The following is a 57,671-nucleotide window of genomic DNA, read 5'->3' as shown; positions in this document are numbered from 1 at the left end:
AATATATTGGTGATAGGGAAAATTTATCATGGCGTTGCGGACTTCCTCGCTTTGCGTGTACCTAATTTATTTTCAACGATAATCGGGCATCCGGGCATCGGAAGTTATTTATTGCAGCGATTCATTTTTGTATTGTTGGGTTTTGTCGGGATATATTTTGCAATAGTGTTGTCGAAAAGAATACCCGGAAATCGGGAGAGTAAGAAGTTAAATGTATTCAGGGGGAGCGTGATGTTAGGGGGAGTTCTTGTACTCATGACTTGTTTTATCATGCCATTTTATTTAATCAGGGAGAATAGGGCGGCATATACGGTAACGTATGTAAAGTATAATAAGTACCCGAAAATGAACACCCGGTCGCACGATATCTTGTTTCGGCAAGACGGGAAACAATACTCGGCGACAAGTTACATGATGCTAGAAAATAGACATGATCGTGTCATCGACACGCTAATCCTTTATCTGAATCCGGGGGTAACTGTTAGGCAAGTTACTGCGGATACGGCGAATTTGTCTTTTAGTAGAGATCATCAGGCTTTGGTTATCCGTGGAACGAGAATACATCCGGGGGATTCCATTCACGTGGAGATTCGGTATGCGGGAATGATAGACGAGTCTATTTGTTATCCTGAAATCAGCCAGGATGAGTATGATCGTCCATATTCACGAGATATTTTTCTCAATCCGGGGAAACGTTTTGCTTTCTTGGATCATTCTTATGTATTGCTGACACCGGAATGTTTATGGTATCCGGTTTCGATTCCTCCAGTTGATATAGAGAGCCCATTTTCCTCGCGAGGCGATTTTACACGTTATCGGCTTGACGTGTTACAGGCCGGAGAACGTTTGATCGTGTCGCAGGGTATTCCCGAGAAACGGGGAGATACTTTGCGATTTATTAATCACCAAGATTTGTTGGGAATTGTTTTAGTAGCGGGACCCTATCGGAAAGACGAGTATTTCGATGGGAATCATTCTTATGAATTTTATTGTAAACAAGGGCATTATCCGTTGGAAGGCGTTTTTCGGCATATTTCTGAAGAGATGAAAACGGAGGTTCTAAATGCTTTCTTTGAAGAATGGAATTGTTATGCCTACTATCCATATCGTAAATTGTGCGTGGTGGAAGTTCCTGTTTCTTTTTCTGTGTTGAAAAGACCTTGGCGAAGGGGTACGGAAGTTTCACATCCAGAGGTTATATTTCAGTCGGAAAGGGCCGGGGGATGGGTGAATCATGATGGAGTGTTGGAACGAGCTAGAAAAAGGGAATCCGGTTTGACGTTGTCAACATTATTAAAGCGTGTTGTAAATTACGAGTTTGACAAGTATACTCCTCTTGTGAGGCCTTTGCTCGAGGAACGCTGGCAGGGAGAAAACAATTATTTTTTAACAGAGCATCGATTGCTTGTGTCTTCCGATGAGTTTCCCGCGGTGGGGAATATGGTGCGAATGTTGAAAACGGATTTTTTCGGGACAACAGGCTATTTCTCTCGCCAAGGGCAGAGAAGTCGGGAAATAGATGCGGTAGAGTTACTGTCTCATGTGAGTTTACGGGATGTATTTCGTAATCCCGGTTCGGGAAATACGATCGAGAAAGTAATCGCCATGCAGGGAGCACAAATGCAAAGATATATTCTGACAAAAATATCCTGGGATGAATTGAAAAGTTTCATGGAGGCTTTCTACGATCGTTATTGTTGTCAAGACGTGGAATATTCCTGTTTTGCTGGAGAATTGCAAAATGCTTTTGGGATAGACATTTTATCTTATACGCGAAAGATGTATGAAAACGTGGGAGTTCCGGCATTTGTGGTTAAGGATGTAAGCGTGTGCCGGATCGTTGACGACAAGGATAAATTTATGGCGAAGTTTAAGGTGTGGAACAGGGGAAATGCCGATGGTATTATTACGGTGGAAGGGTGTGAATATGACCCGGAAATGAGGACAAATCGGGTGTTCATGAAGAATTACGAGATAAAGGCTGGTGAGAGTAAAGCTTTTCGTTTTCCCGTGCCTAAATATCCTCTTCATCTTTGGACGAACTTTTCTCGGAATCTTCCGGATTACTATACATTCCCCGGTTCCCGAGACCAAGTTACAGGAGGAGAAGGTATTGATAGGATTGACACATCGTGTTTTAAATCTTTTGCGGGAGAGATCCTTGTAGATAATGATTCTCCGGGTTTTAAGATTATAGATAATGATGCCGCATTCTTTCAATGGAGAAAACAGGGAAAGAAAGATCCTGTAGATTTGTTATATGGCGCATTTGCCTATCCTGTGAAATGGACGCTCTGTGTTACGGATAAGGCGTATGGGGATGAGATTCGGAGCTTATATTGTAAAAGTACGGGAAAAGGAAAGACTAGGGTGGAATGGAGTGCCGTGGTAAAGGATCCCGGAGAATACGAGTTGTTCATATACTTCCCGAACATTAGTTTAAATAGCTTGGAGTGGAAGTTTGCAGACCAAACATATTGGTTTTACCATGATGGAAGTAAGGATGAAATTGTGTTGTTCTCGGCGATGATGGCTGATAAGAATAAAACACTCATCCGTTATTCAGGAGGAGGCGAGGAAGAATTACCTTTTCCGGCAGGCGATTATTATGCTCCCGGGGTGTGGGTTCCTGCCGGACGATATGAACTTTCTCGGGGAGAAATAAAATTATCTCTCCAAGATCAACAACTGGATGAAGGGATGCTAATGATAGCGGATGCCGTAAAATGGATAAAGGTTAATAAGGTTGCAAAAGAACGTTGACCGTGTCTCTGAAATCACTTTTCGATGCGGGGAGAGCTATGGTGACATCTCTTAACACAACTTGGTAGTTGTCTCTTGCTACCGTGAGCGAGAACCGGTGATTTCCTTTTGCCTTTGCTTTCAATATAAAAGAAGAATTGGAGAGATCGGTGGTATCTCGAATCATCTCGCATATATTGGAGTTTTGAGTTGTCATGGAGACCATCGCATCCGGTAAAATTTCTTTCCTCAGAGAGTCAAAAACGATCACTTTTATTATTCCCGTTTGTTCAAAAGGTTTTTCTTCACATCGGGAAAAGAGTAGTAACAGGCAACTTGTTAAAAACAGGTAGCCTAAACCGGATACGAGATTGTTTGTTATTTTCATGTCGTCATTAAATTAAAAATGAATTAGTGGCGAACGCGATGTAGTCCCGTTTATTTTTCATTCATAAAATTGATACTATGGCAAGCAACAATTCCGGCAGTCTCCGTTCGCAGGCGACTTTCTCCGAGGGTTACGGGTATGAAGTTGTTTTCTAAGGCCAGCGTGATTTCATTTCCCGAAAAGTCTCCCTCCGGGCCGATGAGGATAGTGATATCTTGGCCGGGTTGATAGATTTCTTGAAGTGATTTTTTATACCCCTTGTCGCAATGAGCGATACATTTCAACGTGGATGGATTGTTTTTCACGAAACGGGAAAATTCAGTCAAGGGGTTGAGTTTCGGTAAATAGGCTTTCAAGGATTGTTTCATGGCGGAAATAATCACTTTCTCCAGTCTATCTTCCTTGATCACCTTGCGTTCCGAGTGATCGCAGAGTAGGGGAGTAATTTCGTCAATCCCGATCTCCGTGCATTTTTCCAGAAACCATTCGATTCGTTCAATATTTTTGGTCGGGGCAATGGCAATATGAATGCGGAAAGCCCGTTTCCCGTACTCCTCTGTTTTTTCCACACAGCGAACTTCACAGCGTTTCGGTTGTGCTTGGATAATCTCGCAGCGGTAGAAACCGCCTTTCCCGTCGATAAGGTAAATTTCGTCTCCTACCTCTAGGCGGAGTACTTTGACACAATGTTTGGATTCCTCTTCCGGGAGCGTGTACTCGTTTGTCGTGATGTCCGGCGTGTAAAACAGGTGCATAAATTGAGTGTTTTGATTTCGATGCAAAAATAAGAAAATGTCCTTGAATTGCGGTTGTTCTTTAAGAAAGAAAGCCGATCATTGATCGGCTCTCTGCTTTTCTGTCTATTCGTCTTCTTCTTGCTCTTGGTAAGCTTTCAACAATTCGTCTTGAACCTCAGCCGGTACTTTTTCATATCCGGAGAAATTCATGGTGAAAGAGGCTCGTCCTCCCGTGATGGAACTCAATGCCGTGGAGTAGCGTTGCATCTCTTTCAACGGTACTTTAGCCATCAATTTCTGGAATCCGGAATCGGCTTCCATACCCATGATGATTGCTCTACGGGTTTGCAGGTCGCCCATGACGTCACCCATGTATTCATCCGGAACGAGAACTTCCACGTCGTAGATCGGTTCCAAAATCTTCGGGGATGCCTGTTTGAACGCCGTACTGAAAGCGTGACGTCCGGCAAGTTTGAACGAGATTTCGTTTGAATCCACGGGGTGCATTTTTCCGTCGTATACGCTGACACGTATATCCCGAGCGTATGACCCGGTAAGCGGTCCTTCTTCCATCTTTTCCATGATCCCTTTCAGGATAGCGGGCATGAAACGAGCGTCGATCACACCTCCCACGATACAGTTGTAGAATACCAGTTTACCGCCCCACGGAAGTTCAACGACTTCGGTGTCTTTCACGGAAATCTTACTATCCACACCATTGATCTTGTACATGGTTGGGGCGGGCATTCCTTCCGTGTAGGGTTCGATCACGAGATGAACCTCACCGAATTGTCCGGCACCACCCGATTGTTTCTTGTGGCGATAGTCCGCGTAAGCGTATTTCGTGATGGTTTCACGGTACGGGATACGTGGCGGGTAAAATTCGATTTCCAGTTTATCGTTATGCTCTATACGCCATTTCATAGTGTTCAAGTGGAATTCTCCCTGGCCGGAAATGATCATTTGTTTCAACTCCTTGGAATATTCCACGAGGAAGGTCGGGTCTTCTTGGTGAATCCGTTGCAGGACTTCCGCCAGTTTTTCTTCGTCGCTCGTGTTCACGGCCTTGACGGCTGTTCTGAAACGAGGATTCGGGTATTGAATCTTGCCGAACTTGTAATGAACGTCTTTCTCGTTCAAGGTATCGCCGTTATTCGTGTTTTTCAATTTCACGGTAGCCCCGATGTCTCCGGCCATCATTTCGGTCACTTTTGTCCGGTTCTTCCCGGCCACGGCATATAGTGTTGAGATACGTTCTTTCGCGTCATTGGTGACATTGTACAGGTCGTCCCCCTCGTGGACAGTCCCGGATGCCACTTTGAAGTAGATCACTTCACCTAGGTGAGGTTCAACTGTCGTGTTGAACATATATAAAGAGGTCGGGCCTTTCTCGTCGTACGGAACTTCGTCCCCGTCTTCCGTAATGGAAGGGGGCATGGAGCCGGCACTGGGAGCCACGTTGATCACGAACTCCATGAAACGGCGCACGCACATATCTTTTTCTGCCGACACGCAGAAAACGGGGAACATATCCCGTGCGATAAGTCCTTTGCGGATTCCGGCACGCATTTCATCTTCCGTGAGACTACCTTTGTCAAAGAACAATTCCATCAATCCCTCGTCGTTTTCGGCGGCCGCCTCGATTAGCGCATTATGTAATTCATTCGCTTTTTCTTCTTCTTCCTTGGGAATGGGGAGTACGTCGGGTTTACCACCTTCCGGTTTCCATTGATACATCTCCATTTTCAAGACATCGATAACGCGGTTAAAGCCGATTCCCGGGTTCACCGGGTATTGAACTAGTACGACTTTCGAGCCGAAAGCTGCCTTGGCCTGTTCCACCGCGTGATCAAAGTTTGCTTTCTCGTGATCAACCTGATTTATAACGAAAATGAGCGGTTTGTTTAGTCTTTTGGCATGGCGGCTGATGATTTCGGTACCAACTTCAATACCTCTGGCGGCGTTAATAACCATTACTCCGGTATCAACAACGTTCAGCGCAGAGATAACTCCTCCGACGAAATCGTCTGCTCCCGGCGTGTCAATGAAATTGAGCTTATGCTCCTTCCATTCTGTATACAATACAGCCGGGAATACTGATGATCCGTATTCCTGTTCTACCGGACGGTAGTCGGATGAAGTGTTTTTTGCACTAATGCTACCCCTGCGCGGGATGACCCCGCCCTCATACATCATAGCTTCCGCTAACGTGGTTTTGCCGGACCCGGCACTACCCACGAGCGCGATGTTTTTAATTTCGTTAGGTTTATAGGTTTTCATTATAATACGGTTTAGATTAATATTGTAAACGTATATAACTCTTCGAATAATTCGAGGGTTACAAATTAGTGAAGATTTTCTAAAAAAACAATAGAGAATGTCATTCTTGACGAAAATAAATGCAGAAAGCCCGTGTTAGTATTTTTTATATATCGAGCCCTAGGGCGATGGCGTACTTTTTGTATATCTTTGAGAAGAATTTTAATTATAATATTTTATGGCAGGATTACCTTTAATTTGGATTATATTTATCGGGTTTACTTTGTTGAGTTGGCTGGTGAGCCATCAATTACAAAGTCGTTTTAAGAAATACTCTAAGATACCCACCGCTAACGGGATGACGGGGCGTGACGTGGTGGAGAAAATGTTGCGGGATAACGGGGTGCAGGGCGTGAAAATCGGTAGCGTGGAAGGACAATTGACGGATCACTACAACCCCACGAACAAGACTATTAATTTAAGTCACGAAGTATATTATGGTGCCAACGTGGCAGCCGCTGCTGTCGCTGCCCATGAATGTGGACACGCTTTACAGCATGCTCAAGCGTATAGTATGTTGCAATTACGTTCGGCTCTGGTTCCGGTGGTGAGTTTCGCGTCACATTGGGTGCAATGGATTTTGTTGGCAGGGATTCTGTTGTTACAACGTTTTCCAGAATTAATGTTGATCGGGATCTGTTTGTTTGCTTTGATGACTTTGTTCAGTATTGTCACTCTGCCCGTGGAGATTGATGCCAGTCACCGGGCTTTGGCTTGGTTGCGTAACTCCGGTATCACGACTTACGAATCGCAGGAGAGTGCTAAGGATGCTTTGAAATGGGCCGCTTATACTTACGTGATTGCCGCTCTTTCTTCTTTGGCTACCTTATTATACTATATCATGATTTATTTGGGAAGAAGAGATTAAGTTTCCGACGTGTTTTAGAAGAAGATTTTTAGGAATAATTCATTGGAAAGGGGTGGGAACACTCCTTTTTTCGTTGTGTGCGGGATGATGTTGCGTTTTGTTGGGAGGGAGAGAGGGTTTTACTTGGGCTTTAAAGGGGTATATCAAGGGTTGGGCATGGGAATGGTTTGGCTGTTGAGTGATTATTGGGTGACTGTTAGGCGCTATCGCCCGATTGTCGCCCGATTATCGCCCGATCATTGCCGCCATTTTAACAGGATATAAGGAAAAATAACATACACCGGATTCCGGTTTGGTAAAGCAATCGTGAGGTAACAGGGAGACAATCAAGATCCTTGTCTCTAGTTCAACCCGGTTTGATGGGGTGCTTTAGGGATATTTATCGGATAGAGGTGATTGCTTTGAATATATTTTATTGTTAAGACGTGTAAGTCGAAGTTTTTGTGTACATTTGTAGATGTATAACAATAAGTTGCATCATGGGAAAATCTAATTTAGTTCGTTTTGATTGGGCTGCAAAACGTTTATTGCGTAACAAGTCTAATTTCGTGGTATTAGAGGGGTTTTTGTCCGTGCTTTTAGAGGATGAGATTCACATTGAACGGATATTGGAGAGTGAAGGCAACCAACAGAAGTTTGATGATAAATTTAACCGGGTTGACATGCTTGCTGAAAATTCGAAAGGCGAGTTGGTTATTATAGAGGTCCAAAATAACCGGGAACTGGATTATTTCCACCGGATGTTGTACGGGACTTCCAAGGCGATCACGGAATATATAAATCAAGGGGATCCCTATGCTAAGGTGAAGAAGGTGTATTCTGTTAATATTGTTTATTTTGATTTGGGGCAGGGAGATGATTACGTGTATCACGGGTACACGGAGTTCCGGGGAATTCATACAAAAGATGTATTGCGATTATCCGTTCAACAACAAGAACAGTTTGTTTGTCATGATGCCGGAGATTTATTCCCGGAGTATTACGTGTTACGCGTGGACGAGTTTGATAAGTTAGCCAAAACTCCTTTGGATGAATGGATTTTGTTTTTGAAGACAGGAGAGATTGCGGAGAATGTTACCGCCAGTGGTTTGCGGGAGGCAAGGGAACGTTTGCGGGTAGATAAGTTGAGTGATGCGGAACAGAAAGAATACGAGCGCCACATGGAAGCATTACGTTATCAGCGTAGTGTTATTCAAACAGGATGGATTGAGGGAAAAGCTGAAGGAAAAGCCGAAGGGATAAAAGAGGGGAAGGCCGAAGGACGGGCTGAGGGAATAGCCGAGGGAATAAAAGAGGGGAAGGCAGAGGGGATAAAAGAAGGAAAAATAGAAGGTATGAAGGAAGGGGAGAGGAAAGGTAAATTAGAGGTTGCCCGTTCTTTGAAACAGATGGGATTATCTGTTGAGAGTATTGCTGTTGCCACCGGATTGTCTATTGATGATATTGAATATCTGGAATAGCAAAAGATACTGGAATAGATTTTATTCTATAATATTTAAAGAGGAAAGGTTTACCTGCAGATGGTTTGTTTTGCGAGTAAGCCTTTCCTCTTTTTATGTTTCTATAACATTGAGGTTTATTTAAACGCCTCTTTGATTTTCTCGATATAGTCCAGCTTTTCCCACGTGAAGAGTTCTACTTCTTTTTCGATGGTTGGCCAGTAATTCGAGGAGAATACTTTTTTCACGATTCTAGGAGTACGTCCCATGTGGCCGTAACTTGCCGTTTCCTGATAAATCGGGTTACGGAGTTTCAGGCGTTCCTCGATGGCTTTCGGGCGTAGGTCAAAGATTGAAGTGATTTTTTCGGCAATGGCGGCATCACTCAAGTTCACCTTGGCCGTTCCGTAAGTGTTCACGAAAACTCCAACGGGGCGGGCAATTCCGATGGCGTATGAAATCTGTATCAATATTTCGTCAGCAATCCCGGCTGCGACCATGTTTTTAGCGATATGGCGTGCGGCGTAAGCGGCAGAACGGTCCACTTTAGACGGATCTTTTCCGGAAAAAGCGCCTCCCCCGTGGGCTCCCTTGCCCCCGTAGGTGTCAACGATAATTTTTCTTCCGGTTAATCCCGTGTCCCCGTGAGGACCACCGATCACGAATTTTCCGGTAGGGTTCACGTGAAGAATCAAATCTTCATCGAAAAGGGCCTGTACCCGTTCCGGCAATTGGCGTTTCACTCTCGGTAACAAAATATTAATGATGTCCCAGCGTATTTGATCCACCATTTGTGCATCAGCCTCCAGCTGAACTTCCGGGGTGGGAGCCGTGGCCTTGACAAACTCGTCGTGTTGGGTGGAGATCACGATGGTATGAATCCGGGCAGGTTTATTATCGTCCCCGTATTCGATGGTTACCTGTGATTTGGAGTCCGGACGCAAATAAGTCATTTCCTGACCTTCTTTGCGGATTTGTGCCAGTTCGTACAATAATAAATGTGATAGCTCGAGAGATAACGGCATGTAATTGTCCGTTTCGTTACAAGCGTAACCGAACATCATACCTTGATCTCCGGCTCCTTGTTCCATGGGGTCTTCCCGAACAACGCCGCGGTTGATGTCGGGGGATTGTTCGTGAATGGCACTCAGGACGCCACAGCTATTCCCGTCGAACATGTATTCGCTTTTCGTGTAACCGATACGGTTGATCACTTCCCGTGCGATACGTTGTACGTCTACATACGCTTCAGTTTTGATTTCCCCAGCAACAATGGTTTGCCCGGTAGTTACCAATGTCTCGCAAGCCACTTTGGCATCCGGGTCAAAGGCGATGATTTTGTCAAGTACAGCATCGGAAATCTGGTCAGCCACTTTGTCGGGGTGACCTTCCGATACAGATTCAGATGTAAATAAATATCCCATAATTCATTTTAGATTTAGTGATTCAGTGATTTGGTGATTTAATGATTTGATGATTTAATGATGTTGTAACAAACGAATCACTTAATCGAAAATCATTTAATCTCTCAATCTCTTTATCGTAAATTAAACTATAGGAAAGTACATGGATGGTTGAATTCAGAATTAAATATGCATTTTAGCGCTTTTTTTCCGTGGTTGCAATCAGCCAAATCTTTCCACTTTTTCGAGGGGCAAAGATAGATTTTTATTAGATAGGAATGAAACTTTCTTTTGTAAAATGAGTATTTTTGTTATTAAAGAATGTAATTATGGGACACGATCATTCACATACCGGGCATCAACACGCTCATGGAGAGAGTACAAAGAATTTAGGTATTGCTTTTTTCCTGAATCTGGGATTTGCCGTTATCGAGATTGTCGGGGGAATATGGACCAATTCGGTGGCTATTATTTCCGATGCGGTACATGATTTCGGGGATGCTTTTTCTATCGGGGTTTCTTATTTTCTGGAACGTTATTCGAGAAAGAAGAGGACCGTGACATTTACTTACGGGTATAAACGATTTTCGACGCTGGGGGCGTTAATCAATTCGATCGTGTTGCTGGTAGGGTCGATCTTCGTGTTCATGGAGACGATTCCCCGTCTATTTCATCCCGCGGAGGTGAATTACTCCGGGATGATGTGGTTGGCGGTGGCGGGACTTGTCGTGAACGGGTTCGCTGCCTTGCGGTTGATGAAAGGAAATTCGATCAGCCAGCGGGCTGTGATGTTGCATTTGCTGGAGGACGTGCTGGGATGGGTGGCCGTGTTGATCGGTAGCGTGATTATTCGTTACACGGGATGGTATTTTATCGATCCGCTACTTTCGGTTTGTATCGGGGTGTTTATTCTGACGAACGTGTGTCGGAATTTGTACACAATTTTCAGAATCCTTTTGCAAGCTACACCAGAGCATATGCCGGAGGATAAGATAAAGGCCATTTTACTGGAGGTGCCGAACGTGAAGAACGTGCATGACCTGCACGTGTGGACGCTAGACGGGGAAAGGAATATCGCTTCGGCTCACCTGATTGTGGCAGATGATATTTCCCGGACGGATGCCATCCGGGTGAAACATGATGCCGTGGATCGGTTGAAGGAGGCGGGCATAGATCACCTGACCGTGGAAATCGAGTTCGAAGGGGAGGGATGTTATAGTTGTCCCGTGGAATGACGGGAGGCATCAATCCGTTCCGTGAACTCGGAGATTTCGGGAAGGAAGTTCTCGTCGAGACGGGCGAATTCCTTGGCAAAGTTTAGGCCTTTTTCAAGTGCTTGTAATTTCTGAGAATGACGATTTGTTTTTTCGTAGATGGTAGCCAAGTTCCAGCAAGCGGCCAGAATGGATGGCGGCGTTTCGTACTCGTCGTCGTACGTGTCCTCGTAAGCGGAAACAGAGCGACTGAACATCTGTTCCGCGGATTCCCAGTTGCCCCGGTCATAATGGTGTTGACCTAATCGAAACAAGTAGCTGGCTAGGGGTGTTACGAGGTAATCGTTATGGCGAACCAGTTTAACGGATTGTTCGTAACTTTCCAGTCCTTCCAGTAAAATAGAATCGAGTGTTTCGGGAGTTGTCATGATCTCTTGCAGGTAGGGATCGTCAATAGAAAGCCATTTGTAATCTAGGCTTTCGTTCAAGTCTATGTGTATACGTTTATTCCCGGTATACGCGAACACGAAACGAAAATCGTGATGATAGTGCTGATCTTCGTTTTTCTTCTCGTTACGTGGAATCGGGTGGGAATTGATCTCGACGCAATAGGGCTTATTTTTAATGAGGTTGATGGGAATCAGTTGTTCGGCTGTCAGTCCGGTTTCTTCTTCCACTTCCCGTAATGCAGCTTCGAAGAGAGAATCATCGTCGAGGTCTACGTGGCCACCGGGAATATGCCATTTATCAAGGGTCTTGTGGTGTAGTAACAGGACTTCACGGGTGGGAATGTGGATGATCGTTCCGCTTGCCGTGATGTGTCCGGTGAAATTTTTACGGTCACACAAATCTTCTTCGTCGAAGTTGTTGAATAGTTCGATGAACTTTTTACTTGCCCCGTTTTTCAGGTATTTCAAGTGTTTTTGTATTTCCAATTTCGTTACCATAGTCGCTAAATCCCCTTTTAATGGTTGATTTGTAAAAATACACTTTTTTTATTTTCAAGTACTCGTTTGGGGAATGTAATTTTATAAAATAGAGTTTGTAATGAAAATATTTTTCATTTTTAGCGTGACTTACGTAAATATTTTAGAAAGTATTCGTATATTTGTGATGGAATAAACACGATTCTTTTTGAAAAACGGAGAGCTATGAATGACTCGAATACCATAAATAAAGGTTCACTACCGGGATTGAAGGAGAAACGGTACTTGCAGAAGAAAGCAATTATCGGGTTTCTTTACCGGATGGGAGAGTTGTCCAAGCCTGAGATTTGTCGCCTGACAAACGTGACCACGCCGACGGTTAGTCGCATGATTGAAGAGTTGATCGAAGAGGGATGGGTGATTGACAGGGGATGCGGAAATTCGATCGGGGGTAAACGTCCTCACGTGTTTTCATTAAATCCGGATGCCGCGTATATATTAGGAGTGGATATTGGTAGGGAGTACCTGCGGGTGGCTATCTTCAATTTGAAGAATGAGCCGATTGAGGGTATTCTGGAATATCCCTCGATTTTGGAAGAGCAGGATGATGAGGCGACTCTCCGTTATGTGCGGGAGAAGATTGACGAGACGATCGGGCATTTGAATATAGATCGGGCAAAGATCAAGATGGCAGGTTTCGCTCTTCCGGGATTGATCGATCGGGAGGGAACTTCATATACTTATTTGACGTATGAACAACCGGGTATAAAGAGTATTTTGGAGGAAATGCTGCAAATCCCGGTATTTATTGATAACGATTCTAACGTGATGGCCATGGCGGAACACACGTTCGGGGTAGCCAAAGACGTGAATAACGTTTTGTGTATTAGCGTGAACGAGTGTATCGGTTTGGGGATGATCCTGAATTCGAAATTATATCGCGGGGGAATTGGTATGGCGGGAGAGTTCGGGCATATCCGTATTTCAGGGCTGGAGGCTCCATGTCATTGCGGAAAGATCGGTTGCTTGGAAACTGTGTCTTCGGGACGGGCTATCGAGAAGGTGGCAGGCAAGCCGTTACAGGATATTATCGAGGCGGCCCGGAAAGATGATATTTCGGCTATCGACCTCTTGCATCGTGCAGGGGAGAAGTTGGGAGAGGGAATTGCCACGATGGTACATTTGTTTAACCCGGACATGGTTGTCATCGGCGGGGAGATCGTGCAAGCGGGCGATTTGATGCTGGTCCCGGTTCAACAGGCAATAAATAAGTACGCTTTGGCTCGTATGCGAGGACATTGCGAGTTGAAGATGAGTAATCTGGGCGTTTATTCGGCGATATTGGGTACGTTGATGATGGTCATGGAACATTTGTATGATGACACGGAATGCGGGTACTCGCTTTATTAACAAGGAAAAAATTAAAGATAAAGATATGATGATTACTAAAAACTACATCGCTAAGGGCGAGGGTGCCAACAGGTTCGAGAAGATTCCTGTTCAGATTTATGAAACAGCGGACGAGGCTGTGAAGGCCGTTGCCCGTGAGATTGTGGATTTGGTACAAACGAAAGCGGCTAGCGGTGAAAAGTGCGTTTTAGGTTTGGCGACCGGGGTTTCCCCGATCAAGTTGTATCAAGAGCTGGTGAGGCTGCACCGGGAAGAAGGCGTTTCTTTCCGTAACGTGGTTACGTTCAATTTGGACGAGTATCTGCCGATGCCGAAAGAGTCGGAGCAGAGCTACCATTATTTCATGCACCACCATTTGTTTGATCATATAGATATTGACCCGAAGAATATTCATATCCCGGACGGAACGCTGGAAGGGGATGAGATAGATAAATTCTGTCGGGATTACGAGAAGGCGATCGATGCTGCCGGGGGAATTGACCTCCAGATATTGGGTATCGGACGTACGGGACATATCGGTTTTAACGAGCCGGGGTCTTTTATCACGTCCCAGACCCGGAAGGTGTTCTTGAATGACTTGACGATAAAAGACGCGATAAAGGATTTCGGAAGTAGGAATCTGGTACCCACGAAAGCGATCACGATGGGAGTCGGGACGATTATGCAGGCCCGGAGAGTGATTCTGATGGCGTGGGGAGAGAAAAAGGCTCCGATTATCAAGGCTACCGTGGAAGGACGGGTGTCTGATTCGGTTCCGGCAACTTTCTTGCAGATGCATTCTAACGTGCAATTTATTATTGATGAGAGTGCGGCTAGCGAATTGACCCGGGCGGATTACCCGTGGTTGGTGAGCAAGGTGGATTGGGATGATAAGCTGATTCGTAAAGCGGTGATCCGGTTGTGCCAGAAGTTGAAAAAGCCCATTTTAAAAGTCGAAGATAAAGATTATCAAGATAACGGTTTGAGCGATCTGATCGAGAAGTTTGGTTCTGCAAACAAGGTGAATATTGCCGTGTTTAATGATATGCAGCACACCATTTCCGGGTGGCCGGGAGGGAAACCTAACGCGGATGATTCAACCCGTCCGGAGAGAGCGAATCCTTACCCGAAACGAGTGTTGATTTTCAGCCCGCATCCGGATGATGACGTGATCTCGATGGGAGGAACGGAGGCCCGTTTGGTGGAACAGGGGCATGAGGTGCATGCGGTTTATCAAACATCCGGGAACATTGCCGTGTTTGATGATTACTTGTACGAGATGATGGATATTGCTGACTTGTTCGCCCAAAATATGGGAGTGTCCGGCGAGGGGTACAAGCAGGTGAAGGAGACGATTCGGAATCTGAAACCGGAGGGAAGTGAACCTAAAGAGGTGCTGAAGTTCAAGACGGCCTTGCGGGCAGCAGAGGCTTTGGCCGCTTGTCGGTTTATGGGCATCCCCTCGGAGAGAGTACATTTTTTGAATTTACCTTTCTATGAAACGGGTTCCGTGAAAAAGAACCCGTTGGGAAAAGAAGATATTGATATTATCGTGAATCTGTTGCGGGAGGTGAAACCTCACCAGATTTATGCTGCCGGAGACTTGGCCGATCCGCACGGAACGCATAGTGTTTGTCTGGATGCGATCATGCAGGCTTTTGACGTCGTATGTGAGGATGACTGGTTCAAGGATTGTTACGTGTGGTTGTACCGCGGGGCTTGGTTGGAATGGGAGATCGAGAAGGTGGATATGGCGGTGCCGGTAAGCCCGTCGGAGTTATCCATCAAACGACAAGCGATTTACCGACACGGTTCACAGAATAACGGACCGGCATACCCGGGAGATGATCCTCGCGAGTTCTGGCAGCGAGCCGAAGACCGTAACCGTAACACGGCCGACTTGTATAACAAGTTGGGAATGGCGGAGTACGAGGCGATGGAGGTCTTCGTGCGCTATAAGCATAGGAAATAAATGTTGTGTTTTATATTTTTTTTGCTGGAGCGGGGTCTGTTTTTAGACCCCGTTTCTTTTTTCGCCTATGGCGAGTTGCGGGTTTCAAGTTTTAAAAGAACGAGCCAAAGATGTAACCTGATACGGTTGCCATGATGATAACGAGAGCAACATACACGATTGTCTTTTGGGTTCCCATGACGCCACGAATAACCAGCATATTCGGTAAGGATAAGGATGGCCCGGCCAGTAATAATGCTAGAGCGGGACCTTTACCCATGCCAGAGGCAAGCAGGCCTTGGATAATCGGCACCTCGGTCAGGGTGGCGAAATACATGAATGCACCCGTGAAACTGGCGAAAAAGTTCGAAAGCAGTGAATTTCCGCCTACAGCCCACTCGATCCAATGATTGGGAATGATCCCGGCGATAGCCGTGTCATCATGTGTTGAACCTAATAGGAATCCAGCGAAAACAACTCCAATTGCCAATAGTGGTAGGATTTGTTTTGCAAATCCCCATGAGGAAAAGGCCCATTCCCGGTTTTCATCATCCCGTTTGTCAAAAAGTAGTATCACGGATAATGACGTGATTCCTATAATCATTGGGAGCAAAGGAACCAGCTTGGCATCAGTGATAAACGTGTTGGCGAGAAAGGCGGAAAGTGCCGTCGCAATCGCACCAAGCAATACCCATGTGATAGGTAACTTCAGAATTCGGATGAGTGACCAGCAGAAGAACAGGGCGAGGATTCCCGTGATGTACCACTTATAGGTAAATACATAAAACCATAATCCTTTGTCAGATGCGGCAGGGGCTCCCCAATTGGCGAAGACAAGGATGAGTACCATCGTGAAAAAGTGAAATGAAGTTTGCCACATCGGGCGTTTCTCCGGTGGTGGGGTGATGTTCATTTGTTCCTCTTTTTTGGCTTTTTCTTCCTTGCGGAAAATGAATGACATGAGAAGACCGATGATAATGGAAAATGTGATGGCTCCGACGATACGGGCAATACCCATCTCCACGCCCAAGATGCGAGCCGTTAGGATAATTGATAAAATACTGATCGCCGGGCCGGAATAGAGGAAAGCAATGGCCGGGCCTAGTCCGGCTCCGCGTTTGTATATGCTTGTAAATAACGGTAGGATTGTACAAGAGCAAACAGCCAGAATTCCACCGGAGATGGCGGCTATCGTGTAGGATAACCATTTCTTGGCGTTTGCCCCGAAGTATTTGAGTACCGCTCCCTGACTGACGAATACGGCAATGACTCCCGCGATGAGGAATGCGGGGAGCAGGCATAGCACCACGTGTTCTTGCGCGTACCATTTGGCAAGGTCGAGCGTGGCATCAATGGCGGTCATGAACCGCTCATTGCCGAGCGGCATGAAGAAGACCATTGCGAAAATAGCAATCATCCAAAACAGGATGGTCAATTCTTTCTTGTTGTTCATGACGAAAAGGTTATTAAATACCGAGAATCTTTTTGATTTCGCTCTCCGTGGGAACGTGACCTTTGAGTTTGACTTCTCCGTCGACGACGATGGCAGGGGTTGTCATGATGCCATAATTCAGTAATTCAACAATGTCTTCCACTTTTGAAAGTGTTGCATCGAGTTGATTCTCTTTCACGATCTTTTCGATCATTTCATAGGTTGTCTTGCATTTGGCGCAACCGGATCCCAAAACTTTTATTTCCATGATTTAATTTATTTAATTCGTTATGTTACGAACGTTGTTCGTGTGAAAAACTTAGAGATTTATAACCAGACAGTAGTATAACCCGATGGCGGTGAATAACCCGCCTACGATCCAATTCAACCATTTTTGTATGGTTTTTATCTTACCGTAAAAATTGCCGATATGCTGTACGCTGAAAGCCAGAATCCAAGCTGTGGCCAATACGGGTAATGCGGTTGCTAGGGCAAAGAGAACGGGAAGTAGGTAACCGCCTGCCGATGTCGCGGACATCGGGATCAACATGCCGAAATAGAAAACGCCGCTCGTGGGGCAGAACGCCATGGCGAATAATATCCCGAGTAGCAAGGCTCCCCATCCGCCCCGACGGGCTAATCCCTCTCCATTACCTTTGAAACCGAATGACGGCAGGTTGAATTTGTGACCGAACAGCATGAATAACCCTATGAATAATAGTGCGGGTCCGAGTAGCATTTCTCCATATTTGCCGATAAATTTTTGGATACCAAACAGGCTTGAACCTTCTTCTAAAATTAAGATGAGGATAATGCCTAGGAGCGTGTAGGCCATGACACGTCCTAGCGTGTAGAGCAAGCCGTTTCGAAATATCCTGTGGCGGTTCTCGATGTCTTTTCCAATAAAGCCGATGGCGGCAATATTGGTCGCCAGAGGACAAGGGGAAATGGCCGTCAGTAGTCCTAGCAAGAAGGCGGTCAAAGCCGGGGTGGTGCTACTATCCAATAAAGATTGTAACCATTCCATAGATGTTTATTTTAGTAGTTGCCGAATCTTTTGGGTCACGTTTGCCTTGAATGTATCTGGAGCGGAAAGAGCCTTTGCAAAAGCATATTCGGTTAGGTTCTCGGTGGAATCCTTGCCATTTTTCCATTTCGTGATAAAGAGTGAAGACCACGTGACCTCGTATTTGTTGATGATCTCTTCATTTTCAGATTGAGAGATGTCAATGGATTTGAATACTAGGCTGCCGTCTTTCAGTTCGTCGGCAAATAGGGTTTCCACCGTTTCTTTGGTATTTTTTTCGATTGCCGCACAGGTTATACAGCGTTGCTTGCCATGGAAATAGAGAACTTCCACATGATCTTTTGGTGGTTGTTGTTCTTGGGCTTTGCTGCCTTTTGTGTTTTTGTTGCCGCATGCGAAAAGGCTTAGACACATTGTTAACAGTAGAATTACTTTCATAACGTTTTAATTTAATTGATTGTTATTGATATTAATTTATTGTGTTTGTATTTCGTCAAACTACGAACAATATAGCTAATAAAATAGTTGTTACTAACAACAACTACTTTTTTTCGTGTTGTCATGATCAAACAAGCGTACGAATAAATTCTTGGCGATGGCCCAGTTCTCTCGATTAATGCAGTATCGAACTTTGGGAGGCTCGATGGAGCCTTGAATTAGTCCAGAGTCTTTTAACTCTTTCAAATGCTGGGAAACGGTGGCCTTCGATATGGGTAAGACCTCATGGATGTCACCGAAAAAACAACAATTCTGTTGGGCCAGAAAGTTGAGTATGGCGATTCGTGCCGGATGCCCCATCGCTTTTGCGAAACGGGCGAGTTGCTCTTGATCTATGGTGTATTCTTTCGTTTCCATTCTTAGCTTTATTTATTGTTCGTAAAATTACGAATAATATTAATTCAAGCAAAACGAATGGATAATATTTTTTTATTATTACAATAAATGGACTTGCTAATCAGCTTTTACGTTCGATCTCCCGGAGGTTTTCCATTTTCTTTTTCCGCAAGAAACCTTGGATGTCTTCTAAGTGTTCCTTTACTTTCTTGTTGCCGAATTCGTAGACCTTGTGGACGAGTCCGGTGAGGAAATCACGGTCATGAGACACGACGATCAAGGTGCCATCGAACTCTTTCAAGGCATTTTTCAGGATGTCCTTGGTACGGAGGTCGAGGTGGTTCGTCGGCTCGTCGAGAATCAACAGGTTCACGGGAGAGAGCAACAACTTGATCATGGCCAATCGGGTACGCTCTCCACCGGACAGGACTTTCACCTTTTTGTCGATGTCGTCACCGCTGAACATGAAAGCTCCCAGCATATCCTTGATTTTGTGTTTCAGCTCCATGGGAGTTACGTCGTCGATGGTCTGGAAAACGGTAAGGCTTTCGTCCATGAGAGAGGCTTGGTTTTGGGCGAAATAGCCAATCTTCACGTTATAGCCTAATGTCAGTTTTCCGTTATAGGGAATTTCACCCATGATACATTTTACCAGCGTGGACTTTCCTTCCCCGTTACGACCGACGAAAGCGACTTTCTCTCCCTTCTCAATCGTGAAGTGGGCATCTTGGAACACGATGTGTCCGTCATAGTCTTTTGTAAGCTCTTCCGCGATCACCGGGTATTTACCGGAGTTCGGGGCGGGCGGGAATTTTAGTCTCAGTGCGGAAGTGTCTTCCTCGTCAACTTCCAATATTTCCAGTTTCTCCAACATTTTCACGCGGGATTGTACCTGTAAGGTCTTGGAATAGGTTCCCTTAAAACGCTCGATAAATTCTTTCGTCTCGGCGATCATCTTTTGCTGTTCGTCGTAGGCCTTTTGTTGCTGTACGCGTCGTTCTTGGCGTAGTACGAGGTATTGGGAGTAATTTACCTTGTAGTCGTAAATACGGCCCATGGTGACCTCGATCGTTCGGGTGGTGATGTTGTCAACAAATGTCCGGTCGTGGGAGATCACGACGACAGCTTTTCCGTTATTCACGAGAAAATCCTCCAGCCATTGAATCGAATCAATGTCAAGGTGGTTGGTAGGCTCGTCAAGTAGCAACACGTCCGGGTTTTTAAGCAACATTTTAGCCAACTCGATACGCATGCGCCAACCTCCACTGAAATCGGCTGTCGGGCGGTTGAAATCTTCCCGTTGGAATCCGAGACCCAACAATACCTTTTCAACATCCGCCTCGTAATGCGTGGAGTCGATGCTATAAAATTTCTCGCTGAGGGCGGATACGTCTTCAATGAGTTTGTAATACTCTGGAGAATCGTAGTCCGTTCTTTCGGTGAGTTGTTGATTCAACCGTTCAATCTCTTTCTCCATCTCGAAAAGGTGGGCGAATGCCTGTGCCGTTTCATCGAAAACGGTTCTTTCGTTATGGGTCATTAAATGTTGCGGTAGGTAAGCAATAACAGTTTCCTTCGGGTAGGAGATATTTCCCCGGGAGGCTTGGCGTTCTCCCGCCAGAATTTTTAATAACGTGGATTTACCTGCCCCGTTCTTTCCCATGAGGGCAATCCGGTCCTTGTCGTTAATAACAAATGAAATATCTTTAAAAAGCGCTCTGTCTCCAAATTCTACTGTTAATCCGTCTACTGAAATCATATTTAATTGAAAATTGAAAGTTGAAAATTGAAAATGAATTTACATTTTCAAATAGCGGTGCGAAGATAAGATAATTTGTTTATATTTGCGATATGAACGATTACAAGTCGTTTGATAAATTATAAATCTGAAGTTTATGAAGACAACATTTATTTCTAATCGTCAATTTCAAGTGAGGGGAACGAACTTTGAATCTTTCAAAGGAATGGGCCGTGCTTGTTGTTGCTGTTGTTGTCTTTAATCCTGCCATTTATATTTCTATAAACGTTTTTCGATAGGCAGTGATTGTCTCTCCGGTAGGTTTGGTGTATTCAAACTGGCGGGTGGAGAGTGTAATTTAAAATCGTGAATCATAAATCAAAAATAATCATGTTGGTAAAGAAGAACATTCTTGAAACCATAGGGCATACACCTATGGTACGTATTAATCGTTTGGGCCAGAATCCGAACGTGAATATTTACGCCAAGTTGGAGGGATTTAATCCCACGGGTAGTATTAAAGATCGTATCGCCTTGCAGATGATCGAACAGGCAGAACGGGAGGGGCGTTTGATGCCCGGTAAAACCATTATCGAACCGACTTCCGGGAACACGGGGATTGGTTTGGCTATTATCGGTATCGTGAAAGGTTATCCCGTGGAGATTGTGATGAGTGAGGCGGTGTCCGTGGAGCGGAGAAAGATTATCCGTTCGTACGGGGGCAAGGTCATTCTGACTCCAGCGGCGGAGGGGACGGATGGGGCTATCCGGAAGGCGCATCAACTTGTGGAAGAAAACCCCGGAAAATATTTCATGCCCGACCAGTTCAGTAATGCCGGGAATTATCAGGCACATTACGAGAACACGGCCATTGAGATCTGGCAACAGATGGAGGGGGAGATTGATTACTTGGTGAGTGCCTTGGGAACGTCGGGGACAATCATGGGAATATCCCGTTTCTTGAAAAGATGTAAGCCGGATATAAAAGTCGTGTCTGCGCATCCCGTGAAGGGGCATTACATTCAAGGTCTAAAGAATATGGAAGAGGCGATTGTTCCGGCTATTTACGATCCCTCCCGGATAGATATACAGGTGATGGTGGAGAGCGAGGAGGCTATTGCCATGGCTCGAGAGATTATTGTCCGGGAAGGTATTTTTGCTGGGATGAGTAGCGGGGCTGCCATGGTGGCAGCTCTGAAGACCGCAGAACAGATAGATACGGGTAACATTGTGGTTATTTTCCCCGATAGGGCAGAAAAGTATCTGAGTACTTCGATGTTTGGGAATTTGGTAGATTATTAAGCGTCAGGGATTTTCTGTTTGTCGATCAATTTTGGCTCTCTTTTTGTAGGATGTTCTGCGAGTGTAAATTTTGTTATAATATTTAAGAACAAATTAAAAGGAATAGTCGTACAATAGAGTTACGAATAAATTATTGTTATGATGGAAATATCAGATATAGGATTGATCGGATTGGCGGTAATGGGTGAGAATTTGGCTTTGAACTTGGAAAGTAAAGGGTACACGGTCTCTGTTTACAACCGGGTTCACCCGGATCGGGAGAGCGTGGTAACCCGTTTCGTGGAAGGGCGAGGAAAGGGAAAGCGTTTCCACGGGACTTACACGATTGAAGAGTTCGTGGAGTCCATACGCCTGCCGCGGAAGATCATGTTAATGGTGAAGGCCGGGGACCCGGTTGACGAGTTGATCGGGCAATTACTCCCGTGGCTTTCTCCCGGGGACGTTATTATTGACGGGGGAAATTCGGATTACCATGATACGGAACGTCGGGTGAAAATGCTGGAAGAGAAAGGCCTCTATTTTATTGGAGCCGGAATTTCCGGGGGAGAGGAGGGTGCGTTGAACGGGCCTTCTATCATGCCGGGTGGTTCCGTGACGGCTTGGCCACTGGTGAAAGATATATTACAGTCGATTGCGGCAAAACTGGAAGACGGTTCTCCTTGTTGCGAATGGATCGGTCCCGGCGGGGCAGGGCATTACGTGAAGATGGTACATAACGGGATCGAGTACGGGGATATGGAACTGATTGCGGAGGCGTATTCCATGTTGAAGAAAAGAACCGGGTTAGATAACGACGGCTTGGGAGATATTTTTGAGTTGTGGAACCGGGGAGAACTGAATAGTTTTTTGATCGAGATTACTTCACATATTCTGCATTATAAGGAAGAGAACGGTGACTATTTGCTGGATCACATACTGGATGTGGCCGGGCAGAAGGGAACGGGAAAATGGAGCGTGATGGCGGCCTTGGATGAGGGGGACCCGTTGACGCTGGTGTCGGAGGCGGTGTTTGCCCGTTTCATGTCGTCTTTGGTGAACGAAAGAGAGAGAGCGTCCGTGCAGTACCCCTCGGGTAAGGTGGGGGATATGGAGGCTTGCATTACCTTGAACACTTCCGGAATCGAGGCGGTGAGGGATGCCTTGTACGCGGCGAAACTGATCTCTTACGCGCAGGGATTTTCCTTGATGCGCAGGGCCTCCGAGCGAAATGGTTGGAATTTGGATTATGGGACTATCGCTAAAATATGGAGAAAGGGATGTATCATTCGCTCTGTGTTCTTGGAGAGGATTACTCAAGCATTCACGAAGAGTCCGAGATTACAGAATTTGTTATTTGATGCTTTTTTCCACGAGAGAATGGAAAATGCCTTGCCGGCTTTGCGGGGGGTGGTCGTGGATTGCGTGTTTAATGGTATCGCGGCACCTTGTTTTTTCTCGGCACTGAGTTATTTTGACGGGTTACGTAATTTTACTTCCGCGGCGAATCTGATACAGGCGCAACGGGATTATTTCGGGGCGCATACTTACGAACGTACGGATGTCGAAAGGGGTAAGTTTTTCCATACCGACTGGACGGGAAAAGGTGGAAAGACGGTTTCAGGAACTTATAATGTGTAATTATGAATAGACCGGAGGATCAGGTATTAGTCATATTCGGGGCATCGGGTGATTTAACTAAACGAATGTTAATGCCCTCTTTATACGAGTTACACGTGCGGCAGATGTTGCCGGAACGTTTTGTTATTTTGGGAACTTCGAGGAAATCCATGAGCGATGACGAGTTTCGTTTGTCTATTCGTTTGATGTTGCATGAGTTGAAAGGGGAGAAGGGATTGAACGGGGAAGAGGTGGATCGTTTCTTGCAGAAAGTGTACTACCAACCTTTTGATCCCGTGGAAGGTGCTGACGAGTTGGGAGAGCGGGTGATGTTTTTGATGGAGGAAAATGCCATCCCGATGCGGGTGGTATATTATTTAGCAACCCCTCCGAATTCCCAACAGGCAATCACGAAATATATCGGGAGAAGTTGCTTGTTTGGTGTTAAGGAACGGGGCGGGTGGCATCGGATCGTGGTGGAAAAACCTTTCGGGACGAGTCTGGAGACGGCGAAAGAGCTGGATAGTTCCTTGTTACAGGTGTTCCATGAAAAGGAAATTTATCGTATAGACCACTTCTTGGGGAAGGAGACGGTACAGAATATATTGGTTTTGCGTTTCGCGAACGAGATATTCGAGTCCTTGTGGAACCGGAACTACGTGGATTACGTGGAGATATACGCTTTGGAATCGCTCGGAATCGAGAACCGGGGGAAATATTACGAGACAACGGGAGCTTTGCGGGATATGGTGCAGAACCATCTGATGCAGTTGTTGGCTTTCGTGGCTATGGAATCCCCGGCGACGATGGAACCGGAGGTGATTCGGGACGAGACGGTAAAGGTGTTACGTTCACTTCGCCAATGGAAAGGGGAGGATATTCCCCGCAATGTTGTCCGGGCGCAATACGTGGCCGGAGAATCGAAAGGGCAGCCTGTGGTTGGATATTTGCAGGAAAAAGATGTTGCCCCGAATTCCGATATGGAGACTTACGTGGCGTTGAAAGTTTTTATTGACAACTGGCGGTGGAGTCATGTGCCGTTTTATATATATACGGGTAAACGTTTGAAAGACAAGCGTTCCGGGGTGGTGATTCATTTCAAGTCCACGCCGCACAAGTTATTTCAGGGACAATGCGAGGGTTCGTCTTGTAACCAGTTGATTATTCGTATGACACCAGATGAAGGGGTGATGTTGAAGTTTGGGTTGAAAATGCCGGGTGGCGGCTTTACGGTGAAACAAGTGGGGATGGATTTCCTGTATGCCTCGCTTTGTAACAATTATCTGCCGGGAGCCTACGAGCGTTTGTTGCTGGATGCCATGCAGGGAGATTCGATGCTTTACACGCGGGATGATGCCTTGGAAGCTAGTTGGAAGTTTATCGATCCGATCGTGAACTATTGGCGGGAACATCCGGGAGAGCATTTGCGAACGTATACCGCCGGAAGTGAGGGGCCGGATTTGAGTGATGTGTGGGACGTGGCTCCACCTGTTTCGAAAGAAGATAAAAATGTTTGTTGGTTATGATATTAGATGCACATGCGGGATTAGTACTTGAAGGTGGTGGAATGAGAGGCGTATTTACTGCCGGGGCGTTAGATTTCTTGATGGATAAAAAGGTTTATTTCCCTTACACGATCGGAGTTTCTGCCGGGGCGTGTAACGGGCTTTCCTATGCCTCCCGTCAGCGGGGACGGGCAAAGACGTGTAATATTGATTTGTTGGATAAGTACCATTATATCGGTTTCCGTTATTTTTTCACGAAACGGAGTATCATGGATTTTGACCTTATTTTTGATGAATTCCCGACCCGGATTATCCCGTACGATTATGATACTTACTTTGCCTCCCCAGAGCGTTTCGTGATGGTGACGAGTAATTGCAGGACGGGAGAGGCGAATTATTTCGAGGAAAAGCATGATCCGGTACGTTTGCTGAATATTTGTCGGGCCTCTTGCAGTCTGCCTTTTGTTTGTCCGGTCTCTTACGTGGACGGGGAACCCATGCTGGACGGGGGAATCTGTGATGCCATTCCGATCCGGAAAGCAATAGCCGACGGGTTCGATCGTAACGTGGTGATCCTAACTCGTAATAAAGGTTACCGGAAAGATGAAAAAGAGAAATCATTGCCTTGGTTCATGTATCGTAAATATCCGGCATTACGGGAGAGCTTGAGGATAAAGAATAAACGTTATAACGAGACTCTTGATTTTTTGGAACAGTTGGAACGGGAGAAGAAAGTGGTTTTGATTCGTCCGGAGAAACCGTTGGAGGTGGATCGGATCGAACAAGACGTGACGAAATTAACGGACTTGTATAATCAAGGGTACGAATGTGCCCGTAAAGTATTTAGTATTTAATATTGCGGTTATGGAAGAGCTTACATTGACAACACCTTCTATTTTATTCTCGGCTATATCGTTGATCATGCTGGCTTATACGAATCGTTTTTTGGCGTATGCCCAAGTGATCCGGAATTTGAAGGGTGAACATGAGAATCGGCCGAGTGCGATGACCAAATTGCAACTGGATAATTTACGAAAGCGGCTTTATATGGCTCGGTCGATGCAAATTTACGGGGTGATCAGTTTGTTGCTTTGCGTGGTTTGTACTTTCTTTATTTATATTGGGTTACAAACTTTGGCGATTTACACGTTCGGAGTAGCTTTGTTGCTGTTAGTGATTTCATTGGGAATTTCCGTGAAAGAGATATTGATCTCGGTGAAGGCGTTGGAATTTAGGCTGGATAACGTGGAGGCGGAAAAGGAGAGCAAGAAACAAAAGTAGTTTGCGGGGATGGAGGAATAGATAACAGATGTAGGATCGATAAGAGATGTTGTAGTATTTGACTTGTAATTTTGGATTAAAATAATGCAATGTTGCAAATTATTTGTATATTTGCATTCTGAAAGAACTTGAATTCTGCATACAGAAAACAGTCGGTCCGGCAGATCATCACACCAAAATAGAAACACTGCCTTCTCTAATACCATATCATTCCCGACTGTTTTCTTCTTTCTATAAATTTTGATTTAGGTCAATGGGGTTGTTGTGTAAATCTGTATTTTTGAATCGAAATTAGGATGATATGATAAAAGCTGTATTTTTTGATATTGACGGGACGTTGGTTAGCTTTAAGACCCATCGGGTTCCGGGTTCTACGAAGAGAGCGATTGCTATTTTACGTGCCAAAGGTATTCGGGTATTCATTGCGAGTGGGAGGCAATTGTTGGCTATTAATAATTTAGAAGACCTGCAATTTGACGGTTATGTTACTTTAAACGGAGGGTATTGTATCGTGGGGGAGCAAGTGATTTATAAACATAGTATGCCATCGGAAGATATGGTTTCTTTGGTGCGATACATGGAAGAGCAAGAGAGTTTTCCCTGTATCTTTGTTCATGAAAATGCATTTTATATCAATTACACGAACGAACGGACGAACGAGATTTTTCGTTTACTGAACTTCCCGAAACCGCCTGTCCTGCCTTTACGGGAGGCTGCCGAAGGAGAGGTTTTCCAGTTGGTGGCATTTTTCACGAAAGAACAGGAGAAAGCGATTATGGCTGCCATACCTCATTGTGAGGCAACCCGGTGGAATCCATTGTTTTCGGATGTTATTCCGAAAGGAAGTAGTAAGCAAGTGGGGGTAGATAAAATGTTGGATTATTTTGGAATATCGTTGGAGGAATCAATGGCTTTCGGAGATGGAGGGAATGATGTTCTCATGTTGAAACATGTCGGGATCGGGGTGGCTATGGGAAATGCGGAAGATGAAGTAAAGCTGGCAGCGGATTATGTTACCGATTCCGTGGATGAGGGTGGAATTGAAAAGGCTTTACGGCATTTCGGGGTGATTTAGTTGTTTAAATAACTACCCCCACTAACTCCCCCTTGCACAGGGGGAGAAATCGCTTGGTAATCGGCTCTTCCCCTGTGTAAGGGGGAGTTGGAGGGGGTAGTATAGATTTAGTCTTGTTTTTTATCTATGATTTCCCGAATTTCATTCGTGATCTGCGTGTCTGTCAAATGATTTTCTTTTAACAGCTCTTCCAGAACAAAGCGATCGGCAAATTCTTTCTTCAGACCGTAGTTCTTGACCTTCATCTCGGAATCCCCGTAATAGCGGGCAATCTTTTCCCCGAAACCGCCATCCAGCACACCGTCTTCCAGCGTGATCACCAGCTGGTGATTAGCCTTTAAATCTTTCAGCATCTGTTTGTCAAGTCCCGTGATATAACGAGGATTGATCAGTGTGGCTTGGACTCCGGTTGCCTCTTGCAACTTTCGACACACGGACTCTCCCAGCGGGTAGAAATTTCCAAGTGCGATGATGGCCACCCGTTCTCCTTGACAGGTAATTTTATAACGGTTTAGTTCGCTGTAATCCGTGTCAAAGGTCTCACCTCTTTCGATGACAACCGGCCCCGGAACACGAACGGCAACAGGGTGCGTTGTTTGTTTGATGCCCCATTCCAGCATGGCGAAATATTCCTCTTTGCAAGTCGGGGCCAAGTACACGATATTCGGTATATTGCTGATAAGTGGAATATCAAAGAATCCGAGGTGTGTTTCATCATTCATCCCGGCAGAGCCGCCAAGGAACACCGAAATAACTGCCGGGTTCCGGTTGATACACAAATCTTGTGACAATTGGTCATAGCACCGCTGGATAAACGTGCTGTAAACACCGTACACGGGTCTCCCGCCATTAGCAGCGATTCCGGATGCGAGAGCTACAGCATGTTCCTCGGCGATCCCCACATCTACAAATTGTTTTCCGGCTTGTTGTCTGCGTTCGGGATTAAAACCGATTACTGCGGGTGTTCCCGAGGAAATAGCCACCACGGTAGGGGCTTTTTGCATTTGTTCCAGTAGGAATTTTCCTGTCAGGTTGCAATAATCTTCCGTGTTTCCCCCATCAGATAACGGTTGTCCGGTCTCTAGGTTGAACGGCATACCCCAGTGGTATCTTTCTTTGTAGGTTTCAGCGGGAGTGTATCCCTTCCCTTTTAGCGTGTGGATATGCACGACCACGGGATGAGAAACGTCTTTTACCCGTGTGAAGGCGTGTATCAAAGCGGTAATGTCGTTACCGTCTTTCACGTAGACGTAATCAAGCCCGAGAGACTTGAAAAAATTGCAGGGCGCTTGCCCGTCAGAGTCTCTCAAGGCTTTCAAGTTCTGGTACAAACCACCATGATTTTCGGCAATAGACATTTCATTGTCGTTGACCACCACGATCAAATTGGTACCTGTTTCTCCCGCATTACTTAATCCTTCATAGGCCTCTCCACCACTTAGAGAACCGTCACCGATCACGGCGATAATATTTTCACGATCTCCCTTCAGGTCTCTGGCTTTGGCTAACCCGCAGGCAAGACTCACGGAAGTTGACGTGTGACCGATCGTGAAGAAATCGTGCTTGCTTTCCCGTGGGGTGGTATAACCGGTTACCTCGTCGTACTCTTCCGCGTGAAGAAAGGCATCCTTACGTCCGGTTAACATTTTGTGAACGTAACTTTGATGCGATACGTCATACACGATTTTGTCCACTGGCGAGTTGAACACGTAGTGTAGGGCTATCGTGGCCTCAACCATTCCTAGGTTAGGACCGATATGTCCGCCATGAGCGCTTAGTTTGGTTAGTAAAGCGTGGCGAATTTCATTCGCCAGTATATTTAAATTTTCGATGGAAAGACGTTTCACGTCTTCCGGGGAGTTAATGTTTTCTAGATACATAGTTTTATAAATTTATACTCGTTTTCCTGTTTCGTATGCCTCCTGCATGGCCGGGTTCCCTTTGATTTCTCCGACGTGCCATACGCCTAGTCCGAAGACCACCCCTTTGATGGTAGGATTCTCCAGACAATCAAGAAATCCTTGGAACGTGTCCACGGTGCGCATCATTTTTTCTTTATCATCTTCTGCCGCCGTGACGATAAAATAGAACTCTTTGTCGTTCATTTCCGTGTAGAGACCACAGCACCGGTCAATCAAGGTTTTCATCTGGGCACTCATCGTGTAGAAATAGACGGGTGTCGCCATGACAATAACATCTGCAGCCACCATCTTGTCAATGATCTCCGCGGCATCATCCTTTTGCGGGCAAGGTTTATGATGCAGGCTACACGTGCTGCATCCCGTGCAGTAATTAATCTTTTTATCTCGTAAGAAAATCTTTTCAACGTCATTTCCCGCTTCTTTAGCTCCCCGCAGAAATTCGTCGCACAAGGTGTCGGAGTTTCCGCCTTTTCGGGGACTGGAAGAAAGGATTAAAATTCTTTTTGCCATAATATGATTTTTTATAATGATTATTCTAGTATGTTGTACTCGTAATTTTATGCTACAAAATTACATCGCATTCCCTATCCCGTTTGTATATAAATTACGGGGATACGTACCAAAATTACAGATTTTGTTATTTGCGGTAGAGAAGGAGGGGAGGAATAGAAAGATTTTATTCCTCAGAATTTGCTAATGCCTCCTGTTCTTTCTTTGTCAGGCTTTTAGCTACAATGTCGTAGGATTTTTTGACCAGCTCTTTGATTTCCTTGTCCGGCACGTCTTGGTTAAAATAAACGCTGATCCAGTGTTTTTTATTCATGTGCCATCCGGGTTTTATGCCCGAGTATGTGGCTTGTAACTCTTCTCTTTTGTCCGGGGCGCATTTAATACAGCAAAAATCAAATACTTCGATATTTACAAAGCAGAACCATTTGCTTGCCACGTAAAAACATAGGACGTCTTGGCTGTATTTATCGGGAACATTCGGGAAGGGCATCTTCTCGTGTACCCCTTTTAAGGATAAGCAATATTCTCTGAATTCTTCGATATTCATATTTGACAAGATTATTCTACAAGTTTCAAGCTATAATTCAATCCCGTCTCACTCTTTTCGAATTTGTCATTTAATAGAGTAAGGGTCTTTTCGTCTTCACGCAAGAAGTTGAAAATGTCTTTTCCGTTATCCGCAACCAATTGCCATACAATAGCATCATTATTGGTAGCATCTCCGCGTTGTGTGAATCTTTTTCCCTTGTAATTAAAAATGGCATCTTTTCCGTTTTCCGCTTCGATATAAGTCATCGTTAACGTGAATGTCCCGTTGCCACTATGTTCTTGATTTTGTATCGTTAAGGAATAACGAATGCCAGAACAAGAAGCTGCGGGTAAGGTCCCCTCGTAAGTTCTTGTTTGTAATGCTCCCAATGCTTGATTTTTGTACACGATGAGCTTTGTTGCGGACATCCCTGCTGTGTATTTCCCTTTATAAAAAATCTCGGCGGTGTCGTTTAACAGCAACCCGGTGACGTGACTCTTATCGGCATCTAGTGTGCTGAAAGATAAGGTGTCCTTGTTTGCTGTTACGATGGAAATCGTGTTCATTGTGGCATCACACACGATGCCTTTTGTCTGGTGTTCTTTTGAGGCAGGAGAGCAACAGATCATTGTCAGGGCTGCCAGAATGATGGATGTATTTTTCATGTATGTTGTTTTTGATTCAATCGAGCAAATTTTATACCACATGGTGATATATGGATCATAAGAATACTTTTAAAAATAGGAGTATAGAAGAATATGAAAAACAAAATTGTTCTCTTTTTTGATGGTTATAAAATTTTATATCTATATTTAAAACGTTGAAAAGTACCAAAGAATAATGTTTCAAGCAAAAGAAAATATAATCCAGGATTTTATTGATGGGAAAGAGTCTGCCTTTAAAGAAATCTATGAAAAGTATGTTTCTACTTTGCGTTATTTTGGAAATAAATTCTTACCTGAAGAGCGGGTGATCGAGGATATTCTTCAAGATACTTTCGTGTCTCTTTGGGAAAATAGGAAAAAGTTTAATAATGAACTTGCGATAAAAAGCTTTCTATATACAGGTGTTAAAAATCGTTGTTTGAACAATCTTCGTCATGAGAAAATTAAGCAGAAATATGTAGAAGGGTTTGTGGAAGAACCTTCGGAAAGTTTTCTTGAAAATGTAATTGAAGCAGAGCTGTTCGAAATGTTACATCGTATTTTCGATGAATTACCTCCTGCTTGTAAAGAAGTGTACCAGCTCAGTTTGGAGGGAAAAAAACACGAAGAAATAGCTAAACAACTTCATATATCTATTAATACGGTGAAAAAATACAAGAATAACGCTAATCATTACATGCGTAACCGGATTAAAGATTTTAATCTTTTCCTTTTATTTCTGAATAACAATTATTTATAAGATTATTTCGAAAAAGTAATATTTTTTTTGAATTTGATTATACACCAAATGATGATTCAAGTGTTTTAGTTGTAAAAATAAGGTATGAACTTTCATTTGGAACATCATATTGCAGAACTTTTGTACAAGAGTATACGAGGTGAGTTATCTGATTTTGAGCGTCAAGAACTAAATCAATGGCGAGCCGATTCTCCAATGCATGAAACTCTTTTTATGCGTCTACAGAATGATGAATATATAGATGAAGAGTTGGGTGTCTTTATTAAAGGTGAAGAGAAAAATTCTGTTTTATGGGGACGCATTCGTGAAAACAGCATTCTTCGGAAGAAGAAAAGATTTATAAGATTTTTCCATTGGGGGGCGGCAGCTGTTTTGTTATTGGTAATTTGTGTTTCTTTATTTATTAAGAAAGGTGAACAGGAAGTTGTTCCGATTGCGATTCAAACAATATTACCGGGAAGTCATAAGGCAACACTACTTATGGAAAATGGGAAGGAGATAGAACTTTCAGATTCTGTTCGAATGTCTATTGAGCAGGGAATTATTGTTTCAAATAATCAATTGAAGTATGGTGATTCGATAAAGGAATTAGCATCGGGATATTATCATGTATTAAAGATTCCGAGAGGGGGAGAATATTGTTTGAAACTTTCAGACGGAACTGTAGTATATTTGAATTCTGATAGTGAACTTCGTTATCCGGTAAGTTTCAGTGCAACTTCTCGAGAAGTAGAGTTAAGGGGAGAGGCTTTTTTTGAAGTGATAACAGATCCGCAAAGACCGTTTGTTGTGAATGCAGAACAAGTACGAGTAAGGGTGCTGGGAACTTCTTTTAATGTAAGTACTTATGACAAAGATTATATAGAAACAGTTCTTGTGAAAGGGCGTGTTGGGCTCCAGATGGCGGGTGATACTCAAGAGTGGGAAGTTAAGCCGAATGAATTGGCTCGTTATGATCGAAAAAATAAAACGATAGAAGTGAGAGAAGTGGATATTTTGCCTTACGTGACTTGGAAAGAGGGACATTTCTTATTCAAAAATCAAAGTTTGGAGAAAATAATGGATGTCATGGCTCGTTGGTATGATGTAAGTGTTGAATTTCAAGATGAGTCTATAAGAAATCTTCATTTTACTGGAGATATCAAACGACATGCGAATTTTTCTATTATATTGAAAGCGTTAACTTCGTCTGTAAATGTAAATTACAAGCTGAATGGTCGAGAATTGATATTATATATGAAATAAATAAACGGAAGGTGCGGGAACACCTTCCGCTTTTACACTCTTCATATGCAACGGGAATTGCCAATAGAAGAGAATTTATAAATTAAAGTAATTCAAAGTTATGAAAAAAAAGTGGTATTTACTTCTTTTTCCGAAATATCGGAATAGAAAAATTTTGAGGGTTATGAGATGGAATATCGTATTGATTCTTGTCAGTGTGTTACAAGTGGCTGCCATTGGGGTAGCGGCACAGGAAAAGGTATCCTTGAACCTGAAGGATGTATCTGCAGAACAAGTGTTTCGGGAGATCAAACGTCAAACGAAATATGATTTCGTGTATAATGAAGAACAATGTAGGGATCTGGGAAAAATGAGCGTGAACGTGAAGGATGAACCTGTAGATAAGGTGTTGGATAAGTTGCTTTTGGATAGAGGATTTTCATGGGATTTGCTTGAAGGAGGAATCATTTTGATAAAAGTGCAAAGTAAATCTCCGGATAAAAAGCAGGAATTTAAAATTACGGGGAAAGTGATAGACCAAAGTGGGGAAGTTTTACCGGGGGTTGCTATCTTGATTAAGGGAACGACGATAGGAGTGGCCACGGATGCTAATGGTGAGTTTTCGTTAGTACTTCCCAAGGATTCGGTGGTTTTAGTATTTTCTTTTATCGGAATGGAAACTCAACATGTAGCAATTCCTAAGTTTAAAGTTGGTGAATATCATCAAGAGTTAAAAATTACGATGCAAGAAGAGAAAGTGGCGTTAGAAGATGTTGTGGTCACTGGTATCTTTACTCGTAAAAAGGAAAGTTTTACGGGATCGGCTTCTACTTATACTGCTGCAGAGTTGAAAACGATGGGTTCCCAAAATATTTTACAGAGTTTGAAAACGCTTGATCCGGCTTTTGCGATCTTGGAAGATAATCAATTCGGTTCGGATCCTAATCGCTTGCCGAACATGGAGATTCGAGGGAAGTCAAGCGTGTTAGGACTGCGTGACGAGTTGGATGCCGACCCTAATCAACCCTTGTTTATTTTAGACGGGTTCGAATCGTCATTAGCTGTAATTAATGATTTGGATATTAATCGTATAGAGTCTATTACGATATTAAAGGATGCGGCTTCAACCGCTATCTATGGATCGAAAGCTGCTAACGGGGTTGTGGTGGTAGAAACCGTGAAACCTAAATCGGGAGAACTTCAGGTGAGTTATAACGGGAATCTCAATCTTTCAATGCCGGATTTGAGTAGTTATAATTTGATGAATGCGAGAGAAAAATTGGAATTCGAGAGATTGGCGGGAGGATATTCTCCGGCGAATTGGAGTGCAGAAAAAGAGATTGAATTGAATGAATTGTATAACGGGAAATTAGAAGCTGTGGAGAGTGGGGTAAACACTTATTGGTTGGCAGAACCATTACGTACGGGAGTAAATCAAAAACACTCTTTATACGTGCAAGGTGGTGAAGGGCGTTTTCTTTTTGGCTTGGGTGTGGGGTATAACGGAATCTCAGGGGTGATGAAAGAGTCTTTGCGTGAAATCATCAGTGGCAATATCGATTTAATCTATCGGATGGAAAAGTTTCAATTTTCTAACAAGTTTTCGATTAACGTGACAGATATAGAGAATCCTGTTGTACCTTTTCAAGTTTATGCGGAAGCAAATCCTTATTTCAAGAAACGGAATAAAGACGGGATTGTCGAAAAATGGTTGGAGAAAAATGATTATTTCGAAGCATTTAATCCGTTATGGAATGCTAATCTGAATAGTCGCAATGAAGGGAAGAACGTTTCATTAAGCAATTATTTCGTGGCAGAATATTTCCCCTCGGTAGAATGGCGTATACGTGCCCGTTTGGGTATAACCTACGGGAATAATGATGCGGAGGTATTTTATTCCCCAGAGGATACGCGTTTCGAAGATACGGAAGCATTGAAGAAGGGTGAATATACTTCAACTAATACCCGGTTGAACCAAACAGAAGGGGAACTTAGTGTAACATGGGCTAAAATGTTAGGAGTACATCGGATCAATTTGGTTGCCGGGGGAAATTTCAATATGAGTAAGTCCTTGGTGCAAGGATATTCGGCACAAGGTTTTCCTAATGGAGATTTTACTTATCCTTCTTTTTCGAACGGGTATCCGGAAAACGGAATTCCCACGTTTTACGAGAGTGTCTCTCGCTCTTTGAATGGTTATTTTAACATGGGGTATTCATTTAATGATCGTTATTTGATGGATTTTAGTTTGCGTAGTAGTGGATCTTCCGTGTTTGGGTCATCTAAAAAATACAACACAACTTGGTCTGTCGGTTTAGGATGGAATTTGCACAAAGAGAAATTTATCCAGAATAACTTTAGTTGGATTAATTTGTTGAAATTGAGAGTTTCTATTGGTAATCCTGGAAATCAAAATTACGATTCAGCTCAAACGTTGTTGACTTATGCTTTTCAATATGGTTCAATGAATTATTTCGGTTTAGGAGCTGTTTTGGATCAAGTTGGTAATTCTGATTTGAAATGGCAAACGACGTTAGATAAAAATATGGGTATTGACATTACTTTGTTGAATAAGCGTTTAAATATTACGGTTGATTATTTTCATAAAGTGACGGACCCGCTTCTGATACGAATAGGGATGCCACTATCTTCAGGAACACCAACCTATATGACGAATGCCGGAGAACAGACCTCTCAAGGTGTGACGGCTACAGCTTCTTATTATATCATTCAGAATTTCGATAAACGTTTTTCATGGATGGTACGTGCTAACTTACGTACGCAGAAAAATCGAATTGACAAGATTGGGGACAAATTGTCGTTGTTGAACGCGAGTGGCAAGGGAGCTAACACGGTTCGATATTATGACGGGGCAGATCCGGATGATATTTGGGCTGTAAAATCCGAGGGAATAGATCCGGCTAACGGTAAAGAGTTATACTACGATAAAAATGGGAATTACACGTATGATTTTTCGTATGATAATGAAGTGATTTGTGGTAATACTCGTCCGAAAATAGAAGGGGTTTTTGGGACTTCTTTGAATTGGAAAGGATTGTCATTTAGTTTGAATTTTCGTTATCAATTGGGTGCAGATGTGTTTAATGAAGCTTTATTCAATAAAGTAGAGAATATCTCTACCGGAGGGTTGACTAAAAATCAAGATAAACGAGCGCTTTACGAGCGTTGGAAAGAACCGGGTGATCTTGTACGTTTTAAGGATATTGCTAATGCGGCATCCACTCCCATGTCTTCTCGATTTGTGCAAGAGGAGAACGTGTTGACGTTGGAGTCTGTCTATCTTGGTTACGAGTTTTATGATGGTTGGATTCAGAAGTTAGGTTTGAGTAATCTGAAAGTGCAGGTTTCTATGCGTGATGTATTTAGAGCATCTTCTATTAAGTCGGAGAGAGGTATTTCCTATCCTTTTGCTCGGAGTTTAGAAGCCGGATTATCGTTTAATTTTTAAAAAACAAGTGGTATGAAATTACATGTTATCATATATTTGAGTCTATTGTTGTTTCTGGGGAGCGGGTGTTCTGACTTTTTGGACGTGCAGCCTAAGGATAAACAATCAGAGGAGCAACTTTTTGCCACACGTGGCGGTTTCTACACTGCCGTGAACGGGATTTATAATAAATTAGCCTCTTCATCACTGTATGGCAAGAATCTTACTTACGAGATGATAGATATTCTCGCTTTTCGTTATACGCCGTTATCCGTGAATAAATATTATACAGCCTTGGTGAAGCCGGAGTACACGGATGAGACTGTTGAGGCTAATTTATCGAATATTTGGTCGTCAGCTTATTCCACAATCTTAAATTGTAATGTGTTGCTTAAAAACTTGGAGGTTAGCACCGGTGTGTTAAACGAGCAGGAGAAGAAAGTACTAACAGGAGAGGCTTTGGCCTTGCGTGCTTTCTTGCATTTGGATATGTTACGTTTGTTTGGACCTGTGTATGTGAAAGAACCATCTGCAGAAGCAATTCCATATAATGAATCGGATAAAGTTTCGGCGTTGCCAATATTATCAGCCGATACGGTCATGGGACGTGTGTTGCGGGATATTCATGCTGCGGAACAATTACTTGAAGGAAATGATCCCGTGATAGAACAAGGAGCTATGGCTTCTTTAGAAGATGATCAAGAGGTATATTTGCGTTATCGTCAATTGCGTTTTAATTATTATGCTGTTTTGGCGTTAAAAGCTAGGGCGTATTTATACGCTGGGGATAAAGTGAATGCATTAAAGGCTGCGCACCAGTTGTTGACAGATGAGAATGTGGCGAAACATTTTCCTGCGGTAGATCCGAATAAATTGTTGGCTAACCAGAGAACTCCGGATCGGGTTTTCTCTACTGAAGTGTTGATGGGATTCTATGATAAAGCTAGAGCTGATATTTACACGTATTATTTTGATGACGAAACTGCCGGAAACAATTTCTTGCAACCTAAAGCCAATTTCGTATTGAGTAGTCTTTTTGGAAACGAGAGTCAGGATTATCGTTATCAAACACATTGGAGGGCAGCGACTAGTGTGGGTGTACAAGGAGATATCTTTATAAAGTATAAAAAGATTGATAAGCCTAAGGATGAGAAAAATCCTGATAAACCGGACGAGAATTTAGAATATTTTCACGCCGTGTTGATGCCATTGATTCGTTTGAGTGAGGTGTACTACATTGCGGCGGAATGTGAGCCGGAATTGGCAGATGGATATGAATGGTTAAGCCAAATACGAGCTAAACGCGGTTTACCTTCTTTGACTGTGAATAGTGAAAGAGATTTGAGAATGAAATTGAATAACGAGTATGCTCGTGAATTCTGGGGAGAAGGACAAACCTTCTTTTTGCACAAGAGGTTAAACACGGATTATTTGTGGATTGATGAGGCGGGATATAATTATAATGGAGCAAACTATCTTGAATATACAATTCCGTTACCAACGGGAGAGATTGAAAATCGTTAAAAGAGAAAGAGTTATGAAATTGAAAATTTTATTATTTGCGGTAATGTCATTTCCCTTTTTGTGGAGTTGTGATAAAGAAGAGATTCCAGTATTTGCGAGTAATGATGCGGGAATTTATTTTCAGAGATTGACGAGTACCGTTTATGGCAGTACGACGGAATATTATAGTGATTCAACCGATTTTTCTTTTGCCGGGATGTATGCTTATTACACGAGCCATGTACTAAATGCTCCTGTTTTGACCATGGGGAAAGTGGTAGATTATGATCGGCCGTTTAAGGTTGTCGTTGATATGGAAGAATCGACAGCTATTGAAGGGATAGATTTCGAGATAGAATTAGACTCGCTGGTTATCAAGGCTGGAACCAGTAATGCGGTAGTCCCGGTTCGTCTCCTACGCACGGAGACTCTACTGGAGAAATCGTTGAAAATAGTGCTTCGTTTGCAAGAGAATGAACATTTTAAATGTTATCTGAAAACCTATAAAAACACGAATCTTTACACGGCAAAGGGAGAACAAATCAGTGGTATTCGTTATGTTTTCACGTTTAATGAAATGTACACGCAGCCCAATTTTTGGAAAAATTATGCGGAACAAGATTATTTTGGAGAATGGACACCCAAAAAGTATCAGGTGGTGAATCAAGTGTGTGGATTAACCCCAAGGGATTGGCAAAATGCTAACATGTACGGGTATAAAGTACAGTCAGCACGACTTCCCTTCTTCGCTCGAACCGTGCGAATTTATTTGCAGGAGCAGGCTGATGCGGGAAATCCTGTAAAAGATTCGGATGAAAAGTATATGCAATTGGCTCCGAATTATGAGGTGGATTATTCTGATTATCAATAATTGTTTAAAAAATTGTCAATATGAAAATGAAAAATATAATATTACTCTCGTTCATTTTCTTTTTGATGTCATGTTATGACGACAAGGGGAATTATGATTATCGCGAGATGGCAGAGATTAAAATTGAGAATTTGCCTGAGACACTTGAAATTCTTGGTGGTATAGAGCATATTGTTGCCCAACCGAAGGTGACTTCTTCATTGGAAGGAGAGATTAAGGATGGAAATCCTAATTTTGAGTTTTCTTATAAGTTGGAGAAAAAGGGGGGAAGTCAATTGTATGATGAGGCATGGGTAGATTTGAATCCATCTAAATCGTTGAAATTGGATACGTTAATTTCAATCCCGTCGGGAAATTATGTCGTGTGGTTTGCGGTAAAAGATAAGCGTTCTTCTATCGAGTATTCTACAACTTTTGATGTGAAAGTGACTTCCTCTACGTATGAAGGTTGGTTAGTATTGTGTAACGAGGGTGAAGAAAAGCGTGTGCGGATGGATATGATTTCCGTGATTTCGGCAGATCGGATTGAGCCCGCTTATGATTTGTTGTCTTTGTTGGGACTTCCCGATTTGAAGAAAGCCACAAAGATTGGATTCTATCCGGCCCCTGTTCAAACGGGAGATGTTATTTATCTAATGTCGGAAGAAGGCACTTACAAACTTGACCAAAATACTTTCGAGACAAGTGATATGTATAACATTTACACGACAGATTTTATCGTGGCACCAAGTGATCCGGATGAAAATATTATAGAATACATGCCCTTGGCAAACATGGGCCCTCCTACGGCACGTGCTATTTTTGCCGTTTCAAATAAAGGGAATGTCTATGCTTTGGTAACGGCTGCGGGGGCGGCTTTTGAGATGCCAATTAATACTTCTGTTCGTGGAAAGTCCCCGGAATATCGTGTAGCCCCGTACGTTGGTATAAGTATGGTTCGCTACCCGGGGAACAGTACTGCGGCCCTGTTCTATGATATAGATAATAAACGTTTTGTGGGTTGGAGTTTCAAGAGTCCTACAACCAATGACATAAACCAGATATTGACACCTGTTCCTAATCCGGAAGTCGGAAAATTGTTTGATTTTAAAACCGGAATGGATTTAGTTTATATGGAGGGGACTAGCTACTCGAATGGTTTGGTATATGCCATATTGCAAAACGCTTCCGGGAAACGGGTTATATATGGGATTAACATGAGCGGAGCGGGTTTCGTGCAAGAGAGTATATACGAAAATTTGAACGCTCCCGATTTTGATAAAGCGACAGTGTTTGCATTCCATTCACAGTTCCCTTATATGTTCTATGGTGTGGAAAACAAGGTGTACTTGCATAATTTGGGTACTAATATAACTTATGAAATGACAAATATCGGATTGAGTGCCAATGAGGAAGTGACCATGTTGAAGTTTAATTTGTATCATAATAACTATTGGTGGCCTGAACCCACTGAAGAATTTATGGCTCGTCAGTATGAGTTGATGGTGGGTACTTATGATAATCGTGTTAGCGGTGTGGATGGTGGAAAGTTAGGGTTTTATAAAGTGGATGGAGCTAATAATTCGATAACAAAACGAGTGGAATATTCCGGTTTCGCTCGGATAAAAGACGTCCGGTACAGGGAAAGACGTTAAATAAGTTTAATTATACTTGTGGGAAGTACAAATTAGATGTATTAGTTTGTGGCGATTTTTGAGAGCGGAAGGAATTTCGTTCCTTCCGCTCAATTGTTAATATCACGATTACCGTGGATACTCGAATACAGATCTTTTAGCGACCGGGAGGTACGGTGTGGCTCCACTGTAACTCGATGATCCCTTTTTGCGACATTTGGATATATAGACTCAACTTGGGAGAGATTATAATGGAAATGAGTATCCAGTGTGTATAAAATGAATGTTAATACGTTATGAATGAATAAAGTGAATGAATTTCTAATATTCACGAGAAAGTTGAATCTATTTGTTAATCAGTTACAATAATTATTACATTACTGATCGTTTCTAGTGAGAACTCGAAGAAGAAAGGTGGAGATATAGTGGAAAAACTACCTTTTTCTCGTGGATCATTCAGAGCTTAAACAGAGCTTAGACATCCCGTTATGGATGAACAACGTTTGAGTTTCGAATGAGCATAAAGTAACGGGTATTATTTGGAATTTATCTGTTCTTTATTTGGAATATATTTGTGTATAAATCCTGCGTTAAATATTTATTTTATTTACACACTTTTGGGGGACACTATCAATTCTGGTTTAAACATGGTTTAAACATTTGGTCCAAACACCCTCAAAACAGACAAAAAGAAAAGAGAGTCACTTTGTAACGCTCTTTTTTTTCAGTGGTTTCGCTTGGGCTTAAACCAAGGACCCCCTGATTATGAGTCGGTGGTTCGTTATTGTTGTTGCTAATTTTTGTTTAGGAATTTATATACGAGTTTACTGTAAACTCGTATATAAGTTCCATATTTTATTCTTTGCTGACACAGTTTAATTTACATCCTCTTATATTGCGTTTAAGTGAGTAATGCGAGAAACCATTGTACGTTACGAAGACGTTTGCGTAAAATTTGATACGCCTTTAATTTTGTGGATTTGACTGTATTTACGGTAATATTTAATTTTTGAGCAATTTCGAGGTTCGAGTCTCCGTTTAATGTCATAATAACCATCTTTTGTGCTTGTCTGGGAAGTGTCCCGATGGCTTGGTGGATTAATGCATCGACTTCTTCTTCTAGAATATATTCCTGTTCTTCCTCTTGTGATGCGGTTGTCAATAGTTGGATAGCGTGCTTTTGTTTTATTTGTTCATGTTTTAGATGGTCCAGACAGGCATTGCGGGTACTCGTGTACAGGTAATTTCTTATCTCGGCAATGACATTGAATGTAAGCCTTTTTTCCCATACGTTTAAAAAACAATCCTGCACGATATCTTCAGCAATATCGTTGTCCTTTACAAAGCGCCACGCAAATGATCTGACAGGAAGATAATATTTTTTGAATATCTCCTTGAATACCCTTTCATCACCGGAGTGTAACTTTATTATGAAATTATTATTTGACAAATTAAAATAATGTGTGTGTTCAATAACCGTGCGCTTAACAAAAAACAAAAATATGATTTTGTTGAGTTAAAACCCAAAAATACGATTGCTTTATAGAAAAAAGTCACATTTTAAATATTTTTAAATCACACTTGGAGGCGATATAGTCGTTCTATAGGCAAAAATGTAATGATATGTTTGATCAAATTGATATAGAAACACTGATATTGAAATACCTTCAAGGAAAATTGGCAGAGGGGGAGAAAAGGCAATTGGATGAATGGTTGAAGGACGATAGGAATAAGAAACTTTTTTCTAGGTTAGTGAATAAGCAGAGGATATTGGTGAAGATGGAACGTTTGGATGAGTATGATTGGGAAAAAAGTTGGAAAGTAATGGAAAGAAAGCTGCGTGAAAGGAAAAAGTTCTCGTGGAAATATTGGGGTATGGTTGCGTCATTGTTAGGGATCGTGTTGCTTGGAACTTGGGTGTTTATGGAAAAAAATGAAAAAAAATCTCCCGTGGTTGTTATGCGAGGTGTTGAACCGGGAGGGGTATTTGCAGAGTTAGTTCTTCCCGATGGAAAAATTGTAGAATTGAATAAGGATAGCAACAATCTGTTTTTGGGAGAGAGTGGTAAGGTCTTGAGGAATGAGAATGGCGTGTTATTTTTAACACAAGATTCGGTCCAGTTGCAAAAGGTGGGCTATAGCGAGATCAGAACACCAAGGGGCGGGGAGTATCAAGTGGTGTTGCCGGATAATTCGATCGTTTGGTTGAATGCTGATTCGAAGTTACGTTTCCCGTTGACTTTTTCTGGAAAAGAACGTAGAGTGTTTGCCAGTGGCGAGCTTTATTTTCAAGTTGCCAAGGATTCTCTTTCACCTTTCCGGATTGAGGTTGAGGGATTGTACGAGGTTGAAGTGCTTGGGACGGAATTTAATGTCCGGGCTTATTCTGATTTACCTTCGGCAACGACATTGGTGGACGGGCGTGTTTTGATTCGGGATAAAGGGACAAAAGTCGTATTGAAACCAGGCGAACAAGCTGTAAAAGGGAAGCATGGTGAAGTGGTGGTACGAGAGGTGGATGTCGCTCCTTATATTGCCTGGAAACAGGGATATTTCCTTTTTGAGGATGAACGTTTGGAAGATATTTTGAACGAGTTGGCCCGTTGGTATGATGTGAATATATTTTTTGAAAATTCGTCTGTACGGGAGGAGCGTTTCTCCGTGGATATGCCTCGGCATGAAAGTTTTGAAGAGGTTCTTCGTTTGATAGAACAAACGAGATCGATACAAATTGAAATTGAAGGAAATAATGTTTTTGTGAAATAATAAATATGTCGAACGTCTGGCAACGTTCGACATGTTAAAGTGCCTGGCAGCACATTGGTATAATTTAAAATTGAAACAAAGGTATGAAAAAAAACAATGAAGAGGGACTGTTTCGACAGGTCCGACCTAAAATTTTATTGATTATGAAATTGACAACTGTTTTTTTGTTGATGTCGTTTTTATCCGTTTCTGCGGCAACTTTAGGACAACGGGCCACAATAAAAGTTACGAATGTGACATTGAAGTCTGTTTTTAAGGAGGTCAAACAGAAGATGGGGTATACGTTTGTTTATAATGAACATGATGTAAATCAAGTGGGAAAAGTGACTTTGGACATTACAACGAGTGATGTGAAACAAGTACTCGACGAATGTTTGAAGAACACGGCTTTGGGATATTACATTCAAGGTGATGTCGTGGTGATACAGACACGGGCGGAACAGATTATACGGGATGCGGAGAAGGAATCGTTTAAAATAACCGGTTTGGTACAGGATAAAAAGAAAGAGGCTTTACCCGGTGTTACGGTTTTACTGAAGGGAACGACTATCGGGGTGGCAACGGATAAAGATGGAAAATTCTCCCTTGAAGTGCCTCAAATGGATAGTGTCGTGTTGGTTTTTTCTTTCGTTGGTATGAAAGATAAAGAGATCGCGATAAAAAAATTGGAGAAAGAGATGAAACCGTTGACCGTGGTGATGGAAGAAGCTGAAGAGGAGTTGTCTGAAGTCGTGGTAACCGGTATGTTTAACCGGAGAAAAGAAGGTTTTACAGGATCGGCTGTTTCCGTGAAAGGGGAGGATTTAAAGAAAATCAGCACGACGAATATTGCGAAGGCTTTGGCCGCGATAGATCCTTCTTTTAGGATTATGGAGGATGTGTTGAACGGGTCGAATCCCAATCGCTTGCCTGATTTGCGTATGCGAGGACAAGCCACGTTGCCCGGTGGCAGTAATGCCGGGACTTCGGCCGAAATGGTGACTTTGCAAGGAGAATATGACACTTATCCTAATAAGCCGTTGCTGATCATGGACGGCTTTGAAATAGATTTGCAGACGATGGTCGATATGGATCCCGATCGGGTGGAATCAATAACCTTGTTGAAGGATGCTGCCGCCACGGCTATTTATGGTTCTCGTGCCGCAAACGGGGTGATAGTCATTGAATCTAAAGTTCCGAAGGAAGGGCGTTTGTGGGTAACTTACGGGGGAAATCTTCGCGTGGAAATCCCAGATCTGTCAGACTACAACTTGATGAATGCGGAAGAGAAATTGAGAGCGGAAGTTTTGGCCGGTATGTACGAGGGTAACGGTAGTATTGAGGTCTTGCAAAATTATCAAGACAAATTGAGAGAGGTGAAGCGAGGCGTGGATACCTATTGGTTGGATAAGCCGTTGCGTACCTCCGTTCAACAACGTCATACCGTGACTTTGGAGGGCGGTGACCGGGCATTGCGTTATCGTTTGTATGTTGGGTATAACCATACACCGGGTGTGATGAAAGGGAGCAAAAGGGATGTGATGACCGGATCTTTGGATTTACAATACCGTTTTAATAAAGTGTTGTTGAAGAATAGCATCACGATTGACAATACCGTGGGAGACGAGTCTCCTTGGGGAAGTTTTAGTGAATATACCAAGTTGAATCCTTATTTACGGCCTTACGGGGAAAACGGGGAAATTTTAAAACGTTTGGATAATTTCGTGATATTTGCCAACGCGGGCGGCCGTACAACGGATTATGCCAACCCGATGTATAATGCTACTTTGAATACAAAGAATAGAACAACAAGTTTTTCCGTGAGAAATTTGTTTAGCGTGGAATACAATCCTAACAGTGATTTGCGTTTGATCGGTTCTTTTTCTCTTTCCAAGGGGAATGGTAAAACGGACGTTTTCAGACCCGCCCAGCATACTGCTTTCGAGGGAATTGCGGATCCTACAAAACGGGGAGATTTCCGGCGTACCCAACAGGAGAATTTTCAGTACTCTCTAGACTTGACGGCGAGTTATAATAAGTTGTTGGGTGAAGTACATTATGTTACCGCCAATGCCCGTATGTCTGTACAGGAGAGTAAAGATGAAAGTTATGGGGCTCATGTAACGGGTTTCCCGAATGAAAATATGGATGAAATTTTGTTCGGTAAGGAATATGATGAAAAGATGACCGGTTCCGAGAACACGTCGCGTTTGATTGGTTGGGCCGGAAGTTTCGGGTATTCTTATGCTTACAAGTACTCGGCTGATTTCAGTATCCGTTTGGATGGTTCTTCCCAATTCGGTAAAGATAATCGTTTTGCACCTTTCTGGGCCGCGGGGGTTCGTTGGGATGTGAAAAAGGAGAACTTCATGTCGAGGGTGGATTTTATTTCGGAATTTGTATTGAGAGCTTCTTACGGGGTTACCGGTACACAGGGGTTTGCGCCTTACCAGTCAAGGGAGTTGTATAGTTATGGAGCTTTGCTTCATCCTTATCTCGCTTCTGACGGAACCGGGGTGGAACTTGTTGCGATGCCGAATGAAAAATTGAAATGGCAACAGACTGATACTTGGAATATCGGTTTGGAATTGGGGCTTTTAAACGGACGGATTACTGCCCGTGCGGAGTATTTCCAGAAATTGACCAAAAATTCGCTGACTCAGATAACGTTGGCTCCTTCACTGGGTTTTAATTCTTATCCGGAGAATATGGGTACCTTGGAAAATAAAGGTGTCGAGTTGAATTTTGCTTTTATTCCTTATCAAAATACGGCAAAATCGGCGTATTGGACAATTTCTCTCAACGGTTCTCATAACACGGACAAGTTGAAGAAAATTTCCGAGGCGTTGCGCCATATGAACGAGGAAAATTACAACAAACAGGAGGATAGTCCGCTTCCGCATTACGAAGAGGGAGAGTCTATCAACCGTATCTGGGCTGTTAGATCGTTAGGTATTGATCCGATGACAGGTGAAGAGATATTGTTGAAGAGAAATGGCAAGATGACCGGGGAATACGATGTGGTGGATTTGGTTCCTTGTGGTACGACAGAGCCGAAATGGCAGGGAAATATCAATTCCTCTTTTGCTTACAAGGGATTCGGAGTCGACGTGAGTATGGCGTATAAATTCGGAGGACAGGTTTATAATCAAACTTTGGTAGATAAGGTGGAGAATGCGGATTTAATGCGTAATGCCGATAAACGGGTGTTGGATTTGCGTTGGATGAAAGTGGGTGATACGGCGAAGTTTAAAGGAATGAATACGGGAATTAATGGAGCCGGGACTAAAGCGACTTCGCGTTTCGTCATGGATGAGAATACTTTCCAGATGACTTCTATTGCTTTAAGTTATCGTATGGACCGGACGAACACGAAATTCTTGGAACGCTGGGGATTGAGTTCCGTGAAATTCGCTTTTAACATGGAGGATCTGTTTTACCTTTCTTCCGTGAAGCAGGAACGGGGAACTGATTACCCCTTTGCCCGGCGGTTTTCGTTTTCTCTAAATGTTGCATTCTAATTAAAATTTTGAGATATGAAAAAGAAAATATATATATTGTTATTAGGAATTGTGACCGGCTTGACGGCTTGTTCCGATTGGCTGGATGTACAACCCAAAACATCTATCCCGGGTGATGACCTGTTCGAGAGTGAGGCGGGGTTCAAGGATGTATTGACCGGTTTTTATCTGAAAATGGGACAAACAAGTTTGTATGCCGAAAATTTAACTTACGGTTATCTGGAAGTGATGTCGGGGAATTATGATTATTATCCCGATGTGGTATTGAAGGATATATACGATTATGATAATACATGGTTATCCGAGAAGGATAATATTTACGGGTCGATGTATAATATAATTGCTAATATTAATAATTTTTTGAAGTATATCGACAAGAATCGTTCTGTGATTAAAACGGGGAAATATTACGAGTTGATGAAAGGAGAAGCCTTGGGATTGCGAGCTTTTTTGCATTTTGATTTATTGAGACTCTTCGGTCCCGTGTATAGCGAGAATCCGACGGGGAAGGCTATCCCTTACAGGGTATCGTTTGATCTGAAAGCAACTCCTGTGTTACCGGCCGATCAGGTTATAACGTATGTGTTGAAGGATTTGCACGAGGCTGATTCTTTGCTGGAAGTTTCAGATAGCAAGAGTTTTAAGATTCCCAACACGTATGATAAGGATTACAATGCTTTCGAGAGTTCACGCCAGTTACGGATGAATGTCTATGCCGTGAGGGCCATGTTGGCACGGGTATATCTGTATAAAGGGGATGCAGACAGCAAGGCTAAGGCGTTGACTTACGCCCGCGAGGTGGTGGAAAGCGATTATTTCGGTTTGCATGAAGATAATTCCAATCCGGTATTGTTTGGTGAGCATATTTTCGGCTTGAATGTTTACGAGTTGGACAAGTTGTTGGAAGAGGATGGTAAATATAAGACGCAAATCCCCGAGGGGCAACTATCCGAGGCGTATTATATCTTGCGGACAAAAGAGAATTTTGATGAACAATATGAAACCGGAAGCAGGGGATCCTTCGATATTCGGGCAAATACAGCCGCTTTTAAGAATGTGTCCGGGGATGGAGATAAAAGGTATAAACTTTGTTTGAAATATGATCAGTCTAAGTATACTTCCAATTCTTCTCAGTATAGTGGGAAAAATGTGTTGCCCTTGATCCGCCTGCCTGAAATGTATTATATCATAGCGGAATGCGAGACGGATAAGGAAAAGAGCGCGGAGGCGTTGAATACGGTAATGTGGGCAAGGGGAATTTCCTATGAGGATGGGGTGGTCGCGGATGACGCGTACGATCGGTTGGATACGAGACCCGATTACGATCAGGCCCACACGAAACGAGTTAATGAACTTATGAAGGAATACCGGAAAGAATTCTTTTCTGAAGGACAGTTATTCTATTTCTATAAACGTCATAATTATAGGACATTTCCTTATTGTGTCAAGGAAAATATGGCAGGTTTCTACCAATGGCCGTTACCGGACAACGAAATAATTTTTGGCAATAACAATTAAATTCGACAAAGATGAAAAAATATAGATTTCTTTTATTGCTATTTGTATTGGGTTTCATTTACATGGGATGCGAGGAGAATGATATTGACGTGTACGATGAGACGCCTCGTCTGAATCTGTATTATAGAAATTTAGCCGTTCATTTCAGGGATTCCGATTACGTGAAAGGAAATACGGAGAAAGAGTGGTTGTTGGGAGTGGATTTGCAGGGGTATCGTCTCACGGAGGATAAAAGTTTTTGTATGAAAGTAAGGCCGAATGACGCCTATACGTTGAAAGCGGATGTCTCTTTTGCCGAGCAGTACATGTTTCCAAAAGATTCTATACACCAGATCTTTACGATAAAGGTCGCTCGGCCGGAAAATTTGACAACAACGAAAGCTTACCAGGCAGACATCTGTTTTGATCTGGACAATCCTTTGCATCAGTTTGATCCGGGGCGGGAAGACAAGGAGGTTTTACCGTTAGAGGTTCATTACGTGATCAAGAGAAGGAATTGGAATGACTATCAATGGGGTGAGTATTCCGATGCGAAATACTTTTTTATGATGGATCATTTTAAGGCCACGATAGATGATATCCCGGAGAATGAGGATACTCAAAAAGAGATATATGATGCTTATGAGGAATATAAAAAGAATAATCCGCCTTTGTTGGACGACAAGGGAAAGGAGATCGTATTTAAAAAAGTAGACTAAAAATGATTGCCATGAAACGATTTATAAATATAGCAGTTTTTTTCCTGACAGGCGGACTTTTATTGTCCGGTTGTTATGATGACAAAGGTTCGTATGACTATCATGATGTTAATGAGGTGGTTATTGATTTGCCCACGACCGTGAGCGTGCGGTTGGATAAAAAAGAGGCTGTCTCTGTAAAGATTGAACCCAAGTTGTCTCAGACGCTGGAGGAGGGTGAGGCTCAATTGACATATCTGTGGGAGAGAGAGAAGAAAAATAGTCTGGGGTTGAACGAATGGACTCCTTGCGGGGAGGAAAAAGTATGTGAATTGTCGTTTAATCCGGAAGATGTGAACCCTTTGGCTATCCGTTTACGGGTGCAGGATCACCGGGAAGACGGGAGTGAATGGTATAAGCAACTGACCGTGCAACCGATCGTTCCCTATAGCCGTAGTTGGTTTGTACTTCAGTATAACGAGGGTAAATGTGTGTTGGGTGCCGTGGATGGTGAAGGAAGTGGCGGAGTGGTTATTCCCGATGCCTACAAGTTGGATATGGGGAAGGATTTGCCTATTGGCGGTACGCCGAAATATTTGTTGACGGATTGGATGTACGGATCCCCACTGGGTTCCATTATTAATGCGCAACAACCGGTGATATTTGTCGGAACGGATCAGGATGTGTATTTGATGAATGCTGTTTCGTTTAAACAGGTATGGAAATATCGTGATATGTTGCATATCAAAGAGGTTCTGCATGATGAAAATTTTGTACCGGAGTGGTTGGCAACCCAAACTTATAGCACGGTATTAGGGGAGATATTATCTGATAACGGGAAGTTGTACATGGCGAATGCTGACGGTTATTCTGTGTATTATCCGCTTGTATGGGAAAATGATGCCGATGCCTCTGAATTCAAAATTACGAAGGTCGCCCCCCTACAAGGTATAGGTTTTATTCTTTATGATGAGCAAAATCACCGATTTTTGAAAACCGGAATTTATGATGATTTTATGGAAGGGTATTATTATAATCAGTACTATAGAAAATATGGAATGGAAGATTATTTTTACCCGAATAAGACGGTGAAAAAACTCGCAAAGATCGGAGAAAATCCCCGGGTTGAAAATGTGTTCGATCCGGATAATATCGGGGATGACAAGAAGATGATTAATATGAATATGTATTATGCTGATGGAAAATACGGGGTATTGGCAACTTGTTTTTCCACTTCCGACCGGAAGATCCACGTGTATGATTTGAATGCAGCCGGTTTTGGTGAAGAAGCTAAAGAGGCGATATGTGCCGCTAAGCATACATTTGATCTTCCCGGCGGGATGAGTGTGGACGAGGTGAGCGTGACAGCTTGTTATCTTTACGGGAAAACCGTGTTCTTTGCCGGAGGCAATAAAATTTATAAAGTAGATTTTAACCGTACAATACCGAAGATTTCGTTACTCTATGAGCACAAGGATCCCAACGTGAGAATTACCGGATTAAAGTTTAAGAATTCGCTTTATGACACGGGGTACTCGGCGGATCCAAATGATTATGAATCTGAATGGATATGGAATTATTTTCCGTATTATTTAGGTGCTTCATTGGATTATGGTGGAAATGAGGGGGGAATTTTAGAGATGAAACTGACCACGGCTGCAGAGGTTGATCCGGACAGTGAAATTGTTGAACACAAGGGATTCGGCAAGATTGTTGATTTCGGGTATAGCGCGAAGGTGTAAGAAGTTTTTTTTATTGATTTTCAGATACTGGAAAGGAGTGTTCCAAGAGCTTGGATTCATACTCTTGGGACACATTCTTGTATCAATAGATTTATCGGTATGAATAAAATATTGTTATATGTTTTTTCCTTGTGTATTGTGTTGCCATTGCATTCCAAAGCTCAGGGGTACACGATGGATTTGCCTCGTTTGAAAACTTTTCCGCCTTATCAAGTAGATCAGGAAAAGAGAAGTTTTGTGGCTAGTTGGGAAGCGCAGGATAATTCCGTGGCACGCTCCGTTATCGCGTACGTGGGGGTGGAACGGATAGTCGACCGGGATGGGGTTCAAGGAGTTTTGGAAACCACGGTCAAAGGGGATGCCTCCTTGTTCGGGGATGCTTGTAAGTCTTTAGGAATAAATGCGTTCGTGCATGATTACATGACGGGGCAGGGATGGTATATGCGTATGGGGCAAGTATCAGCCAAAGGGCTTGTATTGAAATCTGATGCATCGTTACCCCAGGATTGGGCTCCGGTTTTGATGTCTCCGGTCTTTGACGTTTCGCATGATGGGGGTAAATTCACTGTTCGTTTCACGGCAACCGTTTTAGATAGTAAGCCGGGGGAGGTTGTGACTTTGGTGGTTCGACATTGGGCCGATCGGCGTGGAACAGCGATGGAAGAGAAAGTGGTTGAATTGATTGCAGACGGGCAAGCGCACGAGTATCTTGTAGCGTGTTCCCGGGGAATGAATAACGAGAATGTCAGTATTCAAGCCGAGGTGATGGGGACTACGGTGCTCCTTTCCGGGGATATTAAAATAGAACAGCGATTAAAAAAGGGGGATCGCGTGTGGCATTCTGTAGCACTTACACAAATGAGTCGTCCCGCTGGTACGGACTTTACAAAGATCAACGAACAGGGTGTCAAAGTTGATACGATGGAGGTGTCAGCCTCTTTCGGTGCCCAAAACGTGTTGGATTATAAAGCTCATCAGCGAAAAGGATGGCGTTTGTTTTACACCTTATTCCAGCTTGTTGCTGCAGAAGACGGGGTGTCAACCCGGGCATCGTTGTATTCTGATCCGGTTTATTTTGGAGAATAAAAACATGGGATGTTACGGAAAAATGAGTATTGTATGTGGAAAAAAATAGGATTTATATTGTTGTTTTGTGGTGGATTATATTTTCACTCGGTAGCCCAACAAGAGATCAATGCTTTTTTTAATTCCCGTCCGTCGGAGGACTCTTTGAAGGTTATTCCCGGAATGTTTACTACTTACCGTCAAGGGGAACGGATCTTTTGGGAAATACCCGATTCGTTATTCGGGCGTGATATGCTTGTAACGACGACTATATTGGAATCGGCTGCATTGAAGAAAAGAGAAGAAGACCGACGTTATGGGTATTCCGGGGATCTCTTTGGGCCGCTGATTGTTCGTTTTCAAAAAGAGGGTAACGAGGTTTTATTACAGGTGCCTCTGTGTGACCGGGTGGGAGTGGACCCGGGGAAAGGAGGGATTCATCATGTGGCCCGGCAACGGGGAGATTTCATGTTAAACGGGGTGTTGCCCGTGCTGGTGAAGACTTCTTCTTCGGTATTGGTGGAGGTGTCCCGGTTGTTGATGAATAATCCCTTGTTCAATTTGGGCCCGTTCAGTTTTGAGTTGAAAATGGGGATGGCCGAAAGTGAAAAGAACCGTATTGGCGAGATAAAAGGATTTCCCGGGAATATACTGATTCGTTCCAGCAGGAGTTTTTCCGTGGAGGAGTATTCCATGGTGGGAGGGAATGGATCAGGCAATAGCTATACGACAAGTTGGGAAATCGGCGTTTGCTTGGCTCTTTTGCCCCGTCAGCCGTTGGAAAGGCGTCAGAAGAATAGTGACGTGGGGTATTTCAGTTTTGCAAAAACTGATTTTTCAAAAAGTCGTTTTGCCTTGTCCCGGATCTCTTGTGTGAAACGATGGAGGTTGGAGCCTCGAGACCCGGAGGCTTATGCGCGGGGAGAATTGGTGGAGCCCGTGAAACCGATCGTTTTTTACGTGGATCGGGAAACGCCTTCTCGTTGGGTACCCTATTTTATCGAAGCGGTGAACGCTTGGCAGAAGGCATTTGAACGGATCGGGTTTAAAAATGCGATCCGCGGAGAGCTGGCCCCGACCCCGGAGGAAAATCCTGATTTTTCGGAATATGATTCCCGTTATTCTTTTATTTCGTGGAAAGTTTCTCCGGTGCGGAATGCTTACGGGCCATCGACAGTCGATCCGAGATCCGGTGAGATTATAACCAGTCATGTCGGAATATTCAGTAGCGTATGGGATCTGGTGCAACAATGGTATTTTGCCCAATGTGGTACGAATGATAAACTTGCCCGGGAAACGATAGTGCCGGATAGCCTGCTCGGGGAACTTGTTAAGATGGTTGTTTCTCACGAAATCGGGCATACGTTGGGATTGGAACATAATTTTATAGGTAGCAGCCTTTATTCAGTGGAACAACTTCGGGATGATGCTTTTTTGGAAAAACATGGGATGGGTTCTTCCATTATGGATTATATGCGTTTTAATTATGTGGCTAGGGAGGAAGATCATGTCCGTTTGAAAAACCGGGTTGCCCGCATCGGGGAATACGACTGTTTCGCCATTGATTGGGGGTACCGTTACTTACCGGACCGTACGGGAGAGGAATGGAACGAATGGGTAAGGCAGGAGTTACGTGATTCTTCCAAACGTTTCGAGGCGGGCCTGGATGCCAGGGCGCAATCGGAAGACCTGGGAAACGATCATGTCGAGTTTAATTCTTTGGGAATAGAGAATTTAAAGCAATTGATGGCCATGGCTGATATGTGGAAGTGTACGGATCGTCAAACGTATCATATCGTGAAATCCCGGTTTCACGGGATGATCCAACAATATTCCTTATTCGTGGATCACGTGCTTCGGGATATTGGCGGGATGTTGAAATGTGAGGGGGATACAACGAGGTTCTATAAACCGGTTGGTCGTGATTATATGTCGAAGGTTATGACGTTCCTCGGGCGGTACGTCTTGACACCTTGCGATTGGTTGTACCGGGATTCCTTGGGAAAAAGTCTCGGGGAGGATACGCGGGTGCTGATGAACAATTTTTATCAAACCACGATGGAAACTTTAGTGGGGAAGTTTGCGACGATAGCACGCATGGAAGAATATATGCCGGACGAAGTGTATACTTTGGATGAGTATTTGGGAGAATTGCATCGGTGGATATTTAGAGAGTGGCGGGAAAATACCGCTGTTTCGGATGCCCGTTATGTTGTTCAGTCTGCTTACGTGAAAGAGTTGAAGGCTTTGTTTGAAAAAACGGGGTACGTTCCTTCTCGGGTGTTGGTGGAGGGGTTGGCAGAGATCGGAAAGATCTTGGAAGAGGGGCGGAATTATATGGCAGGCTTAGAGGGAAAGGAAAAAAGGCGGATCGCCTTATTGTTAGAAAGTATCGAATCTTTACAAAATTAATGATTGAGTATGAAAATAGGGTATAGGTTGTGTTTGCTGTGTTTGGTAATCTGTTGTTGGACGATAGGAAAAGGTGTTGGTCAAAATACCGTAGAGCAACCACTGGCTTTTGAGAAATTTTTTCACGGGAAAATGGAAAAGATCTCCGGTGTTCTTCCTGTCTACCGGGATTCTGCAAAGGTGTATATAGAGATTCCGGAACGTTTGCTGGGCCGTGAATTGGAAATCCGGGCTCAAGTGAACAAAGGATTCGATATGGTAGCCCGACCATTGGAAAGTATGGGGGTCGTGTATTTGCAGAAAGTAGAAGATCATTCGATTTACATTCAACGTCGCTTGTTCTCCGAGCGGGTTGCGGATAAAAATAACGAGTTGTACAAGGCCTTGTGTAAATCAAATAAGCAACCGGTAGATATCATTTATCCTGTAGTAGCCTATTCAGCTGACGAAAAGGGATATATAATAGATATCACGGACATGTTGAAAACCGGGGATGATTGGTTTAAGGTGACCGCTTCGCAAATTAGAGAACAGGATGCTTCTCGGGCAAGAATTTTGGGCGTACATGAATTTTCGGATGGAGTAAGTTTTACGATACACCGGATGTGTGGATTTTCTCCCGAACGGTTGTTGGATAACGTGATCCCTCCCCGGGGTTTTTTAGCGTTGGAAATCGGTTGTGTTGTGACGTTACTGCCTGAACGGGAGATGAGGGAGCGTTTTGCCGACAGGCGTTTCGGCTACCAAGTGATTTCATTCTTGGATTATTCCCAGAATCCTTATCGGGCAGAAAGTGATTCGATTATTCGGAAATGGAATCTTGGGGTAACGGAAAACGACCGGGGAGAGTATCGGAAAGGGAAATTGGTAGATCCTGCCCATCCGGTTGTGTTTTATATCGATACTTGCTGTCCTGCCGAGTTTGTGCCGTATATTAAAGAGGGGGTGCTGGCATGGAATGCCGCTTTTGAAAAAGCCGGTTTTAAAAATGCCTTACGGGTGAAAATGGCGGATTCGAAAACCGTGTTGGAAGAACAGAGAGCCGTTATTGCCTACGATTTACATGAGGCTGGAATCCGAACAGGCTACACGTTTCATCCAAAAACAGGAGAAATTCTATCTTGTCGGGTTAATATAGGACATGGCTTTTTGCCCAAGGAGTTGTGGAGGTATGTGCTGGAGTGCGGAACTGTTGACGATCGTATCCGGAAAGAGTTTTTTCACCCTGACGTGGTGGGTGAAATTTTGCGGAGCAAGGTGATTCGGGCTGTGGGGAGCGTGTTGGGGTTGAAAGAAAATTTGGCGGGAAGTGCCGCTTATACCGCGGAGCAGGTGAAAAGTGTAGCTTGGTTGAAGCAGCATGGGTACACGGGTTCTATTATGGATAATAACCCGTATAATTATGCTGTTCAAAAGTCAGACAAGGTGGCGGCAAGGGAGCTTATGCCTCGGATCGGTGACTATGACTGTTTGGCAATCGAGTGGGGGTATCGGGAGTTTCCCGCGAGCAAAAACGCCTATACGGATCGCGAGGTTTTGCGGGAAAAGTTTCGGAAATGTTTAGCGGGATATATGTTTCCCGCATCACAGGGGATAGAGGTTAGAGCGGGAGATCTGTCTTCGGAACCGTTGAAAACGTTGGGATTCGCTTTGAATAATTTACTCCGGTTGAACGAGGCATTGGGAAATATCGTTTATTCGGACAAACGATATGATTCGGGTTGGGCGATCATGGATGCCAATCGGCAAGTAATTGATAAATACGGTGAGTATTTATTGCAAATAGTCTCCTGCTTTGGAGAGAAAAGAGGGAATGTCCCCTTGTCGGTAGAGGAGCAGCGGGAAGCAATGGCTTTATTGGGCGAGTATTTATTTGCCGGTGACAGAGGGTTGATTTCTCCTTTGGCGAAGGGATGTTCTTGGGATGTAAAGACAACTTACATCCGGCAGATGACAACTGTATTTCAAAAATTGTTGTCCCCGGAAGTGTTGAAACGTATGCAGGATATGGAGCAGGTGTGCTTGGAGAACGTTTACACGTTGGATATGTTTTTCGGAGACTTGTTCTCCATGTTATTCTGTGATTTTAAGGCAGATAGTGAAATCTCTTTTTCCCGGATGGATATGCAGGTAGCGTGTGTAAACACTTTGTTTGAGAGGGTGGCTGATGTTTCTGTTCCTGTCGTGAAATGGAAAGTGCAGGAACTTGGAGAACGATTGAAAGTGTTGGCCGGACGGCACGAGGATGAGGCGGTCCGAAAAATATACGCTATGTTGAGTATGAGAATCGAAAAAGTGTTGAACAAATGAAAGGTAAAGTGATGCAAAATTATTTTTTCTTGTTTCTGTTTTTGTGGGTGGGTAGCGTGGGTGCCCAGAATCAACCGGTTATTTTAGATGAACACAACGTGGTTGAATTGAATGATGCGAAAGAGTGGGATCGTTTTATCAAATCGTGGGAAGCGGTACCTTTGGAAATGAACGCTCAGAATGAGGTCGAGATCCAGAATTTGGCCATTTATGATGATTTGGTTGTGGTCAGGGGTATACGGGACCAAATGGAAAATATTTTATTGTTTGATATTTCTGGTAAGTTTTTGCGGCAAATCGGTAGTCAAGGAGACGGTAAGGAGCAATATGGAGTGATTGGTTGGGTTCGGGTAGATCCGTTGGAGCGAGAGATCGGGGTGTATGACGGTCTTTGGGGGAAACGCTATGTGACCTATGATTTTGAAGGTAATTTTAAAGGAAGTGGGGCATGTGAGGATTACATGCACTATATGCGGCGGGTGTATCCCTTGGAAAAAGATCGTTATTTGGGATATTTTGCGTGTAGCCTGAACAGGCTCTGTTATTTTATTTCGGATAAGGAGTTCACGAAATTTGATACTTTGCGTCCTCATTACGTCCGTTTCCCGTTGGGAGTGGTTGATTTTTCTATTCATCCGATAACTATTTATGACGGGAGGATTTCTTTTGTGGCCCCGTTGTGTGATACGATTTTTGAATATGACGGGCATAAATTGCAACCTCGTTTTGTGACTAAGGTACATCGTTCCGTGCCGGATGATTTTGCCCCGGGACATAAAGATTATCTCACTTGGGTGGCACGTTTGAAAAGGGAAAAGGGCTATTTCTCGAAAGATGAAATATATGAAACAAAGAATTGGTTTGTAATTACTTACGAAACAGGTAAGTTGATGTATAACAAAAAAACGGAGAAGGCTTTTTATATGCCTAAAAATGTAGCGATGAGAGGGGATATGATTTATCCAGATGATTTGTGGGGCGAGAGCGGGGAGAAACTGGTGGCTGTATATACCCCGGGAGAATTGTTAGCCATGAAAGATAAGATGGAAAAGGAAGGGGTGGTTTTAACGAAAAGAATGAAACAATTTTTCCGGCAGGTAGAAACTGAAAGGCAATCAGTAATGATTTTTTATACTTTCAAATAGAGATTGCGGGTGATGAGCTTGGTTCATTCAGGAGGAATCAACTTTATAGTACATGAATGTAATGCTTGTTTTTATGTCAAACTCCTCGTCACCTCGTGTCAAGTGACGAGGAATTGGTTTGCTGTAAAAGTGGCTCAAGTGGAAAATCTGCGTGTGGAAAACAAATTTCACACGCAGATTTTTCCATTGTTTCTTTTCGGCGTATGGTAAAAAAGCTGTGTATGCGGATATAAGTTTGTACCTTTGCAGAAAAGAAAAACTGCAATGGAAAAGAACCGTATATAGAGTTGGCTGAGTGTCTATTGCCGGAAGATATGGTTGAGTATTTTGAAGTGGTTAAGGTTGA

43 protein-coding genes (1 of these 43 only partly in view) are annotated in these 57,671 nt (G+C 43.4%); 27 read left to right on the top strand and 16 right to left on the bottom strand.

Translation table 11 applies throughout. The features are described 5' to 3' along the window. Nucleotides 1–2,763, top strand: the 3' portion of a protein-coding gene (locus QVC79_RS15445) for an ABC transporter permease (RefSeq protein WP_287642515.1). Its footprint begins 438 nt before the window's first position; the window shows 2,763 of its 3,201 coding nt (coding positions 439–3,201); its start codon lies off the left edge, out of view; the stop codon is at nucleotides 2,761–2,763. Here the strand turns inward: QVC79_RS15445 and QVC79_RS15440 are convergent. From QVC79_RS15440 to fusA2, 3 genes are all read right to left on the bottom strand, one after another. Beyond that, a complete protein-coding gene (locus QVC79_RS15440; protein WP_270595517.1) occupies nucleotides 2,738–3,130 on the bottom strand; it encodes a hypothetical protein in 393 nt (130 codons plus the stop codon). The two genes, QVC79_RS15445 and QVC79_RS15440, sit on opposite strands and share 26 nt — an antisense overlap. Nucleotides 3,131–3,180: 50 nt before the next feature. Continuing rightward, a complete protein-coding gene (locus QVC79_RS15435; protein WP_270595518.1) occupies nucleotides 3,181–3,885 on the bottom strand; it encodes a 16S rRNA (uracil(1498)-N(3))-methyltransferase in 705 nt (234 codons plus the stop codon). A 105-nt stretch (nucleotides 3,886–3,990) separates the two neighbouring features. After that, nucleotides 3,991–6,147, bottom strand: a complete 2,157-nt coding sequence (fusA2, locus tag QVC79_RS15430; protein ID WP_270595519.1) for an elongation factor G2 — start codon at nucleotides 6,145–6,147, stop codon at nucleotides 3,991–3,993. 217 nt (nucleotides 6,148–6,364) lie between these two features. Between fusA2 and QVC79_RS15425 the strand changes: the two genes are divergently transcribed. Continuing rightward, nucleotides 6,365–7,054 (top strand): zinc metallopeptidase, encoded by a 690-nt coding sequence (locus QVC79_RS15425; RefSeq protein WP_118305651.1) that lies wholly within the window; start codon nucleotides 6,365–6,367, stop codon nucleotides 7,052–7,054. A 479-nt stretch (nucleotides 7,055–7,533) separates the two neighbouring features. Continuing rightward, nucleotides 7,534–8,514 (top strand): Rpn family recombination-promoting nuclease/putative transposase, encoded by a 981-nt coding sequence (locus QVC79_RS15420; protein ID WP_221230326.1) that lies wholly within the window; start codon nucleotides 7,534–7,536, stop codon nucleotides 8,512–8,514. 116 nt (nucleotides 8,515–8,630) lie between these two features. On the opposite strand, the gene metK is transcribed toward QVC79_RS15420, so the two are convergent. Further along, on the bottom strand, nucleotides 8,631–9,917 hold the full coding sequence (gene metK, locus QVC79_RS15415; RefSeq protein ID WP_270595520.1) for a methionine adenosyltransferase: 1,287 nt from the start codon (nucleotides 9,915–9,917) through the stop codon (nucleotides 8,631–8,633). Nucleotides 9,918–10,225: 308 nt separating this feature from the next. On the opposite strand from metK, the gene QVC79_RS15410 reads away from it, so the two are divergent. Next, nucleotides 10,226–11,131, top strand: coding sequence for a cation diffusion facilitator family transporter (locus QVC79_RS15410; RefSeq protein ID WP_270595521.1), 906 nt, complete (start codon nucleotides 10,226–10,228; stop codon nucleotides 11,129–11,131). Here QVC79_RS15410 and QVC79_RS15405 read toward each other — a convergent pair. After that, nucleotides 11,110–12,057 (bottom strand): NUDIX domain-containing protein, encoded by a 948-nt coding sequence (locus QVC79_RS15405; RefSeq protein WP_270595522.1) that lies wholly within the window; start codon nucleotides 12,055–12,057, stop codon nucleotides 11,110–11,112. The two genes, QVC79_RS15410 and QVC79_RS15405, sit on opposite strands and share 22 nt — an antisense overlap. 204 nt (nucleotides 12,058–12,261) lie before the next feature. On the opposite strand from QVC79_RS15405, the gene QVC79_RS15400 reads away from it, so the two are divergent. Further along, complete coding sequence (locus tag QVC79_RS15400) at nucleotides 12,262–13,446, top strand: ROK family transcriptional regulator (protein ID WP_124316692.1); 1,185 nt, start codon at nucleotides 12,262–12,264, stop codon at nucleotides 13,444–13,446. A 28-nt stretch (nucleotides 13,447–13,474) separates the two neighbouring features. Beyond that, complete coding sequence (nagB, locus tag QVC79_RS15395; RefSeq protein WP_416336088.1) at nucleotides 13,475–15,397, top strand: glucosamine-6-phosphate deaminase; 1,923 nt, start codon at nucleotides 13,475–13,477, stop codon at nucleotides 15,395–15,397. Between the two features lie 91 nt (nucleotides 15,398–15,488). On the opposite strand, the gene QVC79_RS15390 is transcribed toward nagB, so the two are convergent. The 6 genes from QVC79_RS15390 to QVC79_RS15365 form a co-directional block, all read right to left on the bottom strand. Next, complete coding sequence (locus QVC79_RS15390; protein ID WP_270595524.1) at nucleotides 15,489–16,829, bottom strand: permease; 1,341 nt, start codon at nucleotides 16,827–16,829, stop codon at nucleotides 15,489–15,491. 13 nt (nucleotides 16,830–16,842) lie between these two features. Further along, nucleotides 16,843–17,076 carry a thioredoxin family protein gene (locus QVC79_RS15385; protein ID WP_027202052.1) on the bottom strand — a complete coding sequence of 78 codons (234 nt, stop codon included), beginning with the start codon at nucleotides 17,074–17,076 and terminating at the stop codon, nucleotides 16,843–16,845. A 51-nt stretch (nucleotides 17,077–17,127) separates the two neighbouring features. Continuing rightward, the gene (locus QVC79_RS15380) at nucleotides 17,128–17,835 is read right to left on the bottom strand and encodes an aromatic aminobenezylarsenical efflux permease ArsG family transporter (protein ID WP_270595525.1); all 708 of its coding nucleotides are present in this window, start codon (nucleotides 17,833–17,835) and stop codon (nucleotides 17,128–17,130) included. A 6-nt stretch (nucleotides 17,836–17,841) separates the two neighbouring features. Continuing rightward, a complete protein-coding gene (locus tag QVC79_RS15375) occupies nucleotides 17,842–18,273 on the bottom strand; it encodes a nitrophenyl compound nitroreductase subunit ArsF family protein (RefSeq protein ID WP_221230327.1) in 432 nt (143 codons plus the stop codon). 93 nt (nucleotides 18,274–18,366) lie between these two features. Continuing rightward, nucleotides 18,367–18,690 (bottom strand): ArsR/SmtB family transcription factor, encoded by a 324-nt coding sequence (locus QVC79_RS15370; protein WP_270595526.1) that lies wholly within the window; start codon nucleotides 18,688–18,690, stop codon nucleotides 18,367–18,369. Nucleotides 18,691–18,790: 100 nt separating this feature from the next. After that, a complete protein-coding gene (locus QVC79_RS15365) occupies nucleotides 18,791–20,428 on the bottom strand; it encodes an ABC-F family ATP-binding cassette domain-containing protein (RefSeq protein ID WP_124316697.1) in 1,638 nt (545 codons plus the stop codon). Between the two features lie 372 nt (nucleotides 20,429–20,800). Here QVC79_RS15365 and QVC79_RS15360 point away from each other — a divergent pair, with 372 nt between their 5' ends. The 6 genes from QVC79_RS15360 (at nucleotide 20,801) to QVC79_RS15335 (ending at nucleotide 27,166) form a co-directional block, all read left to right on the top strand. Further along, complete coding sequence (locus QVC79_RS15360; protein WP_270595595.1) at nucleotides 20,801–21,709, top strand: PLP-dependent cysteine synthase family protein; 909 nt, start codon at nucleotides 20,801–20,803, stop codon at nucleotides 21,707–21,709. Nucleotides 21,710–21,850: 141 nt separating this feature from the next. Then, a complete protein-coding gene (gnd, locus tag QVC79_RS15355) occupies nucleotides 21,851–23,326 on the top strand; it encodes a decarboxylating NADP(+)-dependent phosphogluconate dehydrogenase (protein WP_270595527.1) in 1,476 nt (491 codons plus the stop codon). Between the two features lie 2 nt (nucleotides 23,327–23,328). Continuing rightward, complete coding sequence (gene zwf / locus QVC79_RS15350; protein WP_270595528.1) at nucleotides 23,329–24,831, top strand: glucose-6-phosphate dehydrogenase; 1,503 nt, start codon at nucleotides 23,329–23,331, stop codon at nucleotides 24,829–24,831. Further along, nucleotides 24,828–25,664 carry a patatin-like phospholipase family protein gene (locus tag QVC79_RS15345; protein WP_270595529.1) on the top strand — a complete coding sequence of 279 codons (837 nt, stop codon included), beginning with the start codon at nucleotides 24,828–24,830 and terminating at the stop codon, nucleotides 25,662–25,664. Before zwf ends, QVC79_RS15345 begins: the two co-directional genes overlap by 4 nt. Before the next feature lie 10 nt (nucleotides 25,665–25,674). Continuing rightward, nucleotides 25,675–26,091 (top strand): DUF2721 domain-containing protein, encoded by a 417-nt coding sequence (locus tag QVC79_RS15340; RefSeq protein ID WP_270595530.1) that lies wholly within the window; start codon nucleotides 25,675–25,677, stop codon nucleotides 26,089–26,091. Between the two features lie 301 nt (nucleotides 26,092–26,392). Beyond that, complete coding sequence (locus QVC79_RS15335) at nucleotides 26,393–27,166, top strand: Cof-type HAD-IIB family hydrolase (RefSeq protein WP_270595531.1); 774 nt, start codon at nucleotides 26,393–26,395, stop codon at nucleotides 27,164–27,166. A gap of 107 nt (nucleotides 27,167–27,273) precedes the next feature. Here the strand turns inward: QVC79_RS15335 and QVC79_RS15330 are convergent, their stop codons facing one another. From QVC79_RS15330 to QVC79_RS15315, 4 genes are all read right to left on the bottom strand, one after another. Beyond that, nucleotides 27,274–29,046: a 1-deoxy-D-xylulose-5-phosphate synthase gene (locus QVC79_RS15330; protein ID WP_270595532.1), complete on the bottom strand. Its 1,773-nt coding sequence runs from the start codon at nucleotides 29,044–29,046 to the stop codon at nucleotides 27,274–27,276. Between the two features lie 12 nt (nucleotides 29,047–29,058). Beyond that, the gene (locus QVC79_RS15325; RefSeq protein ID WP_087421989.1) at nucleotides 29,059–29,598 is read right to left on the bottom strand and encodes a flavodoxin family protein; all 540 of its coding nucleotides are present in this window, start codon (nucleotides 29,596–29,598) and stop codon (nucleotides 29,059–29,061) included. A gap of 166 nt (nucleotides 29,599–29,764) precedes the next feature. After that, nucleotides 29,765–30,145 carry an MmcQ/YjbR family DNA-binding protein gene (locus QVC79_RS15320; RefSeq protein ID WP_124317885.1) on the bottom strand — a complete coding sequence of 127 codons (381 nt, stop codon included), beginning with the start codon at nucleotides 30,143–30,145 and terminating at the stop codon, nucleotides 29,765–29,767. An 11-nt stretch (nucleotides 30,146–30,156) separates the two neighbouring features. Further along, nucleotides 30,157–30,756, bottom strand: coding sequence for a copper resistance protein NlpE N-terminal domain-containing protein (locus QVC79_RS15315; RefSeq protein WP_241241718.1), 600 nt, complete (start codon nucleotides 30,754–30,756; stop codon nucleotides 30,157–30,159). A 211-nt stretch (nucleotides 30,757–30,967) separates the two neighbouring features. On the opposite strand from QVC79_RS15315, the gene QVC79_RS15310 reads away from it, so the two are divergent. The 6 genes from QVC79_RS15310 (at nucleotide 30,968) to QVC79_RS15285 (ending at nucleotide 40,211) form a co-directional block, all read left to right on the top strand. Further along, complete coding sequence (locus QVC79_RS15310) at nucleotides 30,968–31,531, top strand: RNA polymerase sigma-70 factor (RefSeq protein ID WP_151411525.1); 564 nt, start codon at nucleotides 30,968–30,970, stop codon at nucleotides 31,529–31,531. An 84-nt stretch (nucleotides 31,532–31,615) separates the two neighbouring features. Further along, a complete protein-coding gene (locus QVC79_RS15305) occupies nucleotides 31,616–32,776 on the top strand; it encodes a FecR family protein (RefSeq protein ID WP_124317420.1) in 1,161 nt (386 codons plus the stop codon). A gap of 163 nt (nucleotides 32,777–32,939) precedes the next feature. Next, nucleotides 32,940–36,224: a SusC/RagA family TonB-linked outer membrane protein gene (locus QVC79_RS15300; RefSeq protein ID WP_124317419.1), complete on the top strand. Its 3,285-nt coding sequence runs from the start codon at nucleotides 32,940–32,942 to the stop codon at nucleotides 36,222–36,224. 12 nt (nucleotides 36,225–36,236) lie between these two features. Beyond that, a complete protein-coding gene (locus QVC79_RS15295; protein ID WP_151411524.1) occupies nucleotides 36,237–37,727 on the top strand; it encodes a RagB/SusD family nutrient uptake outer membrane protein in 1,491 nt (496 codons plus the stop codon). 13 nt (nucleotides 37,728–37,740) lie between these two features. Further along, entirely contained in the window at nucleotides 37,741–38,577 is an 837-nt protein-coding gene (locus QVC79_RS15290; RefSeq protein WP_164719722.1) for a DUF4843 domain-containing protein, read from the top strand. Between the two features lie 20 nt (nucleotides 38,578–38,597). Beyond that, nucleotides 38,598–40,211: a PKD-like family lipoprotein gene (locus QVC79_RS15285; RefSeq protein ID WP_124317416.1), complete on the top strand. Its 1,614-nt coding sequence runs from the start codon at nucleotides 38,598–38,600 to the stop codon at nucleotides 40,209–40,211. An 880-nt stretch (nucleotides 40,212–41,091) separates the two neighbouring features. On the opposite strand, the gene QVC79_RS15280 is transcribed toward QVC79_RS15285, so the two are convergent. Further along, nucleotides 41,092–41,688: an RNA polymerase sigma-70 factor gene (locus QVC79_RS15280; protein ID WP_270595533.1), complete on the bottom strand. Its 597-nt coding sequence runs from the start codon at nucleotides 41,686–41,688 to the stop codon at nucleotides 41,092–41,094. Between the two features lie 125 nt (nucleotides 41,689–41,813). Between QVC79_RS15280 and QVC79_RS15275 the strand changes: the two genes are divergently transcribed. From QVC79_RS15275 to QVC79_RS15235, 9 genes are all read left to right on the top strand, one after another. Then, nucleotides 41,814–42,956, top strand: coding sequence for a FecR family protein (locus QVC79_RS15275; protein WP_270595534.1), 1,143 nt, complete (start codon nucleotides 41,814–41,816; stop codon nucleotides 42,954–42,956). Nucleotides 42,957–43,126: 170 nt separating this feature from the next. After that, the gene (locus QVC79_RS15270; RefSeq protein WP_270595596.1) at nucleotides 43,127–46,456 is read left to right on the top strand and encodes a SusC/RagA family TonB-linked outer membrane protein; all 3,330 of its coding nucleotides are present in this window, start codon (nucleotides 43,127–43,129) and stop codon (nucleotides 46,454–46,456) included. 15 nt (nucleotides 46,457–46,471) lie between these two features. After that, nucleotides 46,472–47,974, top strand: a complete 1,503-nt coding sequence (locus QVC79_RS15265; protein ID WP_124316062.1) for a RagB/SusD family nutrient uptake outer membrane protein — start codon at nucleotides 46,472–46,474, stop codon at nucleotides 47,972–47,974. An 11-nt stretch (nucleotides 47,975–47,985) separates the two neighbouring features. Beyond that, nucleotides 47,986–48,672 carry a DUF4843 domain-containing protein gene (locus QVC79_RS15260; protein ID WP_287642514.1) on the top strand — a complete coding sequence of 229 codons (687 nt, stop codon included), beginning with the start codon at nucleotides 47,986–47,988 and terminating at the stop codon, nucleotides 48,670–48,672. Nucleotides 48,673–48,683: 11 nt separating this feature from the next. Next, complete coding sequence (locus tag QVC79_RS15255) at nucleotides 48,684–50,393, top strand: PKD-like family lipoprotein (protein WP_287642513.1); 1,710 nt, start codon at nucleotides 48,684–48,686, stop codon at nucleotides 50,391–50,393. Between the two features lie 99 nt (nucleotides 50,394–50,492). Next, the gene (locus tag QVC79_RS15250) at nucleotides 50,493–51,479 is read left to right on the top strand and encodes a hypothetical protein (RefSeq protein WP_270595537.1); all 987 of its coding nucleotides are present in this window, start codon (nucleotides 50,493–50,495) and stop codon (nucleotides 51,477–51,479) included. Between the two features lie 33 nt (nucleotides 51,480–51,512). Further along, nucleotides 51,513–53,870 (top strand): zinc-dependent metalloprotease, encoded by a 2,358-nt coding sequence (locus QVC79_RS15245; RefSeq protein ID WP_270595538.1) that lies wholly within the window; start codon nucleotides 51,513–51,515, stop codon nucleotides 53,868–53,870. A 9-nt stretch (nucleotides 53,871–53,879) separates the two neighbouring features. Next, complete coding sequence (locus tag QVC79_RS15240) at nucleotides 53,880–56,180, top strand: DUF5117 and DUF5118 domain-containing protein (RefSeq protein WP_270595539.1); 2,301 nt, start codon at nucleotides 53,880–53,882, stop codon at nucleotides 56,178–56,180. Then, nucleotides 56,177–57,325, top strand: a complete 1,149-nt coding sequence (locus QVC79_RS15235; protein ID WP_270595540.1) for a DUF4934 domain-containing protein — start codon at nucleotides 56,177–56,179, stop codon at nucleotides 57,323–57,325. Before QVC79_RS15240 ends, QVC79_RS15235 begins: the two co-directional genes overlap by 4 nt. Nucleotides 57,326–57,671: the final 346 nt, after the last annotated feature.

This window comes from Butyricimonas sp. (assembly GCF_019423355.1).
GTDB lineage: Bacteria > Bacteroidota > Bacteroidia > Bacteroidales > Marinifilaceae > Butyricimonas > Butyricimonas faecihominis.
The sequence above is the reverse complement of the archived record's forward strand: the minus strand, read 5'-3'. Positions and strand labels throughout refer to the sequence as shown.

Excerpts from the sequence above, each read along its gene's own strand:
- QVC79_RS15440 (WP_270595517.1), bottom strand. The coding sequence starts at position 3,130 with ATGAAAATAACAAACAATCTCGTATCCGGTTTAGGCTACCTGTTTTTA.
- QVC79_RS15435 (WP_270595518.1), bottom strand. The coding sequence starts at position 3,885 with ATGCACCTGTTTTACACGCCGGACATCACGACAAACGAGTACACGCTC.
- fusA2 (WP_270595519.1), bottom strand. The coding sequence starts at position 6,147 with ATGAAAACCTATAAACCTAACGAAATTAAAAACATCGCGCTCGTGGGT.
- QVC79_RS15425 (WP_118305651.1), top strand. The coding sequence starts at position 6,365 with ATGGCAGGATTACCTTTAATTTGGATTATATTTATCGGGTTTACTTTG.
- QVC79_RS15420 (WP_221230326.1), top strand. The coding sequence starts at position 7,534 with ATGGGAAAATCTAATTTAGTTCGTTTTGATTGGGCTGCAAAACGTTTA.
- metK (WP_270595520.1), bottom strand. The coding sequence starts at position 9,917 with ATGGGATATTTATTTACATCTGAATCTGTATCGGAAGGTCACCCCGAC.
- QVC79_RS15410 (WP_270595521.1), top strand. The coding sequence starts at position 10,226 with ATGGGACACGATCATTCACATACCGGGCATCAACACGCTCATGGAGAG.
- QVC79_RS15405 (WP_270595522.1), bottom strand. The coding sequence starts at position 12,057 with ATGGTAACGAAATTGGAAATACAAAAACACTTGAAATACCTGAAAAAC.
- QVC79_RS15400 (WP_124316692.1), top strand. The coding sequence starts at position 12,262 with ATGAATGACTCGAATACCATAAATAAAGGTTCACTACCGGGATTGAAG.
- nagB (WP_416336088.1), top strand. The coding sequence starts at position 13,475 with ATGATTACTAAAAACTACATCGCTAAGGGCGAGGGTGCCAACAGGTTC.
- QVC79_RS15390 (WP_270595524.1), bottom strand. The coding sequence starts at position 16,829 with ATGAACAACAAGAAAGAATTGACCATCCTGTTTTGGATGATTGCTATT.
- QVC79_RS15385 (WP_027202052.1), bottom strand. The coding sequence starts at position 17,076 with ATGGAAATAAAAGTTTTGGGATCCGGTTGCGCCAAATGCAAGACAACC.
- QVC79_RS15380 (WP_270595525.1), bottom strand. The coding sequence starts at position 17,835 with ATGGAATGGTTACAATCTTTATTGGATAGTAGCACCACCCCGGCTTTG.
- QVC79_RS15375 (WP_221230327.1), bottom strand. The coding sequence starts at position 18,273 with ATGAAAGTAATTCTACTGTTAACAATGTGTCTAAGCCTTTTCGCATGC.
- QVC79_RS15370 (WP_270595526.1), bottom strand. The coding sequence starts at position 18,690 with ATGGAAACGAAAGAATACACCATAGATCAAGAGCAACTCGCCCGTTTC.
- QVC79_RS15365 (WP_124316697.1), bottom strand. The coding sequence starts at position 20,428 with ATGATTTCAGTAGACGGATTAACAGTAGAATTTGGAGACAGAGCGCTT.
- gnd (WP_270595527.1), top strand. The coding sequence starts at position 21,851 with ATGGAAATATCAGATATAGGATTGATCGGATTGGCGGTAATGGGTGAG.
- zwf (WP_270595528.1), top strand. The coding sequence starts at position 23,329 with ATGAATAGACCGGAGGATCAGGTATTAGTCATATTCGGGGCATCGGGT.
- QVC79_RS15345 (WP_270595529.1), top strand. The coding sequence starts at position 24,828 with ATGATATTAGATGCACATGCGGGATTAGTACTTGAAGGTGGTGGAATG.
- QVC79_RS15340 (WP_270595530.1), top strand. The coding sequence starts at position 25,675 with ATGGAAGAGCTTACATTGACAACACCTTCTATTTTATTCTCGGCTATA.
- QVC79_RS15335 (WP_270595531.1), top strand. The coding sequence starts at position 26,393 with ATGATAAAAGCTGTATTTTTTGATATTGACGGGACGTTGGTTAGCTTT.
- QVC79_RS15330 (WP_270595532.1), bottom strand. The coding sequence starts at position 29,046 with ATGTATCTAGAAAACATTAACTCCCCGGAAGACGTGAAACGTCTTTCC.
- QVC79_RS15325 (WP_087421989.1), bottom strand. The coding sequence starts at position 29,598 with ATGGCAAAAAGAATTTTAATCCTTTCTTCCAGTCCCCGAAAAGGCGGA.
- QVC79_RS15320 (WP_124317885.1), bottom strand. The coding sequence starts at position 30,145 with ATGAATATCGAAGAATTCAGAGAATATTGCTTATCCTTAAAAGGGGTA.
- QVC79_RS15315 (WP_241241718.1), bottom strand. The coding sequence starts at position 30,756 with ATGATCTGTTGCTCTCCTGCCTCAAAAGAACACCAGACAAAAGGCATC.
- QVC79_RS15310 (WP_151411525.1), top strand. The coding sequence starts at position 30,968 with ATGTTTCAAGCAAAAGAAAATATAATCCAGGATTTTATTGATGGGAAA.
- QVC79_RS15305 (WP_124317420.1), top strand. The coding sequence starts at position 31,616 with ATGAACTTTCATTTGGAACATCATATTGCAGAACTTTTGTACAAGAGT.
- QVC79_RS15300 (WP_124317419.1), top strand. The coding sequence starts at position 32,940 with ATGAGATGGAATATCGTATTGATTCTTGTCAGTGTGTTACAAGTGGCT.
- QVC79_RS15295 (WP_151411524.1), top strand. The coding sequence starts at position 36,237 with ATGAAATTACATGTTATCATATATTTGAGTCTATTGTTGTTTCTGGGG.
- QVC79_RS15290 (WP_164719722.1), top strand. The coding sequence starts at position 37,741 with ATGAAATTGAAAATTTTATTATTTGCGGTAATGTCATTTCCCTTTTTG.
- QVC79_RS15285 (WP_124317416.1), top strand. The coding sequence starts at position 38,598 with ATGAAAATGAAAAATATAATATTACTCTCGTTCATTTTCTTTTTGATG.
- QVC79_RS15275 (WP_270595534.1), top strand. The coding sequence starts at position 41,814 with ATGTTTGATCAAATTGATATAGAAACACTGATATTGAAATACCTTCAA.
- QVC79_RS15270 (WP_270595596.1), top strand. The coding sequence starts at position 43,127 with ATGTCGTTTTTATCCGTTTCTGCGGCAACTTTAGGACAACGGGCCACA.
- QVC79_RS15265 (WP_124316062.1), top strand. The coding sequence starts at position 46,472 with ATGAAAAAGAAAATATATATATTGTTATTAGGAATTGTGACCGGCTTG.
- QVC79_RS15260 (WP_287642514.1), top strand. The coding sequence starts at position 47,986 with ATGAAAAAATATAGATTTCTTTTATTGCTATTTGTATTGGGTTTCATT.
- QVC79_RS15255 (WP_287642513.1), top strand. The coding sequence starts at position 48,684 with ATGAAACGATTTATAAATATAGCAGTTTTTTTCCTGACAGGCGGACTT.
- QVC79_RS15250 (WP_270595537.1), top strand. The coding sequence starts at position 50,493 with ATGAATAAAATATTGTTATATGTTTTTTCCTTGTGTATTGTGTTGCCA.
- QVC79_RS15245 (WP_270595538.1), top strand. The coding sequence starts at position 51,513 with ATGTGGAAAAAAATAGGATTTATATTGTTGTTTTGTGGTGGATTATAT.
- QVC79_RS15240 (WP_270595539.1), top strand. The coding sequence starts at position 53,880 with ATGAAAATAGGGTATAGGTTGTGTTTGCTGTGTTTGGTAATCTGTTGT.
- QVC79_RS15235 (WP_270595540.1), top strand. The coding sequence starts at position 56,177 with ATGAAAGGTAAAGTGATGCAAAATTATTTTTTCTTGTTTCTGTTTTTG.